Annotated in this window: 42 protein-coding genes and 2 tRNA genes; 30 read left to right on the top strand and 14 right to left on the bottom strand. The window is 40.0% G+C overall.

The features are described from left to right. Positions 1-95 precede the first annotated feature (95 nt). The 7 genes from galE to BKK54_RS10780 all read left to right on the top strand — a co-directional run bounded on the left by galE (position 96) and on the right by BKK54_RS10780 (position 13,348). Complete coding sequence (gene galE / locus BKK54_RS10810; RefSeq protein WP_077543080.1) at positions 96-1,112, top strand: UDP-glucose 4-epimerase GalE; 1,017 nt, start codon at positions 96-98, stop codon at positions 1,110-1,112. An 82-nt stretch (positions 1,113-1,194) separates the two neighbouring features. Next, complete coding sequence (locus tag BKK54_RS10805; RefSeq protein WP_167366627.1) at positions 1,195-2,469, top strand: MFS transporter; 1,275 nt, start codon at positions 1,195-1,197, stop codon at positions 2,467-2,469. A 96-nt stretch (positions 2,470-2,565) separates the two neighbouring features. Further along, positions 2,566-3,210 (top strand): adenylate kinase, encoded by a 645-nt coding sequence (gene adk / locus BKK54_RS10800; RefSeq protein WP_077421098.1) that lies wholly within the window; start codon positions 2,566-2,568, stop codon positions 3,208-3,210. A gap of 78 nt (positions 3,211-3,288) precedes the next feature. After that, the gene (locus BKK54_RS10795; RefSeq protein ID WP_077543079.1) at positions 3,289-5,310 is read left to right on the top strand and encodes a hypothetical protein; all 2,022 of its coding nucleotides are present in this window, start codon (positions 3,289-3,291) and stop codon (positions 5,308-5,310) included. 167 nt (positions 5,311-5,477) lie between these two features. Then, on the top strand, positions 5,478-6,857 hold the full coding sequence (gene yegQ, locus BKK54_RS10790) for a tRNA 5-hydroxyuridine modification protein YegQ (protein ID WP_077543078.1): 1,380 nt from the start codon (positions 5,478-5,480) through the stop codon (positions 6,855-6,857). A gap of 315 nt (positions 6,858-7,172) precedes the next feature. Then, the gene (locus BKK54_RS10785) at positions 7,173-8,810 is read left to right on the top strand and encodes a ShlB/FhaC/HecB family hemolysin secretion/activation protein (RefSeq protein ID WP_077543077.1); all 1,638 of its coding nucleotides are present in this window, start codon (positions 7,173-7,175) and stop codon (positions 8,808-8,810) included. Between the two features lie 272 nt (positions 8,811-9,082). After that, on the top strand, positions 9,083-13,348 hold the full coding sequence (locus tag BKK54_RS10780) for a hemagglutinin repeat-containing protein (RefSeq protein WP_077543076.1): 4,266 nt from the start codon (positions 9,083-9,085) through the stop codon (positions 13,346-13,348). A gap of 476 nt (positions 13,349-13,824) precedes the next feature. On the opposite strand, the gene nagE is transcribed toward BKK54_RS10780, so the two are convergent. From nagE to BKK54_RS10760, 4 genes are all read right to left on the bottom strand, one after another. Beyond that, positions 13,825-15,294 (bottom strand): N-acetylglucosamine-specific PTS transporter subunit IIBC, encoded by a 1,470-nt coding sequence (gene nagE, locus BKK54_RS10775; protein ID WP_077543075.1) that lies wholly within the window; start codon positions 15,292-15,294, stop codon positions 13,825-13,827. 72 nt (positions 15,295-15,366) lie between these two features. Continuing rightward, positions 15,367-16,494, bottom strand: coding sequence for an N-acetylneuraminate epimerase (locus BKK54_RS10770; RefSeq protein ID WP_077543074.1), 1,128 nt, complete (start codon positions 16,492-16,494; stop codon positions 15,367-15,369). Positions 16,495-16,603: 109 nt separating this feature from the next. Then, the gene (locus BKK54_RS10765; protein ID WP_077543073.1) at positions 16,604-18,454 is read right to left on the bottom strand and encodes a TRAP transporter large permease subunit; all 1,851 of its coding nucleotides are present in this window, start codon (positions 18,452-18,454) and stop codon (positions 16,604-16,606) included. Positions 18,455-18,529: 75 nt separating this feature from the next. Beyond that, positions 18,530-19,519, bottom strand: coding sequence for a sialic acid TRAP transporter substrate-binding protein SiaP (locus BKK54_RS10760; RefSeq protein WP_135094752.1), 990 nt, complete (start codon positions 19,517-19,519; stop codon positions 18,530-18,532). Positions 19,520-19,811: 292 nt separating this feature from the next. Here BKK54_RS10760 and BKK54_RS10755 point away from each other — a divergent pair, with 292 nt between their 5' ends. The 6 genes from BKK54_RS10755 (at position 19,812) to nagA (ending at position 25,334) form a co-directional block, all read left to right on the top strand. Next, entirely contained in the window at positions 19,812-20,498 is a 687-nt protein-coding gene (locus tag BKK54_RS10755; protein WP_077543071.1) for an N-acetylmannosamine-6-phosphate 2-epimerase, read from the top strand. A 76-nt stretch (positions 20,499-20,574) separates the two neighbouring features. After that, positions 20,575-21,462: an N-acetylmannosamine kinase gene (locus BKK54_RS10750; protein ID WP_077543070.1), complete on the top strand. Its 888-nt coding sequence runs from the start codon at positions 20,575-20,577 to the stop codon at positions 21,460-21,462. Between the two features lie 3 nt (positions 21,463-21,465). Next, positions 21,466-22,332 carry a MurR/RpiR family transcriptional regulator gene (locus BKK54_RS10745; protein ID WP_077543069.1) on the top strand — a complete coding sequence of 289 codons (867 nt, stop codon included), beginning with the start codon at positions 21,466-21,468 and terminating at the stop codon, positions 22,330-22,332. A 9-nt stretch (positions 22,333-22,341) separates the two neighbouring features. After that, positions 22,342-23,220, top strand: a complete 879-nt coding sequence (gene nanA / locus BKK54_RS10740; RefSeq protein WP_077543068.1) for an N-acetylneuraminate lyase — start codon at positions 22,342-22,344, stop codon at positions 23,218-23,220. 105 nt (positions 23,221-23,325) lie between these two features. Continuing rightward, positions 23,326-24,132, top strand: a complete 807-nt coding sequence (gene nagB / locus BKK54_RS10735; protein ID WP_077543067.1) for a glucosamine-6-phosphate deaminase — start codon at positions 23,326-23,328, stop codon at positions 24,130-24,132. Between the two features lie 56 nt (positions 24,133-24,188). Continuing rightward, positions 24,189-25,334: an N-acetylglucosamine-6-phosphate deacetylase gene (gene nagA / locus BKK54_RS10730; RefSeq protein ID WP_077543066.1), complete on the top strand. Its 1,146-nt coding sequence runs from the start codon at positions 24,189-24,191 to the stop codon at positions 25,332-25,334. A gap of 289 nt (positions 25,335-25,623) precedes the next feature. On the opposite strand, the gene BKK54_RS10725 is transcribed toward nagA, so the two are convergent. Both BKK54_RS10725 and rnhA read right to left on the bottom strand, forming a co-directional pair. After that, positions 25,624-26,685 (bottom strand): porin, encoded by a 1,062-nt coding sequence (locus BKK54_RS10725; protein ID WP_077543065.1) that lies wholly within the window; start codon positions 26,683-26,685, stop codon positions 25,624-25,626. A 233-nt stretch (positions 26,686-26,918) separates the two neighbouring features. Further along, on the bottom strand, positions 26,919-27,383 hold the full coding sequence (rnhA, locus tag BKK54_RS10720; RefSeq protein ID WP_077543064.1) for a ribonuclease HI: 465 nt from the start codon (positions 27,381-27,383) through the stop codon (positions 26,919-26,921). Positions 27,384-27,443: 60 nt separating this feature from the next. Between rnhA and dnaQ the strand changes: the two genes are divergently transcribed. The 4 genes from dnaQ (at position 27,444) to der (ending at position 30,197) form a co-directional block, all read left to right on the top strand. Further along, positions 27,444-28,211, top strand: a complete 768-nt coding sequence (dnaQ, locus tag BKK54_RS10715; RefSeq protein ID WP_077543063.1) for a DNA polymerase III subunit epsilon — start codon at positions 27,444-27,446, stop codon at positions 28,209-28,211. A 76-nt stretch (positions 28,212-28,287) separates the two neighbouring features. Further along, positions 28,288-28,364 (top strand) — tRNA-Asp (locus tag BKK54_RS10710). Between the two features lie 62 nt (positions 28,365-28,426). Beyond that, a tRNA-Asp gene (locus BKK54_RS10705) sits at positions 28,427-28,503 on the top strand. A 179-nt stretch (positions 28,504-28,682) separates the two neighbouring features. Beyond that, positions 28,683-30,197: a ribosome biogenesis GTPase Der gene (der, locus tag BKK54_RS10700; RefSeq protein ID WP_077543062.1), complete on the top strand. Its 1,515-nt coding sequence runs from the start codon at positions 28,683-28,685 to the stop codon at positions 30,195-30,197. Positions 30,198-30,457: 260 nt separating this feature from the next. On the opposite strand, the gene BKK54_RS10695 is transcribed toward der, so the two are convergent. The 3 genes from BKK54_RS10695 to dapA form a co-directional block, all read right to left on the bottom strand. Next, the gene (locus tag BKK54_RS10695) at positions 30,458-31,294 is read right to left on the bottom strand and encodes an N-acyl homoserine lactonase family protein (RefSeq protein ID WP_244153143.1); all 837 of its coding nucleotides are present in this window, start codon (positions 31,292-31,294) and stop codon (positions 30,458-30,460) included. A gap of 82 nt (positions 31,295-31,376) precedes the next feature. Continuing rightward, entirely contained in the window at positions 31,377-32,381 is a 1,005-nt protein-coding gene (bamC, locus tag BKK54_RS10690; RefSeq protein ID WP_077543060.1) for an outer membrane protein assembly factor BamC, read from the bottom strand. A 114-nt stretch (positions 32,382-32,495) separates the two neighbouring features. Then, on the bottom strand, positions 32,496-33,392 hold the full coding sequence (gene dapA, locus BKK54_RS10685) for a 4-hydroxy-tetrahydrodipicolinate synthase (RefSeq protein ID WP_077543059.1): 897 nt from the start codon (positions 33,390-33,392) through the stop codon (positions 32,496-32,498). Between the two features lie 101 nt (positions 33,393-33,493). On the opposite strand from dapA, the gene bcp reads away from it, so the two are divergent. Next, complete coding sequence (gene bcp / locus BKK54_RS10680; RefSeq protein WP_077543058.1) at positions 33,494-33,961, top strand: thioredoxin-dependent thiol peroxidase; 468 nt, start codon at positions 33,494-33,496, stop codon at positions 33,959-33,961. A 118-nt stretch (positions 33,962-34,079) separates the two neighbouring features. On the opposite strand, the gene hda is transcribed toward bcp, so the two are convergent. From hda to upp, 3 genes are all read right to left on the bottom strand, one after another. After that, positions 34,080-34,775, bottom strand: coding sequence for a DnaA inactivator Hda (gene hda, locus BKK54_RS10675; RefSeq protein WP_077543057.1), 696 nt, complete (start codon positions 34,773-34,775; stop codon positions 34,080-34,082). A 63-nt stretch (positions 34,776-34,838) separates the two neighbouring features. Then, entirely contained in the window at positions 34,839-36,095 is a 1,257-nt protein-coding gene (locus tag BKK54_RS10670) for a nucleobase:cation symporter-2 family protein (RefSeq protein ID WP_077543056.1), read from the bottom strand. 112 nt (positions 36,096-36,207) lie between these two features. Next, entirely contained in the window at positions 36,208-36,834 is a 627-nt protein-coding gene (gene upp, locus BKK54_RS10665) for a uracil phosphoribosyltransferase (protein WP_077543055.1), read from the bottom strand. 284 nt (positions 36,835-37,118) lie between these two features. Here upp and BKK54_RS10660 point away from each other — a divergent pair, with 284 nt between their 5' ends. The 6 genes from BKK54_RS10660 (at position 37,119) to BKK54_RS10635 (ending at position 47,614) form a co-directional block, all read left to right on the top strand. Further along, positions 37,119-37,592, top strand: a complete 474-nt coding sequence (locus BKK54_RS10660) for a hypothetical protein (RefSeq protein ID WP_077543054.1) — start codon at positions 37,119-37,121, stop codon at positions 37,590-37,592. After that, on the top strand, positions 37,589-39,796 hold the full coding sequence (glgB, locus tag BKK54_RS10655; RefSeq protein ID WP_077543053.1) for a 1,4-alpha-glucan branching protein GlgB: 2,208 nt from the start codon (positions 37,589-37,591) through the stop codon (positions 39,794-39,796). Before BKK54_RS10660 ends, glgB begins: the two co-directional genes overlap by 4 nt. A gap of 104 nt (positions 39,797-39,900) precedes the next feature. Further along, on the top strand, positions 39,901-41,877 hold the full coding sequence (gene glgX / locus BKK54_RS10650; protein ID WP_077543052.1) for a glycogen debranching protein GlgX: 1,977 nt from the start codon (positions 39,901-39,903) through the stop codon (positions 41,875-41,877). A 39-nt stretch (positions 41,878-41,916) separates the two neighbouring features. After that, positions 41,917-43,218: a glucose-1-phosphate adenylyltransferase gene (gene glgC, locus BKK54_RS10645; RefSeq protein ID WP_077543051.1), complete on the top strand. Its 1,302-nt coding sequence runs from the start codon at positions 41,917-41,919 to the stop codon at positions 43,216-43,218. A 190-nt stretch (positions 43,219-43,408) separates the two neighbouring features. After that, positions 43,409-44,839, top strand: a complete 1,431-nt coding sequence (gene glgA / locus BKK54_RS10640) for a glycogen synthase GlgA (protein WP_077543050.1) — start codon at positions 43,409-43,411, stop codon at positions 44,837-44,839. Between the two features lie 309 nt (positions 44,840-45,148). Next, on the top strand, positions 45,149-47,614 hold the full coding sequence (locus tag BKK54_RS10635; protein ID WP_077543049.1) for a glycogen/starch/alpha-glucan phosphorylase: 2,466 nt from the start codon (positions 45,149-45,151) through the stop codon (positions 47,612-47,614). A gap of 98 nt (positions 47,615-47,712) precedes the next feature. Here the strand turns inward: BKK54_RS10635 and BKK54_RS10630 are convergent, their stop codons facing one another. Continuing rightward, on the bottom strand, positions 47,713-49,515 hold the full coding sequence (locus BKK54_RS10630; RefSeq protein ID WP_077543048.1) for an AMP-dependent synthetase/ligase: 1,803 nt from the start codon (positions 49,513-49,515) through the stop codon (positions 47,713-47,715). A 197-nt stretch (positions 49,516-49,712) separates the two neighbouring features. After that, positions 49,713-50,732 carry a type I glyceraldehyde-3-phosphate dehydrogenase gene (gap, locus tag BKK54_RS10625; protein ID WP_077543047.1) on the bottom strand — a complete coding sequence of 340 codons (1,020 nt, stop codon included), beginning with the start codon at positions 50,730-50,732 and terminating at the stop codon, positions 49,713-49,715. Between the two features lie 249 nt (positions 50,733-50,981). Here gap and gmk point away from each other — a divergent pair, with 249 nt between their 5' ends. The 6 genes from gmk to murI all read left to right on the top strand — a co-directional run bounded on the left by gmk (position 50,982) and on the right by murI (position 57,536). Then, a complete protein-coding gene (gene gmk / locus BKK54_RS10620) occupies positions 50,982-51,608 on the top strand; it encodes a guanylate kinase (RefSeq protein WP_077543046.1) in 627 nt (208 codons plus the stop codon). A gap of 63 nt (positions 51,609-51,671) precedes the next feature. Continuing rightward, positions 51,672-51,938, top strand: coding sequence for a DNA-directed RNA polymerase subunit omega (rpoZ, locus tag BKK54_RS10615; protein ID WP_077543045.1), 267 nt, complete (start codon positions 51,672-51,674; stop codon positions 51,936-51,938). Between the two features lie 72 nt (positions 51,939-52,010). After that, complete coding sequence (gene spoT, locus BKK54_RS10610; RefSeq protein ID WP_077543044.1) at positions 52,011-54,122, top strand: bifunctional GTP diphosphokinase/guanosine-3',5'-bis pyrophosphate 3'-pyrophosphohydrolase; 2,112 nt, start codon at positions 52,011-52,013, stop codon at positions 54,120-54,122. Between the two features lie 9 nt (positions 54,123-54,131). After that, entirely contained in the window at positions 54,132-56,213 is a 2,082-nt protein-coding gene (gene recG, locus BKK54_RS10605) for an ATP-dependent DNA helicase RecG (protein WP_077543043.1), read from the top strand. Then, positions 56,206-56,730, top strand: a complete 525-nt coding sequence (locus BKK54_RS10600) for a chorismate--pyruvate lyase family protein (RefSeq protein ID WP_077543042.1) — start codon at positions 56,206-56,208, stop codon at positions 56,728-56,730. Before recG ends, BKK54_RS10600 begins: the two co-directional genes overlap by 8 nt. 2 nt (positions 56,731-56,732) lie before the next feature. Continuing rightward, on the top strand, positions 56,733-57,536 hold the full coding sequence (gene murI / locus BKK54_RS10595) for a glutamate racemase (protein WP_077543041.1): 804 nt from the start codon (positions 56,733-56,735) through the stop codon (positions 57,534-57,536). Positions 57,537-57,671: the final 135 nt, after the last annotated feature.

Genomic DNA, 57,671 nt, shown 5'->3' with positions numbered 1-57,671 from the left:
GATCACATAAAAGTGAGGTCAAAATAGATCCGTTTTTTGAGATGAAATAGTGCTATAATCGGCAACAATTCTAAGTTGATGAAAAGGAGTTAAAGATGGCAATTTTAGTTACCGGCGGTGCCGGATATATCGGTTCGCATACGGTTGTTGAATTATTAAATGCAGGCAAAGAGGTTGTGGTATTAGACAATCTTTGTAATTCATCACCGAAATCTCTTGAGCGTGTAAAACAAATCACAGGTAAAACAGTCAAGTTTTATGAAGGCGATATTTTAGATCGAGCATTGCTGCAAAAAATCTTTGCCGAAAACACCATTCATTCAGTGATTCACTTTGCCGGCTTAAAGGCGGTGGGTGAAAGCGTGCAAAAACCGGCGGAATATTATATGAATAACGTTGCCGGTACAGTGGTACTACTACAAGAAATGAAAAAAGCGGGAGTATGGAATTTTGTGTTTAGTTCTTCCGCTACCGTGTATGGAGATCCCCAAATTATTCCTATTACCGAAGATTGCGAAGTGGGCGGTACAACCAATCCTTATGGCACATCAAAGTATATGGTTGAGCAAATTTTACGTGATGTGGCAAAAGCCGAGCCTCAATTTAGTATGACGATTTTGCGTTATTTCAATCCGGTAGGCGCACATTCAAGCGGTTTAATCGGCGAAGATCCAAACGGGATTCCAAATAATTTATTGCCTTATATTAGCCAAGTGGCGATTGGTAAACTGGCACAACTTTCTGTTTTCGGTAGCGATTACAACACTCACGATGGTACAGGCGTGCGTGATTACATTCACGTGGTAGATTTAGCCATTGGGCATTTAAAAGCGCTTCAACGTCACGAAGATGATACGGGTTTACACATTTATAATCTTGGCACCGGGCAAGGTTATTCAGTATTGGATATGGTGAACGCTTTTGAAAAAGCCAACAATATTAAAATTTCTTACAAACTGGTGGATCGCCGTCCGGGGGATATTGCCACTTGTTACTCGGATCCGAGTTTAGCCGCAAAAGAACTAGGCTGGACAGCAGAACGTGATCTGGAGCAAATGATGAAAGATACATGGAATTGGCAGAAAAATAATCCACAAGGATACAAAGATTAGGTTTTCTGAAAAATATTGCTTTATGGTGGCACGGGTAAAACCCGTGCCATTAAAACATCATTAAAATTGACCGCACTTTAATATGCCAAATATAGCAAATTCGCTTTCTTCCCAAATTTTTACACGTAAGATGTTGATTTGCGTGTTCACCGGTTTCAGCTCCGGCTTGCCTTTATTTGTCTTATTACAAATGTTACCGGTTTGGCTGACAGATAAGAAACTTTCTGTCGAATTAATTGGGGCAGTGACCGGCGTTATGTTGCCTTATGGGTTAAAATTTTTATGGGCGCCCTTGTTAGATCGTTATTTCCCGAGCTTTTTAGGTCGTCGCCGAAGTTGGCTTCTGATTTCTCAAGTGATCTTACTTGCCTTACTTTATGCTATCAGCCTCTTTGATCCTATCTCTCAGTTAAGTATTGTTGCCAATATTGCGTTATTCATTGCATTTTTTTCGGCTACACAAGATATCGTACTTGATGCCTATCGCCGTGAAATTTTAAGTGACCACGAACTTGGCTTAGGCAACACCATCCACATTAATGCCTATCGTATTGCAGGTTTAATTCCCGGTGGACTTTCCCTTTATCTTGCCACAATTTATCCATGGAAAACCGTGTTTTTATGGACCGCACTTTGTATGTTGATAGGGATTTTTATGACATTGTTCCTCGCCAAGGAACCCAAGATTGATGCTCCAGAAAACAATCAGCCTTTTTACCAAGCTTTTTGGATTCCCTTGAAAGAGTTTTTCCAACGTAAAGGTTTTACGCAAGCGATAGGTTTTTTACTGTTCTTATTTTTATATAAATTTGGTGATTCCTTTGCCACAACACTCCAAACCAAATTTATCTACGATATGGGATTTGGCAAAGAAGACATTGCACTGGTAGTGAAAAGTACCTCCCTTTGGGCAAGCATTTTATCCGGGCTAGCCGGCGGAGTCATGATGTTAAAACTGGGGATTAACCGTGCCTTATGGTTATTCGGTTTTGTACAAATGGTGACCATTGGCGGGTTTATTTGGTTGGCAAAATTTGGTCATTTTGACATCATTACTTCTACCGAATTATGGCGACTAGGTATTGTTATCGCAGCAGAGTATATTGGCGTGGGGCTTGGTACCGCAGCCTTTGTCGCTTTTATGGCACGTGAAACGAACCCGCTTTATACCGCCACCCAACTGGCGCTTTTCACCAGTCTTTCCGCATTACCAAGTAAAGGATTGGGAATGCTTTCAGGCTATGTTGTGGGGGCAGTAGGCTATTATGATTATTTTTGGCTATGCTTATTTTTAGCGGTTCCGGGTATGATTTGTTTGTTTTGGGTTGCGCCTTGGAATGAGAAAAAATTTGCGTAGTGAAAAAGTGTGGTAAAACCTATAAAAGGTTTGACCGCACTTCGCTTTATCAGTATCTTACCCAAGTTTATTTACATTGATTTAATGGAGATTTCTATGAAAATTATTCTTTTAGGTGCACCGGGCGCAGGAAAAGGAACACAAGCGCAATTTATTATGAAAAAATTTGGCATTCCACAAATTTCAACGGGCGATATGTTTCGCGCGGCAATCAAAGCAGGCACTGAACTTGGCAAACAAGCCAAAGCGTTGATGGATGAAGGAAAATTAGTACCCGATGAATTAACCGTGGCATTAGTGAAAGATCGCATTGCCCAACCGGATTGTGCAAATGGTTTCTTATTAGATGGTTTCCCTCGTACCATTCCACAAGCCGATGCCTTGAAAGAATCAGGCGTAAAAATTGATTATGTGTTAGAGTTTGACGTACCGGATGAAGTGATTGTTGAGCGTATGAGCGGTCGTCGTGTACACCAAGCCTCAGGACGTTCTTACCATATTGTTTACAATCCGCCGAAAGTGGAAGGCAAAGATGATATTACCGGTGAAGATCTCATCATCCGTGCCGATGATAAACCGGAAACCGTGTTAGATCGTTTAGCGGTTTATCACAAGCAAACCCAACCATTAGTGGATTACTATCAAGCAGAAGCGAAAGCGGGCAACACACAATATTTCCGCTTAGACGGCACACAAAAAGTAGAAGCTGTCAGCCAAGAATTAGATAAAATCTTAGGTTAAAACCCATAAAAATTCGGCCGCACTTTAACGAAGTGCGGTCATTTTCTTGCTTGTTCTCAATATTGACTTGGGGGAAATATGAGTAAAAGAAAAAAAATCACCTTAACCCTCGCTACGATACTCGTTATCGCTGGCGCAGGTGCGCAAATTTATACTAATCACAAAGTGGATCAAGTCTTACAAAACTTTCCCTATTCCCTTGATAATCAAGCGAAATTACTGGTCTCTCAAACAAGTAAAAACATTTTTACCCGCCACTTAACCTTTAGTCTGCAAAATAACGATAACGAGAAAACCGATCTCATTACCAGCAAACTGACAACGCTGCCTTTTTTCATCACGGCTGAATCGAATTTATCGGATAAATTCGTTCGACAATTAAACAAAACGTTAAATATCACCATTGATAAAAATACGATTAATACAAAATTTTCACCGCTCGGTGATTATTTTTCCTCTGATATTTTGACGGAGTTTCGAGACTTCACCAATAAATCGCAACAAAGCACGATCTCATTAAATTTCCGAGAAAATAAAGAAATTGATTTAAATGCCAATTTGACCGGTTTTAACTATGACAACGACAGCAAATTAAAAAAACTTGAGGGGAAATTTCATCTTATTCCTGTCACCCCAAGTCAATATGATTTAACACATATTGAATTAACCGCTGAAAATGCCGAGCTTGCACTATTAAATGGTGAAAATACACGCTTACAATTAAAAAATACCACCTATAAATTTCATACTACGCAACAAGAAAATGCAAAACGTCATTTAATGACAAAATTTAGCAGTGATATTTTGCGTATATCCAATAAAAATCGTACGACAGAAGAAAACCAAACAACCTTTGGCGGATTAAATATCAGCCTAAATCAACAGGGTGTACCAAGTGCGGTCAATTTTTATAATGAATTTAAAAAACTTGAAAGCGACAATCAAATCATCAAATCAGGGGCAGATTTACTTCGTACAATCTTGACTCAAAATGATGCGTTTGATGGCAAACTTTCTGTTATTTCAGTGAATGCACCGAAAAATCAAAAGCCTTACTTTAATTTACAAAATGGTGAGTTGATATTGCAATTAAATAATCAAGATCTCACGAAAGTCGGGGGAAATTTTAAACTGAATGTAGAAAGCGTGAAACAAACACCTGAGGATCAATCCCAAAAATGGGAAGCTAAAGAGGGAAAACTCGCTATTCAATTCACTGATTATAATCTTGCTAATGAACTTGCGTTTCTACCATTTTGGCTAGATAGTTTGGCGGTAAAAGAAGCACCTGTTAAAGATAATAAAGATTTTGCTTATCTAAAAGAAAAATGGGTGAAAGAGTTTAGTGAAAATTCGAACGTAGATTTCTCATTACGCAGTTTAGATCTATTTGGCAATAAAATAACCGAGCTGACATTTAATAATAAATATGAATTATTAGAAAATGATCAACATAATACGAATTTTACGCTAAAGACAAAAAAAATGAGTGTGCCGGAACAAGCTATGCAACTTGAGAATTTGTCGATTTCTATTCCACTAAAAGGGGATGAACATAGATCCTATTTGTCTTCGACATTCTGTTTAGGCAACTATTATACGCTTTGTCAGGCTTATTTAACAAAATCAACACAAGAAAGAGATTTCAAAAACTTATGGCTTCTTGACTTTATTTTAGATAATGCCCACGTTAGTTTTAATCTCAATACTTTGCCTGAAACAAAAGCCTATCCGGTAAAATTGGAAGCACATGGAATGACGACCAAAGTGCCGGAAAAGGTAGAAAAATCATCTGTGAATGGGGCTTTCTTAGATAGAATAGAAGGATCATTAACGATTTCATTTGATAAACGATTAGTTGAAATTCCAAATGAGAAAACAAGTAAGATTAAAGAACAAAGCGTACTTTGGAATATGATTCAAAGTGAAATTAAACCTCAAGACACCGTTCTTTCACCTTTTGTAGAAGAAGGTGAAAATTATGTAGCCAAGTTTGAAAAAAATAACAATGGCTATTTCATTAATGGGGTACCTTACGAGGAGGTAGAGCAAGAACGTTTAATGAAACAATCTCCTCCGGAAAGTGAACCTTCAAACTAATAGAACGCCCACATTGAGTGGGCGGTTTCTTTTTCTGCGCATAAAAAACCTTGCGAAAAGCAACCGCACTTTTCCTTTACAAATAATGAAATCCGCCTAAAATACGACGCCTAAATATAGCCTGCCTAAAGGTAGGCTACTGACCTGACATCAGAAAAGAGAACATTATGACAACTTCATTTAAACCCGAATTACTTTCCCCTGCCGGTTCCCTCAAAAATATGCGTTACGCCTTCGCCTATGGTGCGGATGCTGTCTATGCCGGTCAGCCCCGTTATAGCTTACGTGTGCGTAACAATGAATTTAATCATGCGAATTTAAAAATTGGGATTGATGAAGCCCATGCGCTTGGTAAAAAATTCTATGTGGTGGTGAATATTGCACCGCATAATTCTAAACTTAAAACGTTCATTAAAGATTTACAACCCGTGATCGATATGCAACCTGATGCGTTAATCATGTCGGATCCCGGCTTAATTATGTTAGTGCGTGAACATTTTCCTGATATTGATATTCATCTTTCCGTGCAAGCCAATGCGGTAAACTGGGCGACAGTGAAATTTTGGAAACAAATGGGGCTAACCCGCGTAATTTTGTCCCGTGAACTTTCCTTAGATGAAATTGCCGAAATTCGCCAACAGGTGCCGGATATTGAACTGGAAATTTTCGTTCACGGCGCATTATGTATGGCGTATTCCGGTCGTTGCTTGCTTTCAGGTTACATTAATAAACGCGATCCAAATCAAGGTACCTGCACCAATGCTTGCCGTTGGGAATATAAAATGGAAGAAGGTACAACAGATGAGGTTGGCAACATTGTGCCAAAAGTTGATCCCCGCCAACAAATCGAAGTCAAAAATGTTGCACCAACATTGGGCGAAGGAACGGTGACGGATAAAGTATTTCTTTATACGGAATCTCAAAAACCGGACGAACAAATGACGGCTTTTGAAGACGAACATGGCACTTATTTTATGAATTCAAAAGACTTGCGTGCCGTACAACATGTGGAAAAATTGACCGCACTTGGTGTACATTCCTTAAAAATTGAAGGTAGAACCAAGTCTTTCTATTATTGTGCCCGCACCGCACAAGTGTACCGTAAAGCCATTGATGATGCGGCAGCAGGTAAACCTTTTGATGAAAGTCTAATGGATACGTTAGAATCCCTTGCGCACCGTGGTTATACAGAAGGATTCTTACGCCGTCATACACATGATGAATATCAAAACTACGAATATGGCTATTCTATTTCGGATCGACAACAATTTGTCGGCGAATTTACCGGAAAACGCAACGAACAAGGTATGGCGGAAGTCGCCGTAAAAAATAAATTTTTACTTGGCGATGAAGTGGAAATGATGACACCGCAAGGGAATATCAATTTTAAAATTGAGAAAATGCTAAATAGGAAAAATGAACAGGTTGAAGCGGCATTAGGTGACGGGCATTTCGTATTCTTAGATGTGCCGCAAGATGTTAATTTGGAATATGCGCTTTTGATGCGTAACTTAGTCAATACCAATACGCGTAATCCACACAATTAATTTGTTAAATAAATGTTGCATTTATTTTAAATGTTATTATAATGTGCGCCATACCTGATTTGTTAATTCAACAACTCATAGTATGACTCCAAATATTTTTGCCCTTTCAGCTTTTGAAAGGGCTTTTTTTATGTCTCAAATAATCTCGTAGATAAGATAAAGCCGTTGTAGTTTGCTGCCTTCTCTGAGAACTATATCATTGTTTTATAATGATAGAAGTGGACTAAATAAATAGGCATAGAAATCTCTTTAATCTTCTTGCTCTGATAATTATGGGGTATGATGTTAGCACTGAATTTACCTTAGGATACACTTATGAAACATCTCCCCATTCTCATTGCCTGTTTACCGATGTTTACTTGGGCAAATGAGCAACCAATATCAATCCAAAATGAATTTAACCGTTTTCAACAGCAAACAAAAAAGCAAAATGAGCAGTTTCAGCAAGTGCAGCAACGGCGTTGGTTTGAGCAGCATCAATATCAAGTTGAGCAACAAGAAAATGCTCAAGCAGATTTATCCCAGGTTTGTTTACCTTATAGTGAAATACAGTTTGTGGGGTTTCATTTAATTGATCCTTTACCTTTTGCACCAAAAAAGAATGAGTGTTTAAACGAAGACCGTTTAAATCAGCTTAGTCAGGCTCTTACTGAGGCTTATCTGGCTTTAGGTTATATTTATAATCCTTTTCAATTTGAAGACGATCACTCCGGTAAGCTTACAATGAGGGTAACAGAAGGGAGAATCAGTCAGCTTTCTAGTAATAGTCATCGACTAAATTTTTCTATGCTTTTACCCAACAGCTTAGGTAAACCGCTAAATATTAAAGATTTAGATCAGGCGTTAGATCAAGCAAATAAAATGCCGGGAAGTAAAGTGAGTGTTGATGTATTACCGGCAAAAAATGGCGAAATTGAGTTAGCTTTTGTGAATGAGGAAAAATCTCGTTTAACGGGTTACTTGGGGTTGGATAATTTTGCTTCAAAACGCTCGGGGCGTTGGCAAGCTAAAGGTGGACTGAATATTGATAGCCCTTTAGGACTTTCCGATAGTCTTTATCTTAATGTCAGTCACAGTTTGAAATCTTATCGCCATAATTTTAACCGCTCACTTTCGTTCTTCCATACTATCCCCTATGGTTATTGGACATTGAGTAGTTTCGGTTCTTTTTCGGCTTTTAAGTCTAACGTTCCATTACAACATCATTCTGTTGAGCAAAAAGGTCATACTTGGCAGGCGGCATTACGTGGTGACTATACATTTCGACGTGATTCTAATTCAATTTCCAATCTCTATGCACAGTTAGAAAGGATTAAAAGCAAAAGTTATTTCCAAGATAGTTTAATTTTGTTGCAAAGCCCAACCTTAACAACCGTCCAGATAGGTGTTAATCACTTACAATTATTTTCTTATGGTTCACTTATTACTGATTTTAGTTACGAAAGAGGTTTAAGGCGGTGGAATGCGACATTAAATCAAGGGCAAGATCAGCCTGAAGGGCAATTTAATCGCTGGCGGGCAGAATTACAATTTAATGCATTTTATCCGATTAAATCGCAGACTTTCCACCAATCAAGTCGTTTAATCGGGCAGTATAGTCGTAACTACCTACCTGCGATTAAACAGGAAGAGTTACTTGGACGCTATGCCGTGCGTGGAATTAATGATTTTTCCCAGTCTGCAGAGAAAAATATTGTGCTACGAAATAATTTTGGCTGGTTATATCAATATAAACAATGGCAGATTGAGCCTTATTTAGGTGTGGATATAGGTATGCAAAAAGCGACATCCCCGGATGCTGATAGCCAAAAAGCTTTTGGCTACGCGGTGGGACTGAAAACAACTCATCCTGCGTGGTATATGCAATTAGAATGGGCAACAGGGAGATTGTTTCAGCGGAATCAGATTGTTCAGGAACGAAGTATCAATGCTAATTGGTATGTGATGTTTTAATTAGTCAAGACAATAGGTTCTTTTATCGTGATATGCTCTCTAAATTTGAAGGATATGGGGGAAATATAAATTTGTGATGTTGGTCACAAATTTAAATATTTCTTGAAAAAAGTCATCGGATTTTTATCATTGATGTTTAAAATACCCAGCGCGTCAAATGGTGTGTTTGTCTTATCAATCAAAATACTAGAACAGACTATTGGCAAATAGGCGGTAAGCAAGAATGCTTACCGATTTTCAGTTCTATTTTTCCTCATTTGGGATTTCTATCTATGCAAAAAATGTCTCTCTCAAAAATTACTATTGCATTATCATTATGCTATGTCACACAGTTTAGCTATGCTGATATTCAATCAGCGAATGCGAACACTCAAGTTTCTCAACAAAAAGGTGTGGAAATTATCAACATTGCAACACCGAGCCAGTCAGGTCTATCTCATAACCAATATAATAAATACAACGTTGATAAAGCAGGGGCTGTCTTAAATAATGCTCGAGAAACAACTCATACTCAGTTAGCAGGTCAAATATCCTCTAATCCAAATTTGCGAGGACAGGCAGCAACAGTTATTTTAAACGAAGTGGTGAGTCGCAATCCTTCCCATATTGCTGGTAAACAGGAAATTGCAGGTCAAAAAGCGGACTATGTACTTGCTAATCCGAATGGTATTAGTGTAGATGGTGCAGGTTTTATTAATACGCCAAGAGCTTCTCTTGTTGTTGGTAAAGCAACGGTTGAAAATGGCAAATTAACAGGATATCAAATAGATAGCGATAATAACTTGACAACAAAAGGGACGATATCCGGTACTGATAATGTAGATTTAATTGCACCGACGGTGAATATTTCCGGGAAAATTCAAGCGAAGGACGGAAATGTCAATATCTTACAAGGTCGTAATAAGGTTGAACGAGCTGAAGATGGGACATTGACTATTAATGTGTTACCGCAACAGGAGAAGATTTTAGACGGTAAGGTCGCCGGTAGTATTCAGGCGGGCAGAATCCGAATCCATTCTACTGATGAAAGAGCAACCTTAGCTGTAACAAGTAGCGATTTGGACGCCAAACAAGTCATTGTGACGGCGGGTAATGCAAAATTAGACGGTACGGTAACAAAGAAAAATCGTGGAACATTCAAAGAAATTAAAGAGGCAAATAGATCCGTTGGTAGCGTGACATCAAATAAAGACACTGAAACCTTTGAGAAAACGAGTATTAAGGCAGACTCTTTGATTGTTGCTACATCAGGTAATTTAGATTTATCCGGCGCGGAAATTCAAGCAAAAGAAGCGGTATTAATCGGTGGAAAAACACATTTAGGGGCAGTTAAAACAGAAATGAGAGAAACCACTGCTGAGGGGCGAGCCAAAGGTGCCTCAAAAGTGGAAGAAATTGCGCAAACTCGACTTGAGACAGCACACCGCACGAAGATTACAGCAGATTCACTTAAATTGGCTTCAACAACAGGGAAATTAAGTGGCGATGCGTCACAGATTAATGCGAAAAGTTTAACGTTGCATGGTGAGAAGGGGATCCTATTCCAAGGCACAAAAGAAAAAAATTACTATGATGATACTGTTCAGTTTAAAAATGTATCACCGAAACATAAAACTGGCACTAGTTATCAAACAGCGATTGCAGAAAAACATGTAGCCAGTGAATTTAATATCAAAGATGATTTAGTCGTTTCCGGTGGTTCCGATGTGAAATTTGCCGGTACCATTGGTCGAATTGATGGCGACTTAGTTGTAGAAAATAAAGGTAAATTACTTTTTACTGCCGAAGAGGTGAGAAATAGCCATAAAGTCGATGATAAAGAAAAATATTGGGGGGGATTGGCTGGTTCTAAAGCATTAGCATCTACTCGAAATGATAAAGAACAGCATGGGGCTGATTTTACCGTTAAGGGGACGATTTTAGCTGATGCCCAGAATGGGGTAAATTTATCGGGCAGTCGAGTTATTTCTGGTAAAGATGCATTAGTAAAAGCAAACAACGGTAATTTAGTATTAGACGCTGCTGAAAACGTTAGTGTTTTTGAAGAAAAGGGGCGTAAAGGAACAATTTTTGATATTACCAAAGAACGAAGCAGAGGCTACAAAGTTGTTTATACAAAACAAGGTGCAGAATTAGGTTCTCAGTCTAATTTACAATTGGTGACAAATAAGAATGTGAATATCATTGGTAGTCGTGTAAAAGCGGGAGGGTTACTTGATATCGTAGCCGATGGGAACATCAATATAAGAGGTAGCCAAAACTACTTCACTCAAAGTTATACTCAATCAGGTATCGGCTTTACCACTAAAGTTGAGAAACCGAGCCTATCAATTGATAAAGAGGGATTAGCAAAATCCTCCATTGATTTACTTACTGATGTCATTGTTGGCACGGTTAAACGTGATGAAATGGCACAGGGGCTTGCGAATAATGTGAAGGATAACCTGAAATTTAAAGGTGAGGCCAGTGCGACTTTTGGCTTTTATAAGCACTATAAATTAGAAAAAGGGTATAACTATAATCCATCAGAAGTTAGTGGTGGAAACACAAATTTACGTGCCAATAATGTGAATGTAACGGGAAGTAAAGTCGAGGCAACAAAAGGCGATCTCAATATCAATGCTAACCGTGTCAATACCAAAGCACATCATGATTATTCTTATACCAATAAAGTGAATACCGATGTGGGAATAACCAACACGGTTACAGTAACTGAAAGTGGTATTACAAATAAATTGTCTTTAGGTATTCAACATAAGGATAGTGAGCAGGAAAATACAATAGCAAAAGTTAGTCAACTATCTGCTAAAAATAATTTGAGTATCAATGCTAATCAGAATATTGCCCATAAAGGCTCACAATTAAGTGCGGGTAAAAATATTGTTGAAAATGCAAAAAATATTACTCATGCTCCTGAGTATAATAAGGAAAGTGATAAGCAAAAGAACTTTGATCTTGGTTTAACTTTAACCACTTCGGTTGATAAAAATAAAGTCGCAAGCGGTAGTCTGGTATTGGGTATTTCTGGTGGACGTGAAAGCAATTCTGCAAGTAATGCACAAAGCACGACCTTAAAGGCGGGGAAAGATATTAATGTGAATAGTAGTCGCCTGACCGATATGGGAACGCAATATCAAGGTGGCGGTAATGTGAATCTTAATTCTCAAATCCATAATATTCAGTCAGCTCAAAATACCAAGCAAAATGAGAAACTCACTGCCGGTGTAACAATTGGTGTAAGTGCAAGTACAAAAGATTTTGCTACGGCTAATGTGGGAGTAAATGCAGGTATTCATTTTCAGCACGATAAAAGCGAATCAAGCACAGCTCACAAAGCAAATATTCAGGGTGGAAATGTAAATATCACAACGGACAAATTAAATAGCCAAGCTGATATTAGTGCGACCAATAATGTCAATATTAATGCAGATAAAGCGAACTTTACTCAATCACAAAACACGAGCTCTCATAAAGGTGGTGGTTTTACCTTAAATGTTGGTGTCGGCTCAATTGTGATCCCAGCTGCGGGGGCGGCAATTCCATCAGTAGATGTAAATTTCACCGCTAACGGGCATAAGGGTAACCGTACCGATGCGGTATTACATCATATTCAAGGCGGTAACAATGTAGGTATTCATGGTAAAGACGGTGTAAGCTTACAAGGTACAAATGTATCTGCAGGAAATAATGTTTCTATCACTGGAGAAACAGTTAATGTTCAGCCAGGGAAAAGTCAAGTTCAAGATCTTAACGTGAGTGTAGGTGCCGGTGTCAGTATTGGTGCAAATACCTCAAGCCTTGGTATTAACGGTAATGTGAATGTACAACATGAAAATAGCACCACTCATCAAGGTGTTTCGATTAATGGTAAAAATGTTAACATTCAAGCCGAAAATGGGGTGAATCTAACTGGTGTGAGCTCTAACAGTACTAACCTAAATCTGGATGGTGGAAAAGGAGATGTTAATCTCAATGCCGCAAAAAATAATGTCAATAAGACCGGTGTAGATGTAGGTTTATCTCTCAGTGGTGGTATTAGTGATAATAAATGGACGCCAGCAGAGGGTTCAGGCAAATTAAATGTGGATGTGGTGCGGAATGAAACTCATACTACAACGGACTTGAATTCTCAAAATGCGACAATCTCCGGTAAGAATGCCCATTTTAATGGAAGTAGCATTAATGCAGAAAATGTGACCAATAACCTTAAAGGTAGTGTGACTACAAGTCCGGTTACTGATAAAGTGAATGAAACCAGTGTTCATCTTTCAGCTAATGGTAGTGGTAAGTTCACCCCATATCCAGCGGATAAATGGGCTGAAAGTGCTAAGAAAGATTGGGATAATGGTACAATTGCAGGTGTGAAAGCTGACGTCAATGTAAAAGTAGATTCAACTAAAACGGAAACTATTAAACAAGGCGGTATTAATCCACCGGCACCGATAGTGGTAAAAAATCAAGTAGTCAAAACCAATATCAGTTTAACCACAAACCAAAAAGGTCGTGTTTTACAAATGATTAAACGCAGACATAGATAATTATCCATTGATCTAAATACTATACTCGTTTATTTGCCGAAACCATTGCTAATACTAGAAATGTGTTTCGGCAAATTTTTTGAAAAAACAAAGTAGATAATCATATCAAATTGTATTTTTTATTTTGTGTTAAATACATTTTTTATCGGCTTTGCTATCAATATCTATTGGGATACTTTAGATTCTTCAAGAAAAAATAACAGAATTGGGCATTATATCGTCGTTGCTTGAACCTTATTTTGAGAGGAACTTACTATTGTGTATCAGCTTATAACATATTGAAATAATTTGATTTTATCGTTGATAAATACAGTGTGCCCCTGCATTTCATTGAAATGTCTTTTTTGCAACATAATACCGAAAAAATATCACAGGGTGGCTTTTATTGATAATTCTGCGATTTATGGATTATAGAAGAATTGGTAAGTATGGTATTGAAAAGGAGAGAACCCCGTCCTTTTAGACGGGGAATATATTTACTGATTAATATGGCGTTTAATTGCCTCTGCAATGAGCTCAGCCTCAGGGCCTAAAATAACTTGTAATCCATCATTTCCTATTTTGATGTTTCCTTTTGAGCCTAGAGATTTTAGTTGTGTTTCATTGATGTTGTTGTGATCCGCCAAGGTTAAGCGTAATCGGGTGATACAAGCATCAATATTTTTGAAGTTTTCTTTTCCGCCAAGTGCATCAATAAATCTGAGAGCGGTTTCTTCACGAGAAGTCGTATCTACCGCAGAAGTGTCTTCCTGAATTTCTTCTTGCTCTTCACGTCCAAGTGTTTTGAGGTTGAAGACTTTGATTGCAGTACGGAATATTGCATAGTAAATAGCAAAGAAGCCTAATCCTTGTACAATGAGCATATACCAATTTACTGCAAGCGGATTGCGAGAGGAAAGTACCATATCTACTAGCCCCGCGCTGAAACCAAAACCGGCAATCCAGTGCATACTTGCGGCAATAAATACAGAAATCCCCGTTAAAAATGCGTGAATAACATAAAGAATGGGGGCCACAAACATAAATGAAAACTCAAGGGGTTCGGTGATTCCGGTGAAGAATGAAGCAAATGCCGCCGCAAGCATAATTGAAGCTACTTTCGCTTTTTGACTAGGCTTTGCACTATGGTAAATGGCTAATGCCGCACCCGGCAATCCAAACATCATCACAGGGAAGAAACCGGCTTGATACATTCCCGTCACGCCTACAGTTGCACTTCCCTCAGCAAGGGATTTTGCCCCACCGAGGAAATTTGGAATATCGTTAATACCGGCGACGTCAAACCAGAAAACAGAATTTAGTGCATGGTGTAAGCCCACAGAAATAAGCAATCGGTTAAAGAAGCCATAAATTCCTGCTCCCACCGCGCCCAAATCTTTAATGGATTCGCCAAAAGAAACGAGCGCATTAAAAATATGTGGCCAAACATAGAGGAGAATAAAAGAAATCGCGATCATAACAAAAGCCACGACAATCGGAACAAGACGTTTTCCACTAAAGAAGGAAAGGGCTTTTGGTAATTCTACTTGATAGAAGCGATTATAAAGTTCGGCAGAAATAACCCCTATTAAGATCCCAATAAATTGGTTATTAATTTTGTTAAAAGCTGCGGGTACTTGGCTAGGATCAATATGTTGTAGCTGTGCAACACCGCCGGGAGAAAGTAAAGTCGTGACAACATAAAAGCCAACTAGACCTGAAAGTGCGGCAGAACCATGTTTGTCTTTTGATAAACCAAAAGAGACACCGACAGCGAATAATAAGCCCATATTATCAATAATTGCTGCACCGGATTTGATTAATAATGCGGCTAATTGGCTATTGCTTCCCCAACCATCCGGATCGAGCCAATAGCCTATCCCCATTAATAATGCAGCAGCAGGTAATGCCGCCACCGGAACCATCAAGGCCTGCCCGATTTTTTGTGCATAATTAAGAATACTCATAAATACTCCTTGATTCATTAGAGAACAGCTTGTGATAGGCACTCACAAGCTGTGTTGATATAGTATCAGTGATTATTCTACGGTCAATTTTTTGCCGTCATAGCTTAATGTTTGCACTGAGGTTAAGGCTTTCCCTCCATCCGTCTCACCACCGATTAAGAGTACTTTATTATCGTAAGAAACGGATACGCCATAGCCGATATTCATTGGTAATTCACCAACGATCTGCCATTTGCCTTTATTCAAGGCGTAAACGTCCTTATGCCACGCTTTAGTTAAACCTTTATGGGCATGCAACATACCTTCCTTAAATTGTTTAACAGAACCCGGGAAATTTGCCCCACCGGTGACTAAATAATGACCGTGGCTATAACCCGCCATTGCGCCGGCTAGGCCATCTTGACTTTGTCCTTTCGGCGCCGGTAGATCCGGTAGATTTTTCCATTCAACTCCTTTTGCGGTAAATTTACCTTGGTGGGTTTCTGCAGTACGAAGACCGGGTTTGATTTCCCCATTGACGACCATTAAATCATTGTCTTGAATAGTAAATGCGGCGCCTGCACGACCTGAGAATGGCACTTGTCCTTCATTTCGCCATTTATTCGTTGAGGGTTCATAGCTTAATAATTCTGTGGTAAAGAAATAGTCTTCCGGACGTTGATCGAAATAAGCTGAGGCAATGGCATCTTTTTTCGATTTGTCTTCTCCCGCTGCCACAAAGTCTTGAAAGTAGCCGTTGAAAATAGACAGATTAGAACCACCGACAATATAAACTTTATCACCGTGCGATGCACCGGATGATCCGACTAAGCCCCTTGGAGAACGGGTTGGCAATTTTGTCCAAGAGTTGTCTGTCGGATTATATTGGTGGGCATCATTGACAAGCTGTAGCTCGCCTTTTTCATTTTTTTGTAATCCGCCGAATACATAAAGTTTTCCCCCTACGCTTGCAGCAACAGGTTGGTTGCGCTCTCCGCCAGGGAAAGTCGCGATTTCTTTCCATTGTGCAGCTGGATCTTTTAAGTCAAGTGAGTAGAATTTATCACCACCCGATCCTAAGCCAACATAAAGAGTATCGCCAATTAATGCCCCTGCACCGCTTTTAATACCAACCGGTAGATCCGGATAGGCTTGAACATTGGCGGAAAAAGCAACAGTGGCGAAAAGTGCAGTGCATAATGCTGTTTTTGTTAATGTCATAATAAACCTCATTGAGTGTGTTATGGTTTGCTATTCATAAAACGGCATTGAATAGAGTGATTATTTTAAGTGCGGTCAAAAACTTGATGATTTTTAACCGCACTTTGGGCTATGGAACCAAGAGATTCGGTATAAAGGTAATAATTTGTGGGAAAACCGTAATTAGAACCAGCATAGCAAATATTGGAATTAAGAACGGCAGTACGCCTTTTGTTACCGTCGATACCGACATATTGCCCACTCGAGCGACCACAAAGAGAGCCATACCCATTGGTGGTGTTAAGATACCGATCATCATATTCAAGGTCGTCATTACACCGAAGAAAATGAGGTCGATATTAAATTGCATGGCAATTGGAATTAGCATTGGAAGGACTAAGAATTGCAATGCTAAGGCATCAATAAACATCCCAAGGAAAAGTAACAGGGCGTTAATCATCACTAATACCATTAACGGTGAATCCGCAACGGCAACAAAGATGTCAGCGATACGCATGGCCACTTGTTCACGGGCGATCATATCGCCAAAGAAGGTGACGGTCATAACCATTAATACTACTACGCCGGTAATCGCCATCGCTTCTACACAGCTGTTGAAAAGCATTTTTAAGGTGAGCTCTTTATAGACAAATTTCCCGATAATCACCGAATAACTTGCCGCAACAACGGCTGATTCTGTCGGGCTGAATAAACCGGAGAAGATCCCACCAATAATTAATAACGGCGTTAAAATTGCCCAAAAGGCTTTTTTAAATGAAGTGCAAAGTTGTTCACGGGTGGCTTTTGGCGTTCTTGGATAGCCACGTTTTTTAGAGACATAATAGTTCATCACCATTAACGCAATCGTTACCAGTACTCCGGGTACGAAGCCGGCAATAAAAAGTTTTGCAATGGATTCATTGGCGATTACCCCGTAAATAATCATTGCAATACTTGGCGGAACCAAAGGGCCGATAATACAGGACGCTGCTGTGATACCACCGCAAATGTCATCATCATAACCGGCATCACGCATGGCTTTAATTTCAAGTTGCCCTAATCCTCCCGCATCAGCAAGAGCCGAGCCGGACATACCGGAGAATAATAAACTTGCCCCGATATTCACATGACCCATTCCGCCGGTATAGTGACCGAGCAAGGCTTTGGCAAAATTAAAGATTCGTTCGGTGATTCCCCCTGTATTCATCAAAATACCGGTGAGAATATAAAATGGTACAGCAAGGAGTGGGAAACTATCGAGGCTATACACCAATTTATCCGCTGCAGCATTCACCACATTCCAACGGGTCATTGAGAAATAAAGCAGGGAAGTAATAAAGAGAGACCAACCCACAGGCACGCCTAAGAACATAATCACAAGCCAAACAAGTAAGGCAACATAAACTGCATTAGCGCCTAATTTTACATAGTTGGTGATACGTAATACTTTAAACCAATCCGGTGCGAAGTATAAAATAGCGAGTAAAATGACAGCACTTATGATGAAAAATGTGGCAGGTAAATAACTTTTTCCTTCCTTAAAATTGTGTGCTTGGGCTTGGAAGAAACGAATCATCATCAACGTAGCAATAATGGGTAATGAGGCAAAAATCCACTTTTCTGAAATCCCACCTAGTGCATCAATTGGGAAATTTGCACTCAGAAAATTACGCACGCCAAAATGGATAAAAAAGAAAATACCGCCAAAAATAACGAGCTGAACAAAAGTATTGGCTATTTTTTTGATTCGCTCAGGCATTAAATTGGTTAAGAAATCAATATAAACGTGCTCTTGTTTTCTGACCGCAACGCTAATACCTAACATCCCCACATAGACAAAGAGTAATTTTGCCAACTCTTCACTCCAAATAAGGGGGGATTGAAAAACTTGTCGAGAAAGAATTTGGGCAATAAGAATACAAAAGATGACAAGGAATAAAGCGCCACCAATCCATTCTTCAAGTTTGTTAAAGATTTTCATACTTCACTCCATACGAAGACTAAACGAAGCAAGGTGATATGGAGGTGCGTCAAATTGTTGACGCACCCATGTGATTTATTGATTAATTGATTCAATTTCTTTTAATGCGGTTTCACCTTTACTACCGGTTTGTTTTACAAACTCGGCATAGAAAGGTTTCATCGCTTCTTTAAATGGCGTGAGATTCGGATGAGTCACTGTTACGCCTTGTTTTTCAAAGAAAGAAATTAAATCTTTTTCACCATCGACAAATAATTTTGTATGGTATTTTGCCGCATTTTCAGCTGCATCTTTTACAACTTTTTGGAGATCTTCCGGTAAATCTTGATAGGTTTCATTACTCACTAAGTAGAGTTGATCGTTCAAAATGTGATTTGTCATCGCTAAGAATTTTTGCACTTCATAGAATTTTTGGGCTTGAACGGTTGCCAATGGGTTTTCTTGACCATCGACAGAATTGGTTTGAAGGGCGAGGTACACTTCAGAGAACGCCATTGGGGTAGGGGCTGCCCCTACATATTTTGCGTAAGCTAAGTTGGTCGCGGCATTTGGTACGCGAAGTTTTAAACCTTTCATATCCGCAATGCTATTGATCGCTCGGTTTGAGGTCGTTTGGCGTGTACCGTTATAGGCTTGAGAAAGGAGTGTCAGCCCGAGTTCTTTATTCATTTTTTGGATTAAATCTTTTCCAAATGTTGTTTCATATAAAGCTTTTTGAGCCACACCATAATCAGAAATAACATAAGGAAGCGCAAATACTGCGGCTTCAGGATAGAATAATTGGAAACGGGCAGATTCCGCAAAGGTAAAATCAAGTGCACCATCCTTTAATTGTTTTAGCATGGCACGGTCATCACCCAGTTGTGAGCTTGGGTAAAGCGAGATTTCAATTTTGCCACCGGATTTTTCTTTAACCTCTTTTGCAAACATTTCGGCCGCTTTGTATTCGTTTGATGAAGTACCGGCATTCATTCCAAATTTTAAATCATAGTCTGCGGCAAAAACGGCAGAAGACATACCAATTGTAGCGGCTGTAGCAAGGAAAAGTTTAGTGAATTTCATTATGTGCTCCTATGAAAAACTATCGGGTTGATAGTGTTGTTGTGAGAAAACTTTTGGTTGAACTGTAACCAAAATAATCAATTCGCCCTCATTCTAAGAGTAAAACAACATATTTTGAATAGATTGTGGAGTTTTATTTCAAAATTGAGACATTGATCACATTTCAGGAAAAACACTTCATAAAATAATTTAAAATGAAGTTTTATTTCTATATAATGCACGGAAATTATGAAAAGTGAGACTTTAGCGATTTCGGCTAAAGCCATACATCCGAATAAAAACGAGGAGTCTCTATATGTCTAAACTGACGCATGAACAGGTTTTCCAACAGATTCAAAATGGTTTAATTGCCTCTTGTCAGCCTGTCGATAACGGCCCTATGGATAAGCCTGAGATTGTTGCCGCTATGGCGCAAGCCTCAGTGATTGGCGGTGCTGCAGGGCTTCGTATTGAAGGTGTAGAAAATCTAAAAGCCACACGCTCAAAGGTGAATATACCCATTATTGGTATCGTAAAACGTGATTTACCGGATAGCCCAATTCGTATTACGCCTTTCTTACAAGATATTGAGGATTTGGCTCAAGCCGGAGCTGATATTATTGCGGTGGATGGAACGAGCCGCCCCCGCCCTGTGGATTTAGAAAGTGCGGTTAAAAAAATCCATGAATTAGGCTGTCTTGCGATGGCGGATTGCGCTAATTTGGAAGAAGGATTGAATTGCCAAAAATTAGGATTTGATATTATTGGCAGCACGATGTCCGGTTATACCGGTGGCGATGTGCCGGAGGAACCGGATTACCAATTAGTGAAGGATTTGAAAGCGGCCGGATGTCGCGTGATGGCGGAAGGGCGCTATAATACGCCGGAATTGGCGAAAGTTGCGATTGAAATTGGGGCGGATTTTGTGACGGTAGGATCGGCACTAACACGCCTTGAACATATTGTCAGTTGGTTTGCCAATGCGGTGAAATCTGCTAAATAAAGTTAAGTGGAAACCCCATCAACTTAATAAACACAATAAATGATGGGGCAATCCACTTTTATCAAAAGGAGTCATTATGCGCTGTTTAGCATTAGATATTGGTGGAACTAAAATTGCTGCCGCCATTGTTAAAGAAGGTAAGATTGTTCATCGTCAACAAATTGCTACACCACAAGAAGATGCGGCCGAGGCGTTGCATCAAGCTATTGCACAGCTATTAACGGATTATGATGAGCAATTTGATTATGTTGCGGTGGCGTCCACAGGAATCATTAATCAAGGTATTTTGACCGCACTTAATCCCAAAAATCTAGGGGGGCTTGCCGAGTTTCCTCTGAAAGCAAGTATCGCTCGCCATACCAACAAACCGATTGGTTTATTAAATGATGTACAAGCAGCCGCTTATGCCGAATATCAATTACAAGATCAACAGCGATTAGCCAATTTTGCCTTTATTACCGTTTCAACAGGCGTCGGGGGAGGGATAATCCTGAATCATCAATTATTAACCGGTACGAATGGCATTGCCGGCCATATAGGGCATACTGTGGCGGATCCTAATGGGCCATTATGCGGATGTGGACGGCGTGGTTGTGTGGAGTCAATGGCGGCAGGGCGAGCCATTGAGGCGGGCACGTCAGAATGGGATTCCCCCTGTTCACCCAAAGAAGTCTTTGAGCGTTTCAGAAAAAATGATGAAAAAGCAACCGCACTTATTGCTCGATCCGCAAAAGCCATTGCTAATTTAGTGGCGGATTTAAAAATTTCGATGGATATTCAAAAAGTCGTGATTGGTGGGAGTGTTGGATTAGCTGAAGGATACCTCCCTCTTGTTCAACAATTCCTTAATCAAATGCCGCCAATCTATCGGTGTGATATTGAACTTGCGCAATTAGGTCAAGATGCCGGTTTGGTCGGTGCGGCTTACTGGGTAAATCATAGTTTACCCAACATAATGGAGTGAGTGATGACGAGAAGTGGAAACATTTTAAACACGATTAGTTCACTTTATCAAAGTTTAACGAAAACAGAGAAAAAGATTGCCGATACAATTTTAATGTCTCCCGATTTAGTGGTGCAATGTCCCCTTTCTGAGATTGCCGAACATCTAAATGTGGGGGAAGCAACCTTTGTGCGTTTTTGTCGTTCTGTTGGGTTTAAGGGCTTTAGCGATTTTAAATTGGAGCTTTCCATTGAGTTGGCAACTAAAGATAATCAGGATAACCCCTTACTGGAAACAGATATTGTCCACTCCGATAGTTCACGGCATATTGCACAAAAATTACAAGGTGCAATTTCTAATGTGGTGAATGAAACCATTAATTTGCTTGATTTTAACCAGTTGGAAAAAACAGTTGAGGCAATATGCCGAGCGAATCGGATTTTCCTATTTGGCGTAGGATCATCCGGTATCACAGCAGAAGAAGCAAAAAATAAATTAATGCGGATTGGCTTTCAAGTTGATGCCACCGGTAACAATCATTTTATGTATATGCAAGCGGCTCTACTCACATCAAAAGATGTGGCTATTGGGATTAGTCATTCGGGTTATTCGCAAGAAACCGCTCATGCTTTAAACATTGCGAAAAAAAATGGTGCGACCACTGTTGCGATTACTCATAGTTTGCGTTCACCGATTACAGAAGTGGCAGATCTTGTGCTGGTAAATGGCAATAAACAAGGCAAATTACAAGGTGATTCTATCGGTACTAAAATTGCCCAGCTTTTTGTATTGGATTTGATTTACGCTTTGCTTGTGCAAAGTGAGCAAGAGAGGGCGGTGGAAACTAAACAGAAAACCCTCAATGTGATTCTCGAACAACGTATAAAATAGGAGAAACTTATGCGTGATTTAAAAGGTATTTTCAGTGCGTTATTAGTGTCATTCAACGAAGATGGCTCGATTAATGAAAAAGGTTTACGCCAAATTATTCGCCACAATATCGACAAAATGAAAGTTGATGGTTTATATGTTGGGGGATCTACCGGTGAAAACTTTATGCTATCCACTGAAGAGAAAAAACAAATTTTCCGTATTGCGAAAGATGAAGTGAAAGATCAGGTTGCCCTCATTGCGCAGGTCGGAAGTGTGAATTTACAGGAAGCCGTTGAATTAGGTCAATATGCTACCGAATTAGGTTATGACTGTTTATCTGCGGTCACACCTTTCTACTACAAATTCAGTTTCCCTGAAATTAAACACTACTATGACACGATCATTGAGAAAACCGGCAATAATATGATCGTTTACTCCATTCCATTTTTAACCGGCGTGAATATGGGGATTGAGCAATTTGGTGAACTTTATAAAAATCCAAAAGTGCTTGGGGTGAAATTTACTGCCGGTGACTTCTATCTTTTAGAACGTTTGAAAAAAGCCTATCCAAATCATCTTATTTGGGCTGGTTTTGATGAAATGATGTTGCCGGCTGTTTCTTTAGGCGTAGATGGCGCAATCGGTTCAACTTTTAATGTCAATGGTGTACGTGCCCGTCAAATTTTTGAATTAACCAAAGCGGGTAAACTTCAAGAAGCCTTAGCGGTTCAACATACCACCAATGACTTGATTGAAGGGATTTTAGCCAACGGTTTATATTTAACCATCAAAGAATTGCTTAAATTGGAAGGGGTTGATGCCGGTTATTGCCGTGAACCGATGACCGCAAAAGCGACACTGGAGCAGCTAACAAAGGCGAAAGAATTAAAAGAAAAATACTTATAAACTCATAAAAATTGACCGCACTTATTCGAATGAGCGCTTTGGAGATGAGGTATCTCTGAAGTATATCGGGTAATAAGTGCGGTCAACATATCAGGAGGATTTACTATGCGTCTTATCCCTTTGCAAACAAATGAACAAGTAAGCCGTTGGGCTGCTCGTCATATTGTTGATCGAATTAACCATTTTCAGCCTACGGCTGAGCGTCCTTTTGTGCTAGGTTTGCCAACAGGTAGCACACCACTAAAAACCTATCAGGAATTGATTAAGCTTTATCAGGCTGGGGAAGTGAGTTTCAAATATGTGGTGACCTTTAATATGGACGAATATGTGGGCTTGCCGGAAGATCACCCTGAAAGTTACCACAGCTTTATGTATAACAATTTCTTTAATCACGTGGATATTCAACCTCAAAATATCAACATTTTGAACGGCAATACGAAAGATCATGATGAAGAGTGTCGCCGTTATGAAGAAAAAATTAAATCTTACGGAAAAATTCATCTATTTATGGGCGGTGTGGGAAATGATGGGCATATTGCCTTTAATGAACCGGCATCATCATTAAATTCTCGTACTCGTATTAAAACCTTGACGCAAGATACACTCATTGCGAATTCCCGCTTTTTTGATCATGATGTGAATAAAGTGCCAAAGTATGCTTTAACGATTGGCGTTGCCACCTTATTAGATGCGGAAGAAGTGATGATTCTTGCCACAGGCCATCAAAAAGCCCTTTCTGTGCAAGCGGCTGTTGAGGGGGCGGTAAACCATATGTGGACGGTGACGGCACTGCAGCTACATCGTCATTTTATTTTGGTGTGTGATGAACCGGCACAGCAAGAATTAAAAGTCAAAACAGTAAAATATTTCAGTGAATTAGAACAGAGAGCTATTCATAGCGTGTTATCATAATTCAGCAACACCGCACGAAAGTGCGGTCGTTTTTTTATTATTTTTAGGAAGACAAAATGAAATATGCATTAATTAATAGTGTGATTTACACAAAATACGAAGTATTACGAGATTTTGCCGTGGTGATTAACGGGGATATCATAGAAGCCGTGATTCCACAAAATGAACTTGAAGCGGGCATTAAAACCATTGATTTACAGGGCAATAACTTAACGGCCGGTTTTATTGATCTCCAACTCAATGGTTGTGGTGGGGTGATGTTTAACGATCAAACCACGGTGGAAACCTTAGAAATTATGCAAGCCACTAATTTAAAATCCGGTTGTACCAGTTTCTTACCGACTTTTATCACAGCACAGGATGAAGGTATTAAAAGTGCGGTTAAAACGATGCGTGAATATTTAACCCGGCATAAAAACCAAGCACTTGGCTTACATATTGAAGGGCCTTACATTAGTGTAGAGAAGAAAGGTGTACACCGACCGGAATATATCCGTGAAATCTCGCCTGAAATGAAAGATTTTCTCTGTGAAAATGGCGATGTGATTACGAAAATCACTATCGCAGCAGAAAATCCAACAGTGCAATATATTCCTGATTTTGTGAGAAGCGGCATAATTGTTTCTATTGGGCATTCTAATGCGACTTATGAAGTAGCGAAAGCTGCATTCCAGCAAGGTGCAACTTTTGCTACCCATTTACATAATGCCATGTCGCCAATTAGCTCGGGACGGGCAATGGGCGTAGTGGGTGCGGTATTAGATTCTGATGTGTACACGGGCATTATTGTGGATGGTATTCATGTAAACTATGGTAATGTCAGAATCGACAAAAAAATCAAAGGTAATAAATTGTGTATTGTAACCGATTCCATTGCGGCGGCAGGAGCAGGCCCTGAATTAGAAACCTTTACTTTTGAGGGCAAAACCATTTATGTGAAGGAAGGGCGTTGTTATGATGCTAATGGCACCATTGCAGGTGCGTCTATTACAATGATGGAATCTATCAAGAATGCTGTAGAATATGTGGAAATTCCTCTTTCGGAAGCCATTCGTATGAGTAATCTTTATCCGGCACGAGCTATCGGCGTAGATGATCGTTTAGGCTCGGTAGAAAAAGGGAAAGTTGCTAATCTTGCCGTATTTACCTCAAATTATGAGGTCATCGGCACCGTGGTAAATGGGGAGTGGAAACGGAATTAAGCATAAAAGTGCGGTCATTTTTATGATTGTTTTCCTATACTGAAAATAGCGGTTTATATAGCAAATGCACAAAAATAGATATTTTAATAAAATGTCGATAGTATGCAGCAGTTGCACAAATCTGTTTTGGAGCTTGCTTGTAGGGACACACTGCGTGTGTCCGCTATAAAAAATCAAATTATTTCCATAGGTTAAAATTCTGACACTTTCAGTGTTAATTAAGATATAAAAAGAGATGAAAAAAGGCGAACCTTTCGATTCGCCTTTTCCAATGTTTCTAATTTAACAATTAGAAGTAAACACGCATACCAACGCCGATAGCTTTGTCTGTTACTTTTGAGTTATCAACATAGTTACCATTTACATAATCTTTAGTAACTACGTATTTACCTTCAACAAAGGTGACAACTTGTTTGTGTAATTTATAGTCAACGCCTAGCAAGAAACCATGAGTTTTAGATTTGTTTGCTCCGGTTTTTGATTGCTCATACTTGTAGTTACCATAAATTTTACTATTGTCGATAACTTGGTATTGGAAACCTGGAGATACAAAGTATTTTTTAGTATCTTGGCCATCTTGTTTTGCTTTAGCATATCCGCCATCAACTGATACTAATAAATCAGCATAGTTATAGCCTAAGCTTGCTAGGAAACCATCTTGATAGTGTTTTTGGTTTGAATTAGTTTTGTAATTTGTACGTCCATAGCCAAACTTAGCGATAACACCACTCACGTCATCCCATTTCCCGTTATAGACAGCACCGAGTTGGAAACCGCTTTTTACATTACCGAGAGATACTTCATTGTTAGTATCACGATTATCAGCAAACTGGTAGCCAACACCTAATTGTAGATTTTCGATACCTCTATAGTCGTAACGAACAATAGAATTCCCTTCAGTTGGAATATAGTCTCCTTTATTGATGATACCATAAGCGTAATCATCCGCTGTGCTCAGATCATCTGCAATTGTAACTTGGCGACCGAAAGTAAGCTCACCAAGATCTTTATGCCCTAAGCCAACATAAGCACGTTTAGTATTTAGGTTACCAAAACCATCTTCACGAACGGTACCGCCTTGTTTACCATCAAAACGAACTTCAACACGACCTAAAGCGTAATAGCCTTCAGATAAATCGTGTTTTACTCTGACTTCCACACGTGAACCAGAATTTTTTAAACCTGAGTGGCTGTGTTTATTATTTTCGCCACCTTGATTAGATTTCTCAAGAAGAATACGAAGAGAACCATTTAATTCAACTTTAGTTCCTTCGTTATCATAAATTACTGCTGCATTCGCTGCTGAAGCGGCAAATGCACCGACGATTAATGCTGCTAGTGTTTTTTTCATAATTGTTATTCCTTATTGGTGTGATTACGACCAAGATTGAACTTTCCATAATTGAAAGTGTCAACCGCCTAAATAGACGCCTCGGATCATTGCAAAAAGCCTTTTTTCTGTCAATGGAAAACGGTTGCTAATTTTTAAATATCTGATCAAGATCACATTTTTTAGACAGGGTGGGGTAAAAAGCAAACAATTTTTTGTTCATAAAACAAGAAAAAAATCAACCGCACTTTTATTTATTCCGGTTGGTAGCCCTCATCTTGGTAAGTAGGATTCGTTGCGCCTTTTTTCGCTAACATATCACAGATTTCATTTTCACGATGTCCTGCATGCCCTTTCACCCATTTCCATTCAATATTGTGGCGTTGGACGGCATTGTCGAGTGCGATCCATAGATCTTGGTTTTTCACCGGTTTGCCGCTACCGGCTTTCCAATTATTTTTCTTCCAATTAAAAATCCATTGAGTAATACCCTTTTTCATATATTGACTATCGCTATAAAGGCTGATTTGGCAAGGTTCTTTTAGGGTATTAAGGGCTTCAATTACTGCGCGTAATTCCATTCGGTTGTTGGTGGTGTTGAAATAGCCTTTGGAAAGCTGTTTTTCATGTTGTTTATAACGCAAGAGAATACCAATTCCACCCGCACCGGGATTGCCAAAACAAGCACCATCAGTAAAAATTTCAATCTGTTTTTGCATAACAAAATCGTTGTTGTGTAAAATGGCGAGCATTTTAATGGAAAGGAATAGGTTGAACAAATGATTAATCCAAATCGCCAAATTGTACTGGATACTGAAACCACGGGGATGAACCAGCTTGGTGCTCATTATGAAGGCCATGGTATTATTGAAATTGGTGCGGTGGAATTGGTGAATCGCCGTTATACGGGAAATAATTTCCATATTTATATTAACCCGAACCGTACGGTGGATCCGGAGGCGATAAAAGTTCACGGTATTACCGATGAAATGCTTGCCGATAAACCGGAATTTAAGGCGATTGCACAGGAATTTTTAGATTACATTAAAGGCGCTGAGCTTTTAATTCATAATGCCCCCTTTGATGTGGGCTTTATGGATTATGAATTTAGTAAACTCGGATTAGGGGTGAAAACAACGGATATTTGTGTGGTAACCGATACCTTGCAAATGGCCCGTCAAATGTATCCGGGAAAACGTAACAGTTTAGATGCATTGTGCGACCGATTAGGCATTGATAATAGTAAACGAACCTTGCATGGCGCATTACTGGATGCGGAAATTTTAGCGGATGTTTATCTTTCCATGACCGGCGGGCAAACCAGCTTATTTGATGAAGGGGAAGAAGAGAATACGATGGTGGTGACGATAGAAAGGAATGTGGCTGAATCAATGGAAAGTGCGGTGGCTTTTTCCAATAATTTAAAACGTTTACAGCCGAATGAAGAAGAATTACAAGCCCATTTGGAATTATTGAAAGTGATCAATAAAAAGAGTGACGGAAAATGCTTGTGGGATTTGCGTATTGGCGATGAATCAGTGCATTAAATAAACATCTGAACGTGAAATGAAAAAAAAAGATTGACGAGATAACCGAGGATCATTATGATACGCACCACTTAGCGGAGTGGTAGTTCAGCTGGTTAGAATACCTGCCTGTCACGCAGGGGGTCGCGGGTTCGAGTCCCGTCCATTCCGCCAATTTTTTAATTTACTCCTTATTGATGTGTTTTTAAAGATAGATCAATGCAAAATAAAATAGCGGAGTGGTAGTTCAGCTGGTTAGAATACCTGCCTGTCACGCAGGGGGTCGCGGGTTCGAGTCCCGTCCATTCCGCCAATTATTTTCAAAATAAAACGTGCACCTTAGAGGTGCATTTTTTATGTCTGGAATTTGCTTCTTTCGCCAAGTGCAATTGTGTTTATGGCTTTTTATTTGCTTATTTTCAAATCGTTTTTTACCAATGCCTTAACTTCCGCTATAATGTGCCTCATTTTTTGATAAGAAAAGAGATTTTTATGACAACTCCTGTTGTAGCCCTTGTGGGGCGTCCAAATGTGGGGAAATCCACCCTATTTAATCGTCTGACTCGTACACGTGATGCTTTGGTGGCAGATTTTCCCGGTTTAACCCGTGATCGTAAATATGGTCATGCACATATCTCCGGCTATGAATTTATTGTGATCGATACCGGTGGGATTGATGGCACAGAGGAGGGCGTTGAAGAAAAAATGGCGGAGCAGTCGCTGCTTGCCATTGAAGAAGCGGATATTGTTCTTTTTCTTGTTGATGCCCGTGCCGGTTTAACGGCAGCAGATATTGGTATCGCAAATTATTTACGTCAACGTCAGAATAAAGTCACGGTGTTGGTGGCAAATAAAACCGATGGTATTGACGCTGATTCTCATTGTGCGGAATTTTATCAATTAGGTTTAGGCGAGATTGAACAAATTGCGGCTTCTCAAGGACGTGGCGTAACCCAGTTGATGGAACAAGTGCTTGCACCATTCGCAGAGCAAATGCAAAACAATGAGAAAACTGACCACACTTCTGATGAAGAACAAGATGAGTGGGAGCAAGAGTTTGATTTTGACTCGGAAGAAGATACCTCTCTACTTGATGAGGCTTTGGAAGAAGAAAACGAATATGAGCAGGATAAAAATATCAAAATTGCTATTGTTGGTCGTCCAAATGTCGGAAAATCCACTTTAACCAACCGTATTTTAGGTGAAGATCGGGTTGTGGTTTACGATATGCCGGGTACCACGCGCGATAGTATTTATATTCCGATGGAGCGCGATGGTCAACAATATACGTTGATTGATACGGCAGGGGTACGTAAACGGGGAAAAGTCCATCTTGCGGTGGAAAAATTTTCTGTGATCAAAACCTTGCAAGCGATTCAAGATGCCAATGTGGTTTTACTGACCATTGATGCACGTGAAAATATTTCAGACCAAGATTTATCTTTGCTTGGTTTTATTTTGAATGCCGGTCGTTCCCTTGTCATTGTGGTAAATAAATGGGATGGACTTGATCAAGAAATTAAAGATCGTGTGAAATCGGAACTTGACCGCCGTTTGGATTTTATTGATTTTGCCCGAGTGCATTTTATTTCTGCTTTACATGGTAGCGGTGTGGGTAACTTGTTTGATTCCATCAAAGAAGCCTACGCTTGTGCCACACAAAAAATGACCACGTCTATGCTTACCCGCATTTTGCAAATGGCAACTGACGAACATCAACCCCCAATGGTAGGCGGTCGCCGTATTAAATTAAAATATGCCCACCCAGGTGGTTATAATCCACCAATTATTGTGGTTCACGGTAACCAAATGGAAAAATTGCCTGATTCCTATAAGCGCTATTTATCCAATTATTACCGTAAGAGTTTAAAAATTATCGGCTCGCCGATTCGTCTTCTTTTCCAAGAAGGGGCTAACCCCTTTGCCGGACGTAAAAATAAACTCACGCCAAATCAATTACGCAAAAGAAAACGCTTGATGAAATTTATTAAGAAAGCGAAAAGATGATGTGGAAAAAGTGCGGTTGAATTAACCGCACTTTTTGTTTTGCTCGGTATTATGTAGCAAATGCACAAAAATAGATCTCAATGACATGTCGGGACATACTGCGTGTGTTCAATGATAATATATTGAAATAATTTGATTTTATAACGATCACATGCAGTGTATCCCGACAAGCTCACCCAAAAAACAGATTCACCACTGCATCGGTAATTAAGCCTGATTGGAATGTGTTCACGGAGATGGAAAGATTTGCAATAGTTTATTTATACTTGAGTAAAGTGTTTTTCCAGTAAACGTTTTTCACTGTTTTTATCATGAGCAAGTTGTACGATTGTCGGTTTAGCACGACACAATTTGCGAATACGCATTGTGCTTTCTTGATGTAATTTACTGTTCATGCACACACCGTCAATTTCACCTCGTAGTAAATAGGTTTCATCATAAGAAGCATCACCGCCAATAAAGACATAATGATCGCCCATATCTACAATCACGGATAAATGTCCCATGGTATGACCCGGGGTCGGGACTAAACAAATTTTGCCATCCGCCGTTAATTTATGGTGATGTTCGAAACTTTCGAAGACCCCATCATCAAAGCGAATACCATCAGGCGTGAGCCAATTCGGATAAACATGGGTTAAATAACCATTGAACTTAGCATTTGGTGCATTGATCGCAGCCTTTTCCGTTTCGCTCATTATTACACGAGCATTCGGAAAATTGGGTAGTCCCCCTGCGTGATCGCCGTGCATATGGGTCATCACGACAGTTTTCACCTGTAAAGGATCGAAACCTTTTGATCTTAGCAATACGCCGACTTCCTCGTTTGGTTTGACACCACGTCTCTCACAAAATTGCATAAACGGATGCCACCAAGGCTGGTAACCTTTGTCATTGGCTTTGCTACTTTCACCGGTATCAACCATAATCAGTCCTTCGCTAGGGTGTTCAATTAGCCAGCAACCAATAGGTAAATGAGGGCTCCATTGGCTATCCGTTAAAACATCTAACACTCTGAGAGGGCGGGCAAAAAAACGAGCTAACTGATGGTGAGCTTTAATTTGCACCCAGCCCGTTGTTAAGCAATGGATTTTCATGATAATAATCTTTATTAATTGGTGGTAATTAATAACGCTAATACATGGCTAAAAGTGCGGTTAATTTTCGTCAAGGTTTTATTTATTTTGCAAGCAAAAGCCTTAGCGCTTGATAAACCCTTTGAGCAGATTCACCACTTAATGCTTTATTTTCTTCATCAGTAATGACAAGGGCGCTTTGTTTGCCGACAGCAGAAATTTGCATCAAGTAAGTACCCTTTTCAAGCGCCGGTTTATTGATGCCTAAACGTAGCCAATCATCTTTATCTAGAGGTGAGTATTTTAATTCACGTTGTCCACGCCCTGCGGTTTCCGATTTGACGGTAAATCCTAATTTGGGGAGTGTTGAGCCTAATTTTTCCCAAGCTTGGGCAAAGGTTGCTTCCATACCTAAGGCTATTCTCCCATTTGTATCGGTTATTAATCCTGATTGGAACGCACCCACAGGGGTATGATTGAGAGCTTGCTGTTGCTCGTTATAGGCATTTGTTAATTCGGATACAAAATGGTTTAAACGGGTTGATGTATAGCGTTGTTTTTCCGCTATACTCGGGGTAAAGAGAATGCCATCGCGACGCATTTGTTTCACTGAAACCGTTAAGGCACTTGCATCATGTGCTGAAACCTGCTCGATTTGATATTGGATTTCAGTGTTAGCCTTGTCATCAGCACGCCCGGTGTTGTGCCAATTGGTCGTTAAAATTGCACCGTTGATGGTCGAGTCAATATTTTCTTCTTTTAACAGCCGTTGAATTTGTTGGAGATTATAAAGTGAGGCTTGTTCATGAGAATAAACAATCAACGCACGCTCGCCATCAAATTGAGTGAGGGAGTTTTTGATAATAGCCAAAGGGGTTGATGGGGGGCGAATGTCAACACTTGCCCCATTTTTAATATTGATGCGAGGCAATTCATAAGTTGAATCGGGTTTTGGTAGATTCACCCCACCGTTTGACAAAGGGGAAAAACTCGGGACTGATACCTTTGATTTTTGATAGGCGTCATTTGCACTTTGCAAGGTTTCAGGATCAGCCGTACAGGCAGATAATAGGCTCACGGTTGCTAACCCTAGAAGAATTTTTTTCATTGGTCACTCCTTAAAAATCAATAAAAAATTAACCGCACTTTGACAACGATGTCTGACAGCTAATCTTTCAAAAAGTTTGGGGTTGAAAAATCAACCCCATTGTCTCGTAGTCGCTTAAATTAAGCCTGCGTTTTTTAGTGCGGCTTCCACTTTGGGTTGGGCTTCTTCGCTGAGAGTTGTGAGCGGCAAACGAAGGTATGGTGTTTTGATCAAACCTAAACGATAAGCCCCCCATTTCACCGGAATGGGATTTGATTCCACAAATAAATCACGGTGTAATGCCATTAAGCGCTGATTAATTTCATCTGCTTTAGAAAATTCCCCTTCACGAGCTAAACGGCACATTTCCGCCATCTCTTTTGCCGCGAGGTTATTAGTGACGGAAATGACGCCCTCGGCACCTAATTTCATCGCCTCTAAGCCGGTGGCATCATCGCCACTTAATACAATGAAATCTTTTCCGGCTAATTTTTTGATTTCTGTGACTCGATTGACTTCACCCGTCGCCTCTTTGATACCCACGATATTTTCAATTTGAGCTAGACGTGCAACGGTTTCCGGTTTCATATCGGTACCTGTACGTCCCGGTACATTGTAAAGAATTTGAGGTAAATCCGTACATTCTGCAATTGCTTTAAAATGCTGATACATCCCCTCTTGAGTCGGTTTGTTGTAATAAGGTACGACAGAAAGACAGCCGGCTACGCCACTATCACGTAATAATTTCGTCATCACAATGGCTTCACTGGTGGCGTTAGCACCTGTTCCGGCAATAACAGGAATACGACCGTTTGCCAGTTCCACGGTCTTCTCGATCACTTTCACATTTTCTTCAATACTGAGTGTCGCAGATTCGCCGGTTGTACCGACTGAAACGATCGCATCCGTCCCCGCCTTGATATGAAATTCCACTAATTTTTCCAGCGTTTCAAAATCAATTCCACCGTGGCTATCCATTGGGGTGACTAACGCAACAATACTGCCAAAAAACAAGGCATTTGGTGTGGACATAAAACCTCCGTCGTCGATGATTAATTATTTGAAAAATATTCGTTAGGATCGCTAAAATAGAAGCAATTTGCAAATCATTTTTTTATTTTGAGGAATTTTCTATGAAAACATTAAAAGTGGGGGATGTCGCACCTTTATTCACTCTAAAAGATCAAGCCGATAACCTGATTTCACTTGAAGATTTTAAAGGCAAAAAAGTATTGGTTTATTTTTACCCGAAAGCTCTCACACCGGGTTGTACAACACAAGCCTGTGGATTACGTGATGCAAAAGATGAACTCGAAAAATTAGGTGTGGTTATTCTAGGTATCAGCCCGGATTCACCGAAAAAATTAGCCCAATTTGCGGATAAAAAAGGTTTGAATTTTCTTTTGCTTGCTGACCAAGATCATCAAGTGGCTGAACAATTTGGGGTATGGGGGGAAAAGAAATTTATGGGTAAAACCTATGATGGTATTCACCGGATCACATTTCTCATTGATGAACAAGGAAAAATTCAACAGGTATTTGATAAATTTAAAACAGGGGAACATCATCAAGTCGTATTGGATTATCTCCAATCCCTTTAAACTTTGTGGGAAATTGACCGCACTTTGAGAGAGCGTTTAAAAATTATGTTGAGATAGAGGAATTAAGCCAACCTGAAGTGCGTGTGTCGGAATCTTTGATAGCAATAAGTGTTGAATTTTACAAACCTAGCGTTTCTTTCACAAAAGGAATAGTAAGATTACGCTGAGCCTGTAATGAAGCTCTGTCGAGTTTTTCTAGCGTTTGTAATAGGGTGTGGGTGTCTCTGTTCAAGCGTTTTAATAAGAATTGTGCTGTTTCAGCCGGGAGTTCAATGCCACGTTGGCGGGCATTTTTTTGTAGCACCTCGAGTTTTTGTTCGTCCGTGAGGGGGGAAAGCTGATAAATCTCACCCCATTTTAGGCGGGAGGCTAAATCGGGGAGTTGAACATTAAGGGCGGAGGGGGAGACTGCCGCACTGATTAATAGTAAGGTTTTGCTTTCCGCTTTAATACGATTGAATAAATCGAAAATGGCCACTTCCCATTCAGGATCACCTATGACACTTTGGAGGTCGTCTAAGCATACTAATTCTTGTTGTTCTAAATTCTCCAATACCGCAGGAGAGAAATAGCGGGATTTGTTTAACGGCACATAAATTGCAGCACGTTGTTCGTTTAAATATTGATTGCTGAGCGCGCGAAGTAAATGGCTTTTGCCACAACCCGCGGTTCCCCAAATATAGAAAAATTGTTGTTGAATCTGCTGTGAATTTTTGTGCAAAGAATCAAGCAACAACAAATTGTTGTCACCATAAAAGTTCTCAAGTGTCTCATCATCAATTTGATGAATAGGCAAAGGCAACTGTTGATTCAAAATGATATAACGCTATTGATTAGAGGGAAAGAAAGGGCGATGTTTCAGCCCTTAATTTTTCGATTATTCTACTTCATTTTTTGCTTTTGGCAAAACGAGGTTCAGGATAATTGCCACGATGGCACATAAGCTGATTCCTTTTAATGAAACGGCATCACCGACATTCACAAACATATTGCCGATACCAAAGGTCATCACCACGGAAATAATGCAAAGGTTGCGTGGTTCGGTGACATCCACTTTACCTTTAATTAAGGTGCTCATTCCCACTACGGCGATTGAGCCGAACACTAGCATCATAATACCGCCCATAACGATGGTTGGAATGGTGGAAAGGAATGCGCCCACTTTACCGCAGAACGAAATAGCGATCGCCCATACCGCCGCCCAAGTCATAATATTCGGGTTAAAGTTACGGGTGAGCATAACCGCACCGGTGACTTCTGCATAAGTAGTATTAGGTGGGCCACCGACTAATGAAGCGGCTGCCGTGGCGACACCATCACCTAGTAAGGTACGGTGTAATCCCGGTTTTTTGAGGAAATCTTTTCCAGTCACCGAGCTAATCGCCATAATACCGCCTACGTGTTCCACCGCAGGCGCAATAGCAATCGGTAACATATAGAGAATGGCTTCAAGATTAAATTCCGGTTTAGTGAGCTTTGGTAGTTCAAACCAAGGGGCATCAATTACCGGTTGAAAATTAATTAAACCGAGGAAAAGGCAAAGAATATAGCCTGCCGTGATACCAAACATAATGGGGATTAACTTCATTAATCCTTTAGCAAAAACCGCAACGGAAAGGGTTACAATTAAGGTGATCATCGAAACGAGTACGGCATCGTTATAAGCATAGGCACTGTCTTTGCCTAATGCCATATTGACGGCAACGGGAGCGAGCCCCATTCCGATAATGATGATGACAGGACCAACCACAACCGGTGGGAAAATACGTTCTAAGGCTTGGCTGCCTCGAATTTTTACCAGTGCAGAAAGGGCAAAATAGACCAATCCGGCACAGGCCAGTCCGCCCATGGTGGTTGGAATACCCCAAGTTTGTACACCATATTGAATGGGGGCGATAAAAGCAAAAGAGGAAGCAAGGAAAATGGGCACTTGTTTGCCGGTGCAAAGCTGGAATAATAGCGTACCTATGCCGGCGGTAAGTAGGGCAGTGTTAGAATCTAAGCCTGTGATAAGCGGCACAAGCACAAGTGCGCCAAAGGCGACAAAGAGCATTTGTAAGCCGACAAAGGACTGTTTTGCAATACTCTGTACTTCTTCCGTTTGAGTAGAAGTGGTTTGATTTGGATTCGTCATTTTAGTTTCAACTCTCTGTTTGAATTAACTTGAAAGTGCGGTTAGCTTTTAAACTGTTTTCCGCCCGAAAAAAGACGGCTTGAAAGCCGTCTCAGTGTTTTAGAACAGGGGATTATTTCGTTCCAAAAATTTTATCACCCGCATCACCCAAACCCGGAATGATGTAGCCGTGTTCATTTAAGTGATCATCAACAGAAGCACAGTAGAGCTCAATATCCGGGTGTGCGGCTTCTAATGCTTTAATGCCTTCAGGCGCCGCTACAAGCACTAATACTTTAATTTGTTTACAACCTTTCGCTTTTAATAAATCAAGGGTGGCAATCATTGAACCGCCGGTTGCCAACATCGGATCGACCACAATGGCAAGACGTTCTTCCAAATCGCTCGCTAATTTTTGGAAATAAGGTACGGGTTCAAGGGTTTCTTCATTACGATAAATTCCCACCACGCTGATACGTGCACTTGGAATATGCTCCAATACGCCGTCCATCATTCCAAGCCCCGCACGTAAAATTGGCACGACGGTCACTTTTTTTCCTTTAATACGATCAATTTCAACGGGGCCGTTCCAACCGTCAATAATGACTTTTTCTGTTTCCAAATCTGCAGTTGCTTCATAGGTTAATAAACTGCCGATTTCAGTTGCCAGTTCACGGAATTTTTTTGTATCAATTTCCGCTTCTCGCATGACACCTAATTTATGTTTAACTAACGGATGTTTAACTTCAACAAGTTTCATGATTTGCCCCTTAACTGCGAATGAATTAATGTGAATATTATGAGTGATTGAAAATCAAATCGGTGAATTCTAAATCAGAAAATAGGAAAACTCTAGCGATTTATAGATGAAAAAATGATTTATCACTTTCAATTCTGCTATTAAAAGTATTTTATTAAAGAGGGATTATTGCCGCCCTTATAAAATTAAATTTTGACAGAGATCACTAATTTGAATAAAAGCCGTTGTATTTATTCTGAACAAAGCTAGAATGAAATTAAGTTGTAATTTGACGTTTTAGTGATATGGAATTGTTAGAATTATCGAAAAAACGGTGCCTCGGCAAGTTTGATGATGGTTGGGCATATTTTGATGAGCCTATCGTCTGTGATGTGGCTCGGCAGGCTTTAACAGAGCCCATTTATGGGTTGATATTGCGGGGGAAAAAGGAATTTTCCGAAACGCAAAAAATTATACAAAATACGACCGCTCTTTCTTTGCCCATCTTCTCTTTCGGCGATTCTCAATTACTGTTTTCAACAAGATCTCAACCTTATTCAACCCAATTGGTCTCACCAAGGATGGTTTTTCAATCACTGTTATTACAAAACAAAAATATGTGGGGCAGCAATGCTCAAAAGCTGAATTATTGCTCCAATCATGATTTATTTTCTCGTAATAGGAATAACCCTCTTTCTCTAACAATACCGAATAATTTATCCAAGTTTTCTTTGCGATGCTTGAATGAGGCATGCAAAGCATTAAGGAGTAAGCGATGACAACTTTAATCACCCAAGCAATCATTGATTCTTTTTTTGATGCCTCGAATGGCGATCCCTTTGCGACTTTAGGTATGCACGAAACAGAGCGTGGTATTGAAGTTCGTGTTTTATTGCCTGAAGCGGATCGGGTTGTCGTCATAGAACGAGAGTCGGGGGAGCCGGTTACGGAATTAAATTGTTTAGATGAACGAGGTTTTTTCGCTGGTGTGATACCAAATTGCCACCAATTTTTTGTCTATCAATTACAGGTTTTTTGGGGGAATGATGCCCAAATTATTGAAGATCCCTATCGTTTCCACTTAATGATTGACGATTTAGAACATTGGTTGCTTTCTGAAGGCTCAATGTTACGACCTTATGAAGTACTAGGCGCTCACTTTATGGAATGTGATGGCGTGAGCGGGGTGAACTTTCGCTTGTGGGCACCAAATGCGAAACGGGTGTCGATTGTTGGTGATTTCAACTATTGGGACGGTCGTCGCCATCCAATGAGATTCCATTCGCACAGTGGCGTATGGGAATTATTTCTACCTAAAGCCAGTCTTGGACAACTCTATAAATTTGAACTGATTGATTGCCACGGTAATCTTCGCTTAAAAGCGGATCCTTATGCGTTCGGCTCGCAACTTCGCCCAGATACGGCCTCGCAAGTGAGTGTGCTCCCTAATGTGGTCGAAATGACAGAAACCCGCTGTAAAGCAAACCAAATAAACCAACCGATTTCAATTTATGAGGTGCATTTAGGATCATGGCGGCGTAATCTCGAGAATAATTTTTGGCTTGATTATGACCAGATTGCTGATGAGCTTATTCCCTATGTGAAAGATATGGGCTTTACCCATATTGAATTTATGCCGCTTTCCGAGTTTCCCTACGATGGTTCATGGGGGTATCAACCATTGGGACTCTATTCTCCTACCAGTCGTTTCGGCACGGCTGAAGGCTTCCGTCGATTGGTCAAACGGGCTCATGAAGCAGGTATTAACGTAATCCTAGATTGGGTACCGGGGCATTTCCCAAGTGATACCCATGGGTTAGTCGCCTTTGATGGTACAGCATTGTATGAGCATGCAGATCCGCGTGAAGGTTATCACCAAGATTGGAACACCTTGATTTATAACTATGGACGTAACGAAGTACGTAATTTTCTTTCCAGTAATGCGCTGTATTGGCTAGAACGTTTCGGATTAGATGGTATTCGAGTTGATGCGGTGGCGTCAATGATCTACCGTGATTACAGCCGTGCCGAGGGACAGTGGATTCCAAATCAATATGGCGGACGTGAAAACCTTGAAGCGATTGAATTTTTAAAACACACCAACTGGAAAATTCATCATGAGATGGAGGGGGCAATTTCGATTGCAGAGGAGTCAACTTCATTTGCCGGTGTAACTCATCCAAGTGAAAAGAGTGGCTTAGGTTTCAATTTCAAGTGGAATATGGGCTGGATGAACGACACCCTTGCTTATATGCAACTTGATCCGATTTATCGTCAGTATCATCACAATAAAATGACGTTTGGTATGGTTTATCAATATAGTGAAAATTTTGTGTTGCCTCTTTCTCATGATGAAGTCGTGCACGGAAAATCCTCACTTCTCGGTAAAATGCCGGGCGATACGTGGCAAAAATTCGCCAACTTACGTGCTTATTATGGTTATATGTGGGGATATCCAGGCAAAAAATTACTCTTTATGGGAAATGAATTTGCACAAGGTAGAGAGTGGAATTACGAGGAAAGTTTAGATTGGTTCTTGCTTGATGAAAACATTGGCGGTGGCTGGCACAAAGGTGTGCTGAAATTGGTGAAAGATTTAAACCATATTTATCGACAAAATCGACCGCTCTTTGAACTAGATCATGTTGCTGAAGGCTTTGATTGGCTGGTGGTAGATGATGCCGCAAACTCTGTTTTCGCTTTTGAACGTTGCAGTGAAGTTGATGAGACGGGGGAATGTGAACGTATTATCGTGATTAGCAATTTTACACCGGTGCCTCGTTATGATTATCGTATTGGGCTGAATGCAGCGGGACAATATGAAGAAATCTTAAATACAGATTCTATGTATTACCAAGGTTCCAATCTCGGCAACTTTGGTTGTGTGCAAAGCGAACCAATCGAAAGCCATGGACGGAAAAACTCTATTTCTGTTTCGATCCCTCCATTGGCTACGCTTTATTTGAAACTAAAAGCAGAATAATGAGGTGGGGAGGTGAAATAAAATAAGATTTTCCCTCCCCAGTAATGAATAATCATTTAATTTGAAGGGGGATTACTATAATCCCAGCCTCCTGTAAAAATAAAATGTTTAAAATGTATCACTCGGGTTCACCAACCCCTTATGGCTACTCACAACAAATTGAAGACGGTGAAAAAATTACTAATTTTGCCCTATTTTCAGCGGCAGCAAGTGCGGTTGAACTTTGCTTATTTGAAGGTGAAACTGAAAGCCGTTTTTCAATGATTCGTACTGAAAATGTTTGGCATCTGGCAGTGACAGGCGTACAAATCGGTACAGAATATGGTTTTCGTATTTATGGCGGACAGGCAAATCCACAGAAATTAATGCTCGATCCTTATGCGAAAGCCGTGAGCCGTAAGCCTGATTTAAGTTGCGAAGACAGTCGAGAATGGTTTTTGTTAAGTGACTCACGTGATAATGCTCACCTTGCCCCAAGAGCGGTTATTATTGAGGAAGATTTTGATTGGGGTGGCGACAAAAAACCAATGATTCCTTGGAGTGAAACAATTGTGTATGAATTGCACGTAAAGGGATTTAGTCAGTTAAATGAGAGAATTCCAACTGCTTTGCGAGGCTCTTATAGTGGATTGGTTCATCCTATTAATCTTGCCTATTTACAAGAATTAGGCATTACTGCGGTGGAATTGTTACCGGTCAATTTCCACATTAATGAGCCACATTTGCAAGAACGAGGATTACAAAATTATTGGGGCTACAATCCTCTGGCAATGTTTGCTGTAGAACCTAAATATGCCGCAACAAATAACCCTCTCACTGAATTTAAAACGATGGTGAAAACCTTTCACCAAGCCGGCATTGAAGTGATTTTAGACGTAGTTTTTAATCATTCAGCCGAATCTGAACAGCATTTCCCGACATTTTGCCAACGTGGCATTGATGATCAAACCTATTATTGGCGTAACGATAATGGACATTACATCAACTGGACGGGCTGTGGCAATATGCTGAATTTGTCCTCTGATGTGGGGCGAAAATGGGTGTTGGATTGCTTGTGTTATTGGGTGGAGCAGTGCCACGTAGATGGTTTCCGTTTTGATTTGGCAAGTGTACTTGGACGGGATAAACCGGATTTTAATGCCTTTGCTCAACTTTTTGTAGATATTGCTAATACACCAAGTTTACAAAACATCAAACTCATCGCTGAACCTTGGGATATTGGCGATTACGGCTATCAGGTGGGACATTTTCCAAATTATTTTGCTGAATGGAATGACCGTTTCCGAGATGATCTTTGCCGTTTTTGGCTCTGGCAAAGTGGTGAGATTGGTGCATTTGCAGAACGTTTTGCTGGTTCTAGTGATCTATTTAAGAAAAATGATCGCTTACCTCATTGTTCACTCAACTTTATTACTGCTCATGATGGTTTCACCCTAAAAGATTTGGTGAGCTATAACGAAAAACATAACGAAGCAAATGGTGAGCAAAATCGGGACGGACGCAACGAAAATTACAGTTATAACCACGGTATAGAAGGCTCTGCCGAAAGCCTAACAGAACCGCAAAAAAGTGCGGTAGAAAATGACCGCACTTTTGCGCAAAGCGGTTTATTAATGAGTTTATTGCTGGCGAATGGCACACCAATGTTGCTGGCCGGCGATGAGTTTGGTAATACGCAATACGGCAATAATAACGCTTATTGCCAAGATAACGATATGACTTGGCTTAAGTGGGCTGATTTTAATAACAACTTATTTGAACTGACCAAAAAAACAATTGAATTGCGCAAAAAAATGATCAGTTTGATACGGGATCAATGGTGGTCGGATGATAACGTGCAATGGCTCAACGTTGACGGTCAACCGATGACTCTTGAAGATTGGCAAAATCGAGAAACCAAAGCATTACAGGTAGTTTTAGATAATCGTTGGCTTTTATTGATGAATGCTAAGGCGGAAGGGCAGCATTTCAGTTTGCCGAAAGGGAAATGGAAGGCTCGAGTCGGTACGCATAATTTGGCTCTCACGACACAGCAGGCAGTGCTTTCTGCCATGGGATGCAGTGTTTTGAGTAATGAATAACAAAATGTCCACAAGACCCTAAATATAATGGAGATCTTTATGAAAGCTGGCGACCTTAACAAATATGACTTAGTCAAAAATACCTTAGTGTTAATTTTAGCGGGGGGACGCGGTTCACGTTTACACGAATTGACCGATAAACGGGCTAAACCTGCCCTTTATTTTGGTGGCAACCGCCGCATTATTGATTTTGCACTTTCTAATTGTATCAATTCCGGTTTAAACCGTATTGGTGTCGTGACACAATATGCCGCCCATTCTTTGCTTCGTCATTTACAAACAGGTTGGTCATTCCTACCGCAAGAACGGGGAGAATTTGTGGATATGCTCCCGGCTCGTCAACAAATTGATGATTCCACTTGGTATCGTGGCACGGCGGATGCAGTCTATCAAAATATGGCAATTATTCGTGATCACTATCGTCCGAAATATGTCTTGATTTTAGCGGGCGACCATATTTATAAACAAGATTATAGTGTCATGTTAATGGATCACGTCAACAGTGGTGCGAAATGTACGGTTGGCTGTATTGAAGTGCCTCGTTCAGAAGCTCACGAGTTTGGGGTGATGGCCGTTAATGAAAACCTAAAAGTGAAAGCCTTTGTAGAAAAACCAAAAGATCCGCCAGCGATGGTCGGTAAGCCTGATGTTTCTTTGGCTTCAATGGGGATTTATGTATTTGATGCAGATTATCTCTACGAAATGCTGGAGCGTGAAGTGAATACACCGGAAACTAGCCATGATTTTGGTAAAAATGTGTTACCAAAATGTTTGGAAGAAGAAACCCTTTACGCTCATCCGTTCAGTCGTTCTTGTATGGGACGGAATACTGAGGGAGAAATTTACTGGCGTGATGTGGGTACTCTTGATAGTTTCTGGCAATCTAATATTGATTTAGTGTCTGAAAATCCGCAGCTTGATATTTATGATCAAAGCTGGCCGATTCGTGGTAACCCGACACAGGCGTATCCGTCCAAATTTTTCTACAAACAGACGAATGTTCATCCGGTGGATAACTCACTTATCGGTGGAGGCTGCGTGATTACCGACGCTTCAATTAGTAATTCTGTGTTATTTGACCGTATTAAAGTCGATTCTTTTTCAAAAGTTGAGTATTGCGTGGTATTACCTGAGGTTCGAATTGGCAAAAATTGTGTGCTGAAAAACTGTATTATTGATCGCGATTGCCATATTCCGGACGGTATGCAAATTGGTGTGAATTTGGAAGAAGATCGTAAACGCTTCCGTATTAGCTCAACGGGTAAAGTGATTTTAGTCACACCGAAAATGCTAAAGAAACTTGAAGGTGAAGAAATTATTTCTGAGGCTCATTTAGATTAAGCTGTGAAAAGTGCGGTTGATTTCGACCGCACTTTATTAATGTTTTCGATATTATGTTGCTGTTGTACAAAGCAGGTTGGCGGCGATTGTAGGAACACGCAGAGCATTCCTACAATGTCGTGAGAGTTTGTTGCTACGTAATGCTGTGATTTTGCTTTCTCTCATAAATGGATTAGAGGAAAATAGAAAAATGAAAATACTACATGTTTGCTCGGAATTTTATCCACTGTTAAAAACGGGGGGCTTGGCAGATGTATTGGGTGCTTTGCCTCAAGCGCAAAATCAAATTGGGTTGGAGGCTCGAGTCTTATTACCCGCTTATCCTGCGATTGTGGCAGGCATTCCAAATACACAGGTTGTGGCAGAATTTGATAATTTTGCCGGGCATATTGTGCTACGTTATGGTGAATACAATGGGGTTGGCGTTTATTTGATTGACGCGCCACATTTGTATCAGCGTGAAGGAAACCCTTACCACGATGTTTACTACAATGATTATGGTGATAATTATAAGCGTTTTGCATTGCTCGGTTGGGTGGGGGCAGAACTGACGACTGGTTTAGACAGTTGGTGGCGGGCTGACGTCGTTCATGCCCACGATTGGCACGCAGGGTTGTGTGCAGCGTATTTATTTAATAAAGGGCGACCGGCGAAATCTGTCTTTACCATTCATAATTTAGCTTATCAAGGGCAATTTTCTTATCATCATTTACATGAAATCGGTTTACCTTCAGGAATGTTCCATGTAGAGGGATTAGAGCTTTATGGACAGATTTCATATCTTAAAGCAGGGTTGTACTATTCTGATGCGGTAACGGCAGTGAGCCCGACTTATGCGGAAGAAATTACCACACCGGAGTTTGCCTATGGCTTGCAAGGCTTACTGAGTGGATTGAAAGTGAATAATCGTTTAGTTGGGATTCTCAATGGCGTTGATGCAACGATTTGGCATCCAAGTTGCGATAGCTATATTGCACACCGCTATAAGTTGAAATCTATGGCGGGCAAAAAGAAAAATAAGGCGGATTTACAAGCCTATTTCAATTTACCACAAGACGAACAGGCATTGGCGTTTGTTATGGTGACTCGCTTGACAGAACAAAAGGGTGTGGATTTGCTCATTGAAAGTGCCGATGAAATTGTGAAACAAGGTGGGCAACTGATGATTTTGGGTTCAGGCACACCACATTTGGAAGCCGGTATTCGCCAGCTTGCAGAAAACTATCCGCAGAATATTGCAGTGAAAATTGGTTATGATGAGGCGCTTTCACATTTAATGGTTGCAGGTGGGGATGTGATTCTCGTTCCAAGTCGTTTTGAACCTTGTGGTTTAACGCAACTTTATGGATTGCAATATGGCACCTTACCACTGGTGCGTAAAACGGGCGGCTTGGCTGATACGGTAGTGAATAGTACAGCCGAAAGTATTAAAAATCGTTTGGCAACAGGTTTTGTATTTGAGCTTGCTACGCCAGAAGCTTTTCGTCAAAGTTTGCAACAAGCCTTTGCGCTTTGGCAAAAACCGCGCACTTGGTCAATGGTTCGTGCCAATGCGATGGAACAAGATTTCAGCTGGTGTAAAGCGGCCACTGAGTATTTTTCATTATATCAACGTCTATAAATTGATGAGGGGATTTCTCGTACTAATCAATTTTTCTAGATATGCACTGTTTGTGAATTATTTTTCTCAAACAGTGTAATTTTGGTTGTTTTTTGTTAAATAAAGGCTAAAATTTGTGCGTTTTGCTGTGGAGCTAATGCTTTAGTAGTCAATTAAAATAAGGATATTCAAAAAATAGATAATGTGGTTTTTTCGGATTTGACGCACTTTTAAAATACCGCTTATTTTATTGCTAAATGGAGTTTTGCGTTGTTTAGCTATCCCTCCTAACTATCAATCATTTCTACTTTTTTATTGAGGTTTATTATTATGATAATGGACAATTTTGATTCTCCATTTCTTTATAATCGTCCGGAATTGGACGTTCAAGCATTAAAAAAATCAATTGTTTATAAGTTAATTTTTTCTATTGGCCGTTCTCCACGAGAAGCGAGCCAGCGTGATTGGCTTAATGCCACTTTATATGCAGTGCGGGATCTTGTTACCGAAGGATGGATTAGCAAGGCTCGTCAGGCTCGTGCAGATGATGCTCGTCGGGTTTATTATTTATCTATGGAATTTTTAATTGGTCGCACCCTCTCTAATGCACTGATTGCAGAAGATGTTTATAGTCTGACGAAAGAAGCCTTAAGTGAGTTAAATGTTGATTTGGAAGATATTATTTCAAAAGAGGTCGATCCCGGCTTAGGCAATGGTGGTTTGGGGCGTTTGGCCGCTTGCTTTATGGACTCAATTGCGACATTAGGTTTACCCGGTATGGGATATGGGATTCGTTATGAATACGGTATGTTTCGCCAAAAAATTGAAAATGGTCAGCAAGTTGAACGCCCTGATGCTTGGTTAGAAAAAGGTGCACCATGGGAGTTTTTACGACCATCAAAACGATTCTATGTAGCTTTTGGTGGGAACATTCACTTTGAAGGAAAAAAATGTGTATGGAATCCACAAGAAGAAGTGACCGCACTTGCTTACGATCAAATGATTCCGGGTTATAAAAATGATTCGGCGGCGACGTTGCGTTTGTGGTCTGCCCATGGCGGGGAAAGTTTTAATCTTGAGGAATTTAATCGTGGGGAGCATTTAGCGGCGGTAGAGGCACGGGTCTCCAGCAAAAACTTGTCGCGTGTTCTTTATCCGGATGATTCAACTTGGAACGGGCGTGAACTGCGTTTGCGTCAAGAGTACTTCTTAGTTTCTGCCTCATTACAAGATATTATTCGACGACACAAATACACACACAATAATAGTCTTGAAAGTTTGGCAGATAAAGTGGCTATTCACTTAAACGATACCCATCCGGCATTAGCGATTCCGGAATTAATGCGTGTTCTGATTGATGAGGAAGGATTTGAGTGGCAAAAAGCTTGGGATATGACGCGCCGAATTTTCTCTTATACTTGTCATACCCTAATGTCAGAAGCATTGGAAACTTGGCCTGTGGAGATGATGGCAAAAGTATTACCACGTCATTTACAGATGATTTTCGACATTAACGACCATTTCTTGGAATATGTACGTACTTATATTACAACGGATAATGACTTTATTCGCCGTGTATCACTTATTGAAGAAGGCTATCAACGTAAAGTTCGAATGGGATGGTTATCTGTAGTTGGGTCGCATAAAATTAATGGTGTGGCAGCTATCCATTCCGATTTAATGGTGACATCGACTTTCGCAGATTTTGCCCGTATTTATCCGGAACGTTTTACCAATGTCACGAATGGGATTACGCCACGTCGCTGGTTAGCAGTCGCAAATCCACAGTTAGCGACATTGTTTGACAAATACATTGGCACGGAATGGCGTTGTGATCTAAGTCAAATTAAGAAGTTAGAAACCGTAGTACATGAACAGGCTTTCAAACAGGCAATTGCCGATATTAAATATACCAACAAGGTTAAACTTGCCGATTATGTTAAACAAGAACTTGGCATTGAACTGAACCCGAATGCATTATTTGATGTGCAAGTAAAACGAATTCACGAATATAAGCGTCAAATGTTGAATGTGCTACATATTATTGCCCGTTACAATGCGATGATTGCGAATCCTGAGAAAGATTGGCAACCTCGTGTGTTTATTCTGGCTGGGAAAGCCGCATCAGCTTATTATGCGGCGAAACAGACCATTCGTTTGATAAATGATGTGGCGAGTGTTATCAATAATGATGAACGTTTACAAGGCAGATTAAAAGTGGTGTTTATCCCTAATTATAGTGTAAGTCTCGCTCAGCTTATCATACCGGCAGCGGATATTTCCGAACAAATTTCTCTTGCTGGGACAGAGGCCTCAGGAACCAGTAATATGAAATTTGCCCTCAATGGCGCATTGACACTTGGAACCTTGGATGGGGCAAATGTAGAAATTTTAGATAATGTTGGGGAAGATCACATCTTCATTTTTGGCAACACCGTAGAACAGGTGGAACAACTCCGTCGTGATGGCTATCGCCCGTTTGATTATTACCAAAATGATGTTGAGTTACGCACTGTCGTGGATCAAATTATCTCAGGCGTGTTTTCTCCTGAAGAGCCGCAACGTTATTTAGCATTGTTGCAAGGTTTACAATACCACGATTATTATCAAGCCTTTGAGGATTTTCGTAGCTATGTGGAAGCTCAAAATACCGTTGATGAGAAATATAAACAGCGTGATCAATGGGTTGAAAGTACTATCCAAAACATCATCAATATGGGATTCTTCTCGTCAGATAGAACAATTCTGGAATATGCGAAAAATATTTGGAAGATTGAGCCGATTAAAATCCATTAATAAAAATCCCCTAATGGGGATTTTCTTTCTTTTCATAACATAAAGTGCGGTTAATTTTAACCGCACTTTTTTGTTTAACGTCTATATCATACTGAAGTTTAGGTTTCATTATGTTGTTTATACATTGCTTCAATTTGACTGCGATAACGCTCCATAATAACTTTTCGTTTTAGCTTCAACGTTGGGGTAATTTCTCCTAACTTGATACTGAATGCCTGAGAGAGCAAGGTAAATTTTTTAACTTGTTCAAAGTGAGCTAGTTCTTTTTGTACGGTATTAATCCGTTGTTCAAACATTTTCAGAATTTCAGAGTTTTTTATCAGGTCTAGACGATCTTGATATTTAATATTTAATTGTTTGGCATATTCTTCCAAGCTATCAAAGCAAGGTACAATTAAAGCGGAGACATATTTTTTTGCATCTGCGACAATAGCGATTTGTTCAATAAACTTATCTTTGCCGATTTTACTTTCAATATATTGTGGGGCGATATATTTACCATTGGAGGTTTTCATTAATTCCTTAATGCGATCCGTAATAAAAAGATTTCCTTTCGAATCGAATTCACCGGCATCACCTGTTTTTAAGAAACCATCTTCAGTAAAGGCTTGGGCGGTTTCTTCCGGTTTTTTGTAATAACCTCTCATTACCATGCCGCCACGTACGAGAATTTCGTTATTTTCGCCAATTTTGACTTCTGCTTTGGGCATTAAAGTACCGATGGAGTTTGGGTTAAATTGGTAATCGTGCCAGCATGAAATGGTTGCGGTGGTTTCTGTCATACCATAACCGAGTTTAATATTGATACCCAGACTGTGGAAAAAGAGCCCGATAGCCGGTTCTAATTTTGCTCCGCCACAAGGCATCATTTTTATTCTGCCACCGAGTAATTGGCGAAGTTTGGATAAGACAAGTTTATCAGCTAGACGATATTGTTGTTTTAACCAAAAAGGAATAGGTTTCTTTTGGGTGAATAACTCAAAACGTTTTTGCCCTATGGCAATTGCCCAGTGAAAAAGAAGTTGGCGAAGTTTTGGCGCTTTTTGTACTTTATCTAGCACTGCTGCATAAATTTTTTCATAAAAACGCGGTACTGCACACATCAGTGTTGGGCGAATCTCGTTTAAAACCGACCGCACTTGATTCGTATCTTCCAAATAGCAAAGTGTTGCGCCACGATGAAGGATATAAGCTGCCCATGCACGTTCAAAAATATGAGAAAACGGTAGGAAAGAAAGAGAAATATCTTGAGGGGTAACATCAAGAGCAAGATCATGGGTTTCTAATTGATGGGCAAGATTTGAATAATCTAACATCACGCCTTTTGGTTCGCCTGTTGTACCGGAGGTATAGATGATGGTAAATAAATCATCCATTTTTTTATTATTTAGTCGTTGGGTTAATTCAGCTTGTTGGGCGATTGATCCTAATTCGATAAATTGATCCCATGTGTAAGAGAGCGTATCTGGTTTGAGTAGAATAGTCGGTTTCATTGCGACAATTTTTTGTAATTGGGGGCAATAAGGGGCTATTTCTAAGGCTTGATCATATTGTTCTTGATCTCCAACAAATAAAATTTTTACGTCAGCGTGATTCAGTACAAACTCCGCTTGTTGTGCAGTATTGGTTGCATAAATGGGAACAGTAACCGCACGGATTTGTAGTGTTGCAATATCGGCAATTGTCCAATGAGGCATATTATGGGAGAAAATTGCAATTTTATCTTGAACTTGAATTCCGCATGCAAGTAAGGCTCGAGAGAGTTGGTTTAATTGGTTTTGGAATACAGACCAAGAGATATCTTTCCAGATACCATTTTCTTTATGGCGAAGTGCGGTTGTATTTCCCCGGTTTTTTGCTTGTTGTTGAATACGATGAATGAAATGAAGATCGAGATTCATATTAACCTTAATTTTTGATATTAATTGAGCTAACAAGTGTGCGCTAATATAAAGTTAAATGAAGTTAAAAGCCAGATAAATATTGTATTTTTTGGATTATTTTGAGTGAACTTTTGTGCAATTTGTGAAGATGATCACAATCTTATTGAGAATAAAAAACCGCTCCGAAGAGCGGTTAGGTTTTTCACTGGTTCGAGTTAGCCTTTGTAGTTGTAAACATGTGCGACTAAGTCTAATACTTTATTTGAATAACCAGCTTCGTTATCGTACCAAGATACAAGTTTTACGAAAGTATCGGTCAATGCGATACCCGCATCGGCATCAAATACGGAGGTTAGTGTGCAGCCGTTGAAGTCAGTTGAAACAACTGCATCTTCGGTATAGCCTAAAACATCTTTTAACTCACCATTGAACGTTTTACCTTCAGCTGCTTCTTTGATTGCTTGTTTGATTTGCTCATAAGTAGCTGGTTTTTCAAGGTTTACAGTTAAGTCAACAACAGAAACGTTTGGTGTTGGAACGCGGAAAGCCATACCGGTTAATTTGCCGTTTAATGCCGGTAATACTTTACCTACTGCTTTTGCCGCACCCGTTGATGATGGAATGATGTTTTGTGCCGCACCACGACCACCACGCCAGTCTTTAGCTGATGGACCGTCAACGGTTTTTTGAGTTGCAGTAGTCGCGTGAACAGTTGTCATTAAACCATCTTTAATACCGAAGGTTTCGTGAATAACACGTGCTAAAGGTGCTAAACAGTTTGTTGTACAAGATGCGTTAGAAACGATATCTTGACCTGCGTATGTATTAAAGTTTACGCCACGTACGAACATTGGGGTAGAATCTTTAGATGGACCGGTTAAAACGACTTTTTTCGCACCGGCAGTGATGTGTTTACGTGCTGTTTCATCGGTTAAGAATAGACCAGTTGCTTCAACAGCGATATCAACACCAATGGCTCCCCAGTTCAAGTTTGCCGGATCACGTTCTGAAGTGACACGAATGGTTTTACCGTTAACCACTAAGTTACCATCTTTAACTTCAACCGTGCCATCGAAACGACCGTGAGTTGAATCATATTTCAACATATAAGCCATGTATTCAACATCAATTAAGTCATTGATACCAACAACTTCGATGTCATCACGGTGTTGTGCCGCACGGAATACAATACGACCGATACGGCCGAAACCATTAATACCAATTTTAATAGCCATAAGATTTTCACCTTTTTAGTTAAGTTAAACAAACAGTTATGTTTTAGAAACAATAATTGATTCCCAAAAACATCGGGCGGATTATAACACGAGCATTGAGATAAAACTAGAAATGGCGGTTTGTTTTTGTGATCTAGGTCAAAGTTACTTTTTTCATCTAGAAAAATTCTGGAAAAAGTGACCGCACTTTAATGCTTTTTTCAAAAAAATCGGCATAATAGATTGAAATATCTAAGAAAGGTGGATGCTATGTCTCAAGGTAATCTGTATATTCTTTCTGCGCCGAGTGGTGCAGGTAAATCCTCCCTCATTTCCGCTTTATTGGAACGGGATTCTTCTACGCCTAAGATGGTTTCTATATCTCACACGACTCGTGCTCCCCGTCCTGGAGAAATTCATGGCGTGCATTACTATTTCGTTTCTAAAGACGAATTTGAATCACTTATTGAACAAGACCTTTTTTTGGAATATGCCACCGTGTTTGGGGGTAACTATTACGGTACTTCATTGCCGGCAATTGAAGAAAATCTTGCGAAAGGTATTGATGTTTTTTTAGATATTGATTGGCAAGGTGCACAACAAATTCGTCAAAAAGTGGAAAATGTGAAAAGTATTTTTATTCTTCCTCCTTCTCTACCTGAATTGGAGAGACGCTTGGTCGGGCGGGGGCAAGATAGTGAATCGGTGATTTCTGAACGGATGGAAAAAGCAAAGAATGAAATTTCGCATTATGACGAATATGATTATGTCATCGTTAATGACAATTTTGAGCAAGCTTTAGCTGATTTGCAGAGCATTTTACATGCCGAGCGCTTGACGAAATCTTATCAACGCATAGAAAATGCGGGCTTAATTCATCAACTACTAGATAAATAATATGAGATTTAGTATGATGTTTCCCCTTTATATCCCTTATTTTTAGATGAATCGGAGTAGAATATGGCGCGAGTTACAGTGCAAGATGCAGTAGAAAAAATTGGCAACCGTTTTGATTTAATTTTAACCGCCGCACGTCGTGCAAGACAATTACAGTTACATCAGCGTGATCCATTAGTTCCTGAAGATAATGACAAACCAACGGTTATTGCGTTGCGTGAAATTGAAAAGGGGCTCATTTCTAACGATATTATGGATGCGCAGGAACATCAAGATATCACAGCAATCCAACATGCTGAAGACGCTGCTGTAGCATTAATTACGGAATAATTATCTTATGCGGTTATTTTTAACCGCATTTGTCCAAATCTATTCATTCAATACGAACAAGTTAGGTGTCCTTTGGAACTGTTTGCAGATTTAAATCGAATCATTCAAGGGTATTTACCCGCAGATAAAATTGAATTAGTCAAACGTGCATTTATGATCGCAAGAGACGGGCACGAAGGGCAGTTCCGATCAAGTGGCGAACCTTATATTACCCACCCTGTGGCTGTCGCCTCCATTATTGCTCAAATGCATCTTGATCACGAAGCTGTTATGGCCGCATTGTTACATGATGTTATTGAAGATACGCCTTACACAGAGGCACAACTCCGTGCCGAATTTGGTACTAGTGTTGCCGAGATAGTCGATGGCGTTTCTAAACTTGATAAGCTCAAATTCCGTACTCGTCAAGAAGCGCAAGTCGAAAATTTTCGTAAAATGATTTTGGCGATGACCCGTGATATTCGAGTGGTGTTAATTAAACTTGCTGATCGAACGCATAATATGCGAACACTGGGAGCTCTTCGTCCTGATAAACGTCGTCGTATTGCGAAAGAAACATTGGAGATTTATTGTCCGCTCGCCCATCGTTTAGGGATTGAGCATATTAAAAATGAACTCGAAGATTTATCTTTTAAGGCGATGTACCCATACCGTTACGAAGTATTGAAAAAATTGGTGGAAGTGGCACGTAATAATCGCCAAGATCTTATTGAACGGATTTCCAATGAAATCAAAGTGCGGTTGGAAAATGCAGGGATTTTTGCACGTGTGTGGGGACGGGAAAGACATCTCTATAAAATCTACCAAAAAATGCGGGCAAAAGATCAAGAATTCCACTCCATTATGGATATTTATGCCTTTCGTATTATTGTCAAAACAATAGATGATTGTTACCGCGCATTGGGGCAAATACACAATCTCTATAAACCTCGCCCTGGACGTGTGAAAGATTATATTGCTGTACCAAAAGCAAATGGCTATCAATCGTTACAGACCTCAATGATTGGGCCTCATGGGGTGCCGGTAGAAGTACACATCCATACAGAAGATATGGAACAAGTGGCAGAAATGGGGGTAACGGCATATTGGGGGGATAAAGAAAACGGTAAAAATGACAGCACCACCGCCCAGATTCGAGCGCAACGTTGGTTACAAAATTTAGTCGAAATTCAACAGAGTGTGGGCAATTCTTTTGAGTTCATTGAGAATGTCAAATCAGAGTTTTTCCCGAAAGAAATTTTTGTATTTACGCCTAAAGGTCGGATTGTTGAACTACCTAAAGGCGCCACTGCTGTTGATTTTGCTTACGCAGTGCATTCGGATGTGGGGAATACTTGTGTCGGGGTAACAGTTGAACATAAACCTTATTCGTTATCAAAAGCATTGGAGTCAGGTCAAACAGTAAAAATTATTACTGATCCTAATGCTCATCCGGAAGCGGGATGGTTGAATTTTGTGGTGACAGCGCGTGCAAAAACCCGTATTCGCCATTATTTGAAACAACGTTGTGCCGATGATGCGATAAAACTGGGTAAAACAGAACTAAATTCAGCTTTACATCCGCATATTTTGGACAATCTCTCGCCACAGCAAATTCAATTTACGCTAGAGAAGCTAAAACTTTCTTCTTTTGATGAATTATTACGTGAAATTGGCTTAGGAAACCTATTAGCCTCAGTGGTTGCACATCAATTAATCAATGAGCAAATTGAGACTGATGTGGAGGGGCACGCGAAACATCACAGCAATACATTAATGATTTCTCCGTCTCTGATGGCAAATACACAATTTGCACAATGTTGCCATCCTATCCCTGGTGATCCAATTGTTGGACATAGTGCGGTTCACAGTGGTGTCGTAATACATCATTACCAATGCAGTAATCTTAAAAATACCCATCACTTAGTACAAGCTAAGTGGGAAAATGTACAAAGTGCGGTTAATTTTGAGGCAGAATTACGAGTGGAGATTTTAAATGAACAGAGTGCACTTCCGAGTTTGATGACAGCGATCACTACAAGTGAAGGAGGGATTCAAAATATTTGGACGGAAGAACTAGAAAATTCACTGTTGCTTGTGATTTTGCAGGTCAGTGTGAAAGATTTAAAACATCTTGGAAATGTTTTACACCGTATTAAGGGGATTACCGGTGTCGTGAGTGTAAAACGAAATATTAATGCCTAATAATGAACTATGAGCCTTTCATTGCTTGATGCGATTCCTCTCACAACACTTTCCGGCGTAGGGGCGGCAGTCTCAGCCAAACTTAGTAAAATAGGCATTAATCATTTGCAAGATTTACTTTTTCATTTTCCCATTCGTTATGAGGATCGCACACGAATTACGCCCATCGCGCATCTTCGCCCCGAACAGTATTTTACCATTGAAGGCATCGTACAAACCACGGAAGTGACGTTTGGGCGTCGCCCTATTTTGTCGGTCAGTCTATCAGACGGGACATCGAAAATTATGTTGCGTTTTTTTAATTTTAATGCCGGAATGCGTAACAGTTTTCAATTAGGCGTGCGTGTCAAAGCCTTCGGGGAAGTAAAACGTGGTCGCCATATGCCGGAAATTCATCATCCGGAATACCAGATTATTCGGGATAATTCACCTCTTGTTTTAGAAGAAACGCTCACCCCTATTTATTCCACCACTGAGGGATTAAAGCAAAATTCATTACGAAAGTTGACAGATCAGGCTTTGGCTTTACTGGATAAAATACAGATTGCGGAAATTTTGCCTCCGGAATTTAATCCTCATCAATTTAGCTTGAAAGAAGCACTTCATTTATTGCATCGCCCACCGCCTGAGATTTCTCTAGAAATGCTTGAGCAGGGTAAACATCCCGCACAACAGCGTTTAATTTTTGAAGAATTGCTTGCTCATAATCTGGCAATGCAAAAAGTGCGGTTAGGTACACAACAGTTTTTGGCATTACCGTTGCGTGAGCAAACAGATTTAAAACAGCGCTTTCTTGCGAGTTTGCCTTTTCAACCAACCAATGCCCAAAAACGTGTGGTAGAAGAGATTAAGTTGGATTTGGGAAAAAACTACCCAATGATGCGTTTAGTTCAAGGTGATGTGGGGTCGGGAAAAACTTTAGTGGCTGCACTTGCTGCATTAATAGCAATAGATAATGGCAAGCAAGTAGCGTTAATGGCACCCACAGAAATTTTAGCCGAACAACACGCTAATAATTTCCGTCAATGGTTTGAACCTTTTGGTATTGATGTTGCTTGGTTGGCTGGAAAAGTAAAAGGTAAAGCGCGCCAGACTGTTCTAGAAAAAATTCAAAATGGTTCAGCTCAAATGGTAGTTGGTACGCATGCACTTTTTCAAGAGGACGTAGAATTTGCCGATCTTGCTTTTATTATCATTGATGAGCAGCATCGTTTCGGGGTGCATCAGCGTTTAATGTTACGAGAAAAAGGGGAAAAAGCCGGGGTTTATCCCCACCAGTTAATTATGACGGCGACACCTATCCCAAGAACCTTGGCAATGACAGTATATGCTGATTTAGATACCTCAATCATTGATGAATTACCCCCTGGACGTACGCCTATTACGACAGTGGTTATTTCGGAAGAACGACGGGATGAAATTGTTGAGCGAGTAAAAAAAGCTTGTCTTAATGAAAAACGTCAAGCGTATTGGGTATGTACTTTAATTGATGAATCGGAAGTATTGGAAGCACAAGCAGCGGAAGCAATTTGGGAAGAGTTAACCAAGGCATTACCCATGTTAAACATTGGTTTAGTACATGGGAGAATGAAACCGCAAGAAAAACAAGATGTCATGACGCAGTTTAAAAATGCTGAGCTGGATTTATTAGTCGCGACGACGGTGATTGAAGTTGGTGTTGATGTACCCAATGCAAGTTTAATGATTATTGAAAATGCCGAACGATTGGGTTTATCACAACTTCATCAATTGCGTGGGCGTGTTGGGCGAGGGAGTACGGCCTCTTTTTGTGTTTTGATGTATAAACCGCCGTTAGGAAAAATCTCACAAAAACGCTTGCAGGTACTGCGTGATAGTCAAGACGGTTTTATGATTTCTGAGAAAGACTTAGAGATTAGAGGGCCGGGAGAGGTATTGGGAACAAAGCAAACGGGTATTGCGACCTTTAAAGTGGCGGACTTAATGCGGGATCGTAAAATGATTCCAATGGTACAAACTTATGCTAAGCAACTAATTCAAAAATACCCGGATATCGCAGATTGTCTGATTAAACGTTGGTTGAATAATCGTGAGATTTATAGCAATGCCTGATTCTATTTTTGCTGATTTAAACTGGCAAGAGGAGGATTCCTCACAGATCAAGAGTCTCCCTCTTTCAACTCAATCTTGGTTGTTTGACAAACAATCACTGAGCCTTAAATTAAAACAAATCTGTGAGCAATTTGAAGTCAAAGTGCGGTCAGAAAAATGGATAGAAAATCTATTTGAAAGTGAGGCAACGCTCTTGCCTGCTGATGACTATTTATGTCGAGAAGTAGTACTATTTTGTGATGGTCATCCATGGGTTGAAGCTCGAACCCTTATTTCTAAAGGCTTGCTATCTTATCACCGAAATTTATCAAACTTAGGCAATAAACCTATTGGTGAATGGTTATTTCAACAAGTGACAAATAGAGAGTTAATTCAATGGTCACAAGATCCGCAGAGCGGATTATATGCTAGACGTTCCTTATTTTTAATCGAAAAAATGCCGTTGTTAATCAGCGAGCTTTTCCTTGAGAACAGACTTATAACTGAATACAATGGCACAAATTTTTTGTCAAATTGATTATGGATATTCAAGTACAACCTACAATTCTTTTTTTTGATTCTGGTGTTGGTGGCTTTAGCGTTTATCGTGAAGTTAAGAAACTTTTACCTGACTATCAGTACTTATATTGCTTTGATAATGAATATTTTCCTTACTCTGAGAAATCTGAAGAAGAAATTATCGAACGCACGCTCAAAATCTGTCAGCATCTTGATCAGATATATCCTTTAGATCTTATTGTTATCGCCTGTAATACCGCAAGTACTGTTGCATTGCCTTCACTACGTAAATATTTTTCTATCCCAATCGTTGGCACAGTGCCGGCAATAAAACCGGCAGCAGAGAAAACGATAACAAAACATATTGGATTGTTAGCAACAAAGGGAACAGTAAAACGAAAATATTTATCTGATTTAGTTGATAAATATGCTGCAGATTGCTGCGTAGAAAAAATTGGTAGTACGAAATTGGTAGAACTAACAGAGCGTAAATTACACGGCTATCCTATTGATTTAGATGAAATTAAGTCCGAATTAGTTGCTTGGGAAAAAATGGAAGATTTAGATTGCGTTGTTTTAGGATGTACACATTTTCCTCTAATCAAATCAGAACTCCAACAATGTTTACCACAAGTCACGCATTTTATTGATTCAGGGTTTGCCATCGCAAAACGTGTGGAGTTTTTGCTTCGTGATGTAAAAGTGCGGTCAAAAAATCAAATCATTAATCAGGTATTTTGTATAAAACCTCTCTTAGAGGGCGATGGATTACGAAAGTTAATTTATTCTTTAGGATTTGAAATGCTGAACTTATTGAATATTTAGTCGTTAAACGATGATATTTGGGAATAAATTTGATAAAAAATAATCAATCAAAATGTTTTTACAAAAATTTAAAAAAAAAGAGTTGCAAAGGATTAAAAAAATCCTATAATGCACCTCACACAACGACGCGCTGTT

Origin of the sequence: Rodentibacter genomosp. 1 (genome assembly GCF_001999285.1) — a bacterium.
Taxonomy (GTDB): domain Bacteria; phylum Pseudomonadota; class Gammaproteobacteria; order Enterobacterales; family Pasteurellaceae; genus Rodentibacter.
The sequence above is the reverse complement of the archived record's forward strand: the minus strand, read 5'-3'. Positions and strand labels throughout refer to the sequence as shown.

What these genes read in the sequence shown, in the direction of transcription:
- galE (WP_077543080.1), top strand. Translation starts at nt 96, where the DNA reads ATGGCAATTTTAGTTACCGGCGGTGCCGGATATATCGGTTCGCATACG.
- BKK54_RS10805 (WP_167366627.1), top strand. Translation starts at nt 1,195, where the DNA reads ATGCCAAATATAGCAAATTCGCTTTCTTCCCAAATTTTTACACGTAAG.
- adk (WP_077421098.1), top strand. Translation starts at nt 2,566, where the DNA reads ATGAAAATTATTCTTTTAGGTGCACCGGGCGCAGGAAAAGGAACACAA.
- BKK54_RS10795 (WP_077543079.1), top strand. Translation starts at nt 3,289, where the DNA reads ATGAGTAAAAGAAAAAAAATCACCTTAACCCTCGCTACGATACTCGTT.
- yegQ (WP_077543078.1), top strand. Translation starts at nt 5,478, where the DNA reads ATGACAACTTCATTTAAACCCGAATTACTTTCCCCTGCCGGTTCCCTC.
- BKK54_RS10785 (WP_077543077.1), top strand. Translation starts at nt 7,173, where the DNA reads ATGAAACATCTCCCCATTCTCATTGCCTGTTTACCGATGTTTACTTGG.
- BKK54_RS10780 (WP_077543076.1), top strand. Translation starts at nt 9,083, where the DNA reads ATGCAAAAAATGTCTCTCTCAAAAATTACTATTGCATTATCATTATGC.
- nagE (WP_077543075.1), bottom strand. Translation starts at nt 15,294, where the DNA reads ATGAGTATTCTTAATTATGCACAAAAAATCGGGCAGGCCTTGATGGTT.
- BKK54_RS10770 (WP_077543074.1), bottom strand. Translation starts at nt 16,494, where the DNA reads ATGACATTAACAAAAACAGCATTATGCACTGCACTTTTCGCCACTGTT.
- BKK54_RS10765 (WP_077543073.1), bottom strand. Translation starts at nt 18,454, where the DNA reads ATGAAAATCTTTAACAAACTTGAAGAATGGATTGGTGGCGCTTTATTC.
- BKK54_RS10755 (WP_077543071.1), top strand. Translation starts at nt 19,812, where the DNA reads ATGTCTAAACTGACGCATGAACAGGTTTTCCAACAGATTCAAAATGGT.
- BKK54_RS10750 (WP_077543070.1), top strand. Translation starts at nt 20,575, where the DNA reads ATGCGCTGTTTAGCATTAGATATTGGTGGAACTAAAATTGCTGCCGCC.
- BKK54_RS10745 (WP_077543069.1), top strand. Translation starts at nt 21,466, where the DNA reads ATGACGAGAAGTGGAAACATTTTAAACACGATTAGTTCACTTTATCAA.
- nanA (WP_077543068.1), top strand. Translation starts at nt 22,342, where the DNA reads ATGCGTGATTTAAAAGGTATTTTCAGTGCGTTATTAGTGTCATTCAAC.
- nagB (WP_077543067.1), top strand. Translation starts at nt 23,326, where the DNA reads ATGCGTCTTATCCCTTTGCAAACAAATGAACAAGTAAGCCGTTGGGCT.
- nagA (WP_077543066.1), top strand. Translation starts at nt 24,189, where the DNA reads ATGAAATATGCATTAATTAATAGTGTGATTTACACAAAATACGAAGTA.
- BKK54_RS10725 (WP_077543065.1), bottom strand. Translation starts at nt 26,685, where the DNA reads ATGAAAAAAACACTAGCAGCATTAATCGTCGGTGCATTTGCCGCTTCA.
- rnhA (WP_077543064.1), bottom strand. Translation starts at nt 27,383, where the DNA reads ATGCAAAAACAGATTGAAATTTTTACTGATGGTGCTTGTTTTGGCAAT.
- dnaQ (WP_077543063.1), top strand. Translation starts at nt 27,444, where the DNA reads ATGATTAATCCAAATCGCCAAATTGTACTGGATACTGAAACCACGGGG.
- der (WP_077543062.1), top strand. Translation starts at nt 28,683, where the DNA reads ATGACAACTCCTGTTGTAGCCCTTGTGGGGCGTCCAAATGTGGGGAAA.
- BKK54_RS10695 (WP_244153143.1), bottom strand. Translation starts at nt 31,294, where the DNA reads ATGAAAATCCATTGCTTAACAACGGGCTGGGTGCAAATTAAAGCTCAC.
- bamC (WP_077543060.1), bottom strand. Translation starts at nt 32,381, where the DNA reads ATGAAAAAAATTCTTCTAGGGTTAGCAACCGTGAGCCTATTATCTGCC.
- dapA (WP_077543059.1), bottom strand. Translation starts at nt 33,392, where the DNA reads ATGTCCACACCAAATGCCTTGTTTTTTGGCAGTATTGTTGCGTTAGTC.
- bcp (WP_077543058.1), top strand. Translation starts at nt 33,494, where the DNA reads ATGAAAACATTAAAAGTGGGGGATGTCGCACCTTTATTCACTCTAAAA.
- BKK54_RS10670 (WP_077543056.1), bottom strand. Translation starts at nt 36,095, where the DNA reads ATGACGAATCCAAATCAAACCACTTCTACTCAAACGGAAGAAGTACAG.
- upp (WP_077543055.1), bottom strand. Translation starts at nt 36,834, where the DNA reads ATGAAACTTGTTGAAGTTAAACATCCGTTAGTTAAACATAAATTAGGT.
- BKK54_RS10660 (WP_077543054.1), top strand. Translation starts at nt 37,119, where the DNA reads ATGGAATTGTTAGAATTATCGAAAAAACGGTGCCTCGGCAAGTTTGAT.
- glgB (WP_077543053.1), top strand. Translation starts at nt 37,589, where the DNA reads ATGACAACTTTAATCACCCAAGCAATCATTGATTCTTTTTTTGATGCC.
- glgX (WP_077543052.1), top strand. Translation starts at nt 39,901, where the DNA reads ATGTTTAAAATGTATCACTCGGGTTCACCAACCCCTTATGGCTACTCA.
- glgC (WP_077543051.1), top strand. Translation starts at nt 41,917, where the DNA reads ATGAAAGCTGGCGACCTTAACAAATATGACTTAGTCAAAAATACCTTA.
- glgA (WP_077543050.1), top strand. Translation starts at nt 43,409, where the DNA reads ATGAAAATACTACATGTTTGCTCGGAATTTTATCCACTGTTAAAAACG.
- BKK54_RS10635 (WP_077543049.1), top strand. Translation starts at nt 45,149, where the DNA reads ATGATAATGGACAATTTTGATTCTCCATTTCTTTATAATCGTCCGGAA.
- BKK54_RS10630 (WP_077543048.1), bottom strand. Translation starts at nt 49,515, where the DNA reads ATGAATCTCGATCTTCATTTCATTCATCGTATTCAACAACAAGCAAAA.
- gap (WP_077543047.1), bottom strand. Translation starts at nt 50,732, where the DNA reads ATGGCTATTAAAATTGGTATTAATGGTTTCGGCCGTATCGGTCGTATT.
- gmk (WP_077543046.1), top strand. Translation starts at nt 50,982, where the DNA reads ATGTCTCAAGGTAATCTGTATATTCTTTCTGCGCCGAGTGGTGCAGGT.
- rpoZ (WP_077543045.1), top strand. Translation starts at nt 51,672, where the DNA reads ATGGCGCGAGTTACAGTGCAAGATGCAGTAGAAAAAATTGGCAACCGT.
- recG (WP_077543043.1), top strand. Translation starts at nt 54,132, where the DNA reads ATGAGCCTTTCATTGCTTGATGCGATTCCTCTCACAACACTTTCCGGC.
- BKK54_RS10600 (WP_077543042.1), top strand. Translation starts at nt 56,206, where the DNA reads ATGCCTGATTCTATTTTTGCTGATTTAAACTGGCAAGAGGAGGATTCC.
- murI (WP_077543041.1), top strand. Translation starts at nt 56,733, where the DNA reads ATGGATATTCAAGTACAACCTACAATTCTTTTTTTTGATTCTGGTGTT.